The organism is Pontimicrobium sp. MEBiC06410, from assembly GCF_053601615.1.
Genome location: NZ_JBSHNT010000140.1, coordinates 57,672 through 115,342 on the forward strand (window position 1 = coordinate 57,672; position 57,671 = coordinate 115,342).

54 protein-coding genes, 1 tRNA gene and 1 pseudogene (2 of these 56 cut by a window edge) are annotated in these 57,671 nt (G+C 32.4%); 39 read left to right on the forward strand and 17 right to left on the reverse strand.

Translation table 11 applies throughout. The annotated features are described in order from the left end of the window. Positions 1–47 carry the 5' end (the start) of a c-type cytochrome gene (locus ACVC08_RS04005; RefSeq protein WP_452601133.1) on the reverse strand. Its footprint begins 1,270 nt before the window's first position, so the window shows 47 of its 1,317 coding nt (coding positions 1–47); it begins with the start codon at positions 45–47; the stop codon falls past the left edge of the window. A 214-nt stretch (positions 48–261) separates the two neighbouring features. Here ACVC08_RS04005 and ACVC08_RS04010 point away from each other — a divergent pair, with 214 nt between their 5' ends. Next, positions 262–660 carry an SPOR domain-containing protein gene (locus ACVC08_RS04010; RefSeq protein WP_452601082.1) on the forward strand — a complete coding sequence of 133 codons (399 nt, stop codon included), beginning with the start codon at positions 262–264 and terminating at the stop codon, positions 658–660. Between the two features lie 68 nt (positions 661–728). Here ACVC08_RS04010 and infB read toward each other — a convergent pair whose 3' ends face one another. From infB to rimP, 3 genes are read right to left on the reverse strand one after another with little or no spacing between them, the layout of a single operon-like run. Next, positions 729–3,590 carry a translation initiation factor IF-2 gene (infB, locus tag ACVC08_RS04015; RefSeq protein ID WP_452598454.1) on the reverse strand — a complete coding sequence of 954 codons (2,862 nt, stop codon included), beginning with the start codon at positions 3,588–3,590 and terminating at the stop codon, positions 729–731. Between the two features lie 38 nt (positions 3,591–3,628). Beyond that, the gene (gene nusA, locus ACVC08_RS04020) at positions 3,629–4,861 is read right to left on the reverse strand and encodes a transcription termination factor NusA (RefSeq protein WP_452598455.1); all 1,233 of its coding nucleotides are present in this window, start codon (positions 4,859–4,861) and stop codon (positions 3,629–3,631) included. A gap of 12 nt (positions 4,862–4,873) precedes the next feature. Further along, positions 4,874–5,335: a ribosome assembly cofactor RimP gene (gene rimP / locus ACVC08_RS04025; RefSeq protein WP_452598456.1), complete on the reverse strand. Its 462-nt coding sequence runs from the start codon at positions 5,333–5,335 to the stop codon at positions 4,874–4,876. Between the two features lie 253 nt (positions 5,336–5,588). Here rimP and ACVC08_RS04030 point away from each other — a divergent pair, with 253 nt between their 5' ends. Then, positions 5,589–6,413, forward strand: a complete 825-nt coding sequence (locus ACVC08_RS04030) for a universal stress protein (protein ID WP_452598457.1) — start codon at positions 5,589–5,591, stop codon at positions 6,411–6,413. Between the two features lie 52 nt (positions 6,414–6,465). Here the strand turns inward: ACVC08_RS04030 and ACVC08_RS04035 are convergent. Beyond that, a tRNA-Gln gene (locus ACVC08_RS04035) sits at positions 6,466–6,538 on the reverse strand. A 152-nt stretch (positions 6,539–6,690) separates the two neighbouring features. Here ACVC08_RS04035 and ACVC08_RS04040 point away from each other — a divergent pair. After that, entirely contained in the window at positions 6,691–10,176 is a 3,486-nt protein-coding gene (locus ACVC08_RS04040; RefSeq protein ID WP_452601083.1) for a DUF2723 domain-containing protein, read from the forward strand. A gap of 3 nt (positions 10,177–10,179) precedes the next feature. Continuing rightward, positions 10,180–10,836 (forward strand): polysaccharide deacetylase family protein, encoded by a 657-nt coding sequence (locus ACVC08_RS04045; RefSeq protein WP_452601084.1) that lies wholly within the window; start codon positions 10,180–10,182, stop codon positions 10,834–10,836. Here the strand turns inward: ACVC08_RS04045 and ACVC08_RS04050 are convergent. The 6 genes from ACVC08_RS04050 to ACVC08_RS04075 form a co-directional block, all read right to left on the reverse strand. Further along, positions 10,833–11,129, reverse strand: coding sequence for a thioredoxin family protein (locus ACVC08_RS04050; protein ID WP_452598460.1), 297 nt, complete (start codon positions 11,127–11,129; stop codon positions 10,833–10,835). The two genes, ACVC08_RS04045 and ACVC08_RS04050, sit on opposite strands and share 4 nt — an antisense overlap. 77 nt (positions 11,130–11,206) lie before the next feature. Continuing rightward, positions 11,207–12,448, reverse strand: coding sequence for a metallophosphoesterase (locus tag ACVC08_RS04055; protein ID WP_452601085.1), 1,242 nt, complete (start codon positions 12,446–12,448; stop codon positions 11,207–11,209). 27 nt (positions 12,449–12,475) lie between these two features. Beyond that, positions 12,476–15,013, reverse strand: coding sequence for a beta-mannosidase (locus tag ACVC08_RS04060; protein WP_452601086.1), 2,538 nt, complete (start codon positions 15,011–15,013; stop codon positions 12,476–12,478). Then, positions 14,961–16,169, reverse strand: coding sequence for a peptide-N-glycosidase F-related protein (locus ACVC08_RS04065; protein WP_452601087.1), 1,209 nt, complete (start codon positions 16,167–16,169; stop codon positions 14,961–14,963). The genes ACVC08_RS04060 and ACVC08_RS04065 overlap by 53 nt, the downstream gene beginning before the upstream one ends. Continuing rightward, on the reverse strand, positions 16,166–16,891 hold the full coding sequence (locus ACVC08_RS04070) for a copper homeostasis protein CutC (RefSeq protein ID WP_452601088.1): 726 nt from the start codon (positions 16,889–16,891) through the stop codon (positions 16,166–16,168). Before ACVC08_RS04070 ends, ACVC08_RS04065 begins: the two co-directional genes overlap by 4 nt. Positions 16,892–16,896: 5 nt before the next feature. Further along, complete coding sequence (locus ACVC08_RS04075) at positions 16,897–19,104, reverse strand: beta-N-acetylhexosaminidase (RefSeq protein ID WP_452601089.1); 2,208 nt, start codon at positions 19,102–19,104, stop codon at positions 16,897–16,899. Positions 19,105–19,249: 145 nt separating this feature from the next. On the opposite strand from ACVC08_RS04075, the gene ACVC08_RS04080 reads away from it, so the two are divergent. The 9 genes from ACVC08_RS04080 (at position 19,250) to ACVC08_RS04120 (ending at position 31,084) form a co-directional block, all read left to right on the forward strand. Further along, complete coding sequence (locus ACVC08_RS04080) at positions 19,250–22,186, forward strand: GH92 family glycosyl hydrolase (RefSeq protein ID WP_452601090.1); 2,937 nt, start codon at positions 19,250–19,252, stop codon at positions 22,184–22,186. Positions 22,187–22,274: 88 nt separating this feature from the next. Then, positions 22,275–23,594, forward strand: coding sequence for a sugar MFS transporter (locus ACVC08_RS04085; RefSeq protein WP_452599935.1), 1,320 nt, complete (start codon positions 22,275–22,277; stop codon positions 23,592–23,594). 209 nt (positions 23,595–23,803) lie between these two features. Further along, complete coding sequence (locus ACVC08_RS04090) at positions 23,804–24,469, forward strand: hypothetical protein (protein WP_452601091.1); 666 nt, start codon at positions 23,804–23,806, stop codon at positions 24,467–24,469. Continuing rightward, positions 24,450–25,130, forward strand: a complete 681-nt coding sequence (locus ACVC08_RS04095; protein ID WP_452601092.1) for a hypothetical protein — start codon at positions 24,450–24,452, stop codon at positions 25,128–25,130. The genes ACVC08_RS04090 and ACVC08_RS04095 overlap by 20 nt, the downstream gene beginning before the upstream one ends. Continuing rightward, complete coding sequence (locus ACVC08_RS04100) at positions 25,106–25,882, forward strand: sensor histidine kinase (RefSeq protein WP_452601093.1); 777 nt, start codon at positions 25,106–25,108, stop codon at positions 25,880–25,882. The genes ACVC08_RS04095 and ACVC08_RS04100 overlap by 25 nt, the downstream gene beginning before the upstream one ends. Then, on the forward strand, positions 25,883–26,524 hold the full coding sequence (locus ACVC08_RS04105) for a response regulator transcription factor (RefSeq protein ID WP_452599939.1): 642 nt from the start codon (positions 25,883–25,885) through the stop codon (positions 26,522–26,524). Between the two features lie 164 nt (positions 26,525–26,688). After that, positions 26,689–27,708: an isoaspartyl peptidase/L-asparaginase family protein gene (locus ACVC08_RS04110; RefSeq protein WP_452601094.1), complete on the forward strand. Its 1,020-nt coding sequence runs from the start codon at positions 26,689–26,691 to the stop codon at positions 27,706–27,708. 95 nt (positions 27,709–27,803) lie between these two features. Continuing rightward, the gene (polA, locus tag ACVC08_RS04115) at positions 27,804–30,644 is read left to right on the forward strand and encodes a DNA polymerase I (RefSeq protein ID WP_452601095.1); all 2,841 of its coding nucleotides are present in this window, start codon (positions 27,804–27,806) and stop codon (positions 30,642–30,644) included. 20 nt (positions 30,645–30,664) lie between these two features. After that, on the forward strand, positions 30,665–31,084 hold the full coding sequence (locus tag ACVC08_RS04120; RefSeq protein WP_452599942.1) for a hypothetical protein: 420 nt from the start codon (positions 30,665–30,667) through the stop codon (positions 31,082–31,084). Positions 31,085–31,191: 107 nt separating this feature from the next. On the opposite strand, the gene ACVC08_RS04125 is transcribed toward ACVC08_RS04120, so the two are convergent. Next, on the reverse strand, positions 31,192–32,460 hold the full coding sequence (locus tag ACVC08_RS04125) for a phosphatidylserine decarboxylase (protein ID WP_452601096.1): 1,269 nt from the start codon (positions 32,458–32,460) through the stop codon (positions 31,192–31,194). 254 nt (positions 32,461–32,714) lie between these two features. On the opposite strand from ACVC08_RS04125, the gene ACVC08_RS04130 reads away from it, so the two are divergent. From ACVC08_RS04130 to tsf, 18 genes and pseudogenes are all read left to right on the forward strand, one after another. Next, a complete protein-coding gene (locus ACVC08_RS04130) occupies positions 32,715–33,053 on the forward strand; it encodes a cyclic-phosphate processing receiver domain-containing protein (protein WP_452601097.1) in 339 nt (112 codons plus the stop codon). An 18-nt stretch (positions 33,054–33,071) separates the two neighbouring features. Then, on the forward strand, positions 33,072–33,650 hold the full coding sequence (locus ACVC08_RS04135; RefSeq protein ID WP_452601098.1) for an NIF family HAD-type phosphatase: 579 nt from the start codon (positions 33,072–33,074) through the stop codon (positions 33,648–33,650). A 6-nt stretch (positions 33,651–33,656) separates the two neighbouring features. Continuing rightward, positions 33,657–34,199: a DUF1697 domain-containing protein gene (locus ACVC08_RS04140; RefSeq protein WP_452601099.1), complete on the forward strand. Its 543-nt coding sequence runs from the start codon at positions 33,657–33,659 to the stop codon at positions 34,197–34,199. A gap of 6 nt (positions 34,200–34,205) precedes the next feature. After that, entirely contained in the window at positions 34,206–34,580 is a 375-nt protein-coding gene (locus ACVC08_RS04145; protein ID WP_452601100.1) for a hypothetical protein, read from the forward strand. Between the two features lie 22 nt (positions 34,581–34,602). Next, a complete protein-coding gene (locus ACVC08_RS04150; RefSeq protein ID WP_452601101.1) occupies positions 34,603–35,136 on the forward strand; it encodes a contractile injection system tape measure protein in 534 nt (177 codons plus the stop codon). Between the two features lie 22 nt (positions 35,137–35,158). Further along, positions 35,159–35,689 carry a hypothetical protein gene (locus ACVC08_RS04155; RefSeq protein WP_452599948.1) on the forward strand — a complete coding sequence of 177 codons (531 nt, stop codon included), beginning with the start codon at positions 35,159–35,161 and terminating at the stop codon, positions 35,687–35,689. Between the two features lie 3 nt (positions 35,690–35,692). After that, the gene (locus ACVC08_RS04160; RefSeq protein ID WP_452601102.1) at positions 35,693–36,136 is read left to right on the forward strand and encodes a hypothetical protein; all 444 of its coding nucleotides are present in this window, start codon (positions 35,693–35,695) and stop codon (positions 36,134–36,136) included. Beyond that, positions 36,136–36,714, forward strand: coding sequence for a Crp/Fnr family transcriptional regulator (locus tag ACVC08_RS04165; RefSeq protein ID WP_452599950.1), 579 nt, complete (start codon positions 36,136–36,138; stop codon positions 36,712–36,714). The genes ACVC08_RS04160 and ACVC08_RS04165 overlap by 1 nt, the downstream gene beginning before the upstream one ends. Positions 36,715–37,026: 312 nt before the next feature. Further along, positions 37,027–37,704 carry a type 1 glutamine amidotransferase domain-containing protein gene (locus ACVC08_RS04170; RefSeq protein ID WP_452601103.1) on the forward strand — a complete coding sequence of 226 codons (678 nt, stop codon included), beginning with the start codon at positions 37,027–37,029 and terminating at the stop codon, positions 37,702–37,704. Positions 37,705–37,872: 168 nt separating this feature from the next. Continuing rightward, entirely contained in the window at positions 37,873–38,358 is a 486-nt protein-coding gene (locus ACVC08_RS04175) for a hypothetical protein (protein WP_452601104.1), read from the forward strand. Positions 38,359–38,375: 17 nt separating this feature from the next. Continuing rightward, positions 38,376–38,459 (forward strand): annotated as a pseudogene (locus ACVC08_RS04180) (type 1 glutamine amidotransferase domain-containing protein); the annotation flags it as partial. 207 nt (positions 38,460–38,666) lie between these two features. Then, on the forward strand, positions 38,667–40,229 hold the full coding sequence (locus ACVC08_RS04185; protein ID WP_452601105.1) for an alkaline phosphatase family protein: 1,563 nt from the start codon (positions 38,667–38,669) through the stop codon (positions 40,227–40,229). A gap of 14 nt (positions 40,230–40,243) precedes the next feature. Continuing rightward, positions 40,244–40,417 (forward strand): cupin domain-containing protein, encoded by a 174-nt coding sequence (locus ACVC08_RS04190; RefSeq protein ID WP_452601106.1) that lies wholly within the window; start codon positions 40,244–40,246, stop codon positions 40,415–40,417. Positions 40,418–40,454: 37 nt separating this feature from the next. After that, on the forward strand, positions 40,455–40,748 hold the full coding sequence (locus ACVC08_RS04195; RefSeq protein ID WP_452601134.1) for a cupin domain-containing protein: 294 nt from the start codon (positions 40,455–40,457) through the stop codon (positions 40,746–40,748). 222 nt (positions 40,749–40,970) lie between these two features. Next, entirely contained in the window at positions 40,971–41,426 is a 456-nt protein-coding gene (gene rplM / locus ACVC08_RS04200; RefSeq protein ID WP_452599954.1) for a 50S ribosomal protein L13, read from the forward strand. After that, positions 41,426–41,812: a 30S ribosomal protein S9 gene (rpsI, locus tag ACVC08_RS04205; RefSeq protein WP_452599955.1), complete on the forward strand. Its 387-nt coding sequence runs from the start codon at positions 41,426–41,428 to the stop codon at positions 41,810–41,812. Before rplM ends, rpsI begins: the two co-directional genes overlap by 1 nt. Positions 41,813–42,001: 189 nt before the next feature. After that, complete coding sequence (gene rpsB, locus ACVC08_RS04210; protein ID WP_452599956.1) at positions 42,002–42,769, forward strand: 30S ribosomal protein S2; 768 nt, start codon at positions 42,002–42,004, stop codon at positions 42,767–42,769. A gap of 90 nt (positions 42,770–42,859) precedes the next feature. Next, a complete protein-coding gene (gene tsf / locus ACVC08_RS04215; protein ID WP_452599957.1) occupies positions 42,860–43,831 on the forward strand; it encodes a translation elongation factor Ts in 972 nt (323 codons plus the stop codon). An 89-nt stretch (positions 43,832–43,920) separates the two neighbouring features. On the opposite strand, the gene ACVC08_RS04220 is transcribed toward tsf, so the two are convergent. Further along, on the reverse strand, positions 43,921–44,154 hold the full coding sequence (locus ACVC08_RS04220) for a helix-turn-helix domain-containing protein (RefSeq protein ID WP_452601107.1): 234 nt from the start codon (positions 44,152–44,154) through the stop codon (positions 43,921–43,923). Positions 44,155–44,344: 190 nt separating this feature from the next. Here ACVC08_RS04220 and ACVC08_RS04225 point away from each other — a divergent pair, with 190 nt between their 5' ends. Together ACVC08_RS04225 and ACVC08_RS04230 are read left to right on the forward strand one after the other, a co-directional pair. Then, entirely contained in the window at positions 44,345–46,063 is a 1,719-nt protein-coding gene (locus tag ACVC08_RS04225) for a hypothetical protein (protein WP_452601108.1), read from the forward strand. Further along, on the forward strand, positions 46,063–46,434 hold the full coding sequence (locus ACVC08_RS04230) for a hypothetical protein (protein WP_452601109.1): 372 nt from the start codon (positions 46,063–46,065) through the stop codon (positions 46,432–46,434). Before ACVC08_RS04225 ends, ACVC08_RS04230 begins: the two co-directional genes overlap by 1 nt. Positions 46,435–46,821: 387 nt before the next feature. Here ACVC08_RS04230 and ACVC08_RS04235 read toward each other — a convergent pair whose 3' ends face one another. Genes ACVC08_RS04235 through ACVC08_RS04250 form a run of 4 tightly spaced genes read right to left on the reverse strand, consistent with a single transcriptional unit; the run spans position 46,822 to position 50,331 of the window. After that, the gene (locus ACVC08_RS04235) at positions 46,822–49,041 is read right to left on the reverse strand and encodes a nitric-oxide reductase large subunit (RefSeq protein WP_452601110.1); all 2,220 of its coding nucleotides are present in this window, start codon (positions 49,039–49,041) and stop codon (positions 46,822–46,824) included. 28 nt (positions 49,042–49,069) lie between these two features. Next, positions 49,070–49,405, reverse strand: a complete 336-nt coding sequence (locus ACVC08_RS04240) for a cupin domain-containing protein (RefSeq protein ID WP_452601111.1) — start codon at positions 49,403–49,405, stop codon at positions 49,070–49,072. After that, positions 49,402–49,854: a hypothetical protein gene (locus ACVC08_RS04245; RefSeq protein WP_452601112.1), complete on the reverse strand. Its 453-nt coding sequence runs from the start codon at positions 49,852–49,854 to the stop codon at positions 49,402–49,404. Before ACVC08_RS04245 ends, ACVC08_RS04240 begins: the two co-directional genes overlap by 4 nt. Positions 49,855–49,899: 45 nt before the next feature. Then, a complete protein-coding gene (locus ACVC08_RS04250) occupies positions 49,900–50,331 on the reverse strand; it encodes an RrF2 family transcriptional regulator (protein ID WP_452599961.1) in 432 nt (143 codons plus the stop codon). Positions 50,332–50,542: 211 nt separating this feature from the next. Here ACVC08_RS04250 and pyrH point away from each other — a divergent pair, with 211 nt between their 5' ends. The 6 genes from pyrH to asnS all read left to right on the forward strand — a co-directional run. After that, positions 50,543–51,250 carry a UMP kinase gene (gene pyrH / locus ACVC08_RS04255; RefSeq protein WP_452601113.1) on the forward strand — a complete coding sequence of 236 codons (708 nt, stop codon included), beginning with the start codon at positions 50,543–50,545 and terminating at the stop codon, positions 51,248–51,250. Positions 51,251–51,346: 96 nt separating this feature from the next. Beyond that, complete coding sequence (gene frr / locus ACVC08_RS04260; RefSeq protein ID WP_452601114.1) at positions 51,347–51,904, forward strand: ribosome recycling factor; 558 nt, start codon at positions 51,347–51,349, stop codon at positions 51,902–51,904. A gap of 70 nt (positions 51,905–51,974) precedes the next feature. Further along, the gene (locus ACVC08_RS04265) at positions 51,975–52,715 is read left to right on the forward strand and encodes a TlpA family protein disulfide reductase (RefSeq protein WP_452601115.1); all 741 of its coding nucleotides are present in this window, start codon (positions 51,975–51,977) and stop codon (positions 52,713–52,715) included. Positions 52,716–52,720: 5 nt separating this feature from the next. Then, positions 52,721–53,980 (forward strand): DUF5686 family protein, encoded by a 1,260-nt coding sequence (locus ACVC08_RS04270; protein ID WP_452601116.1) that lies wholly within the window; start codon positions 52,721–52,723, stop codon positions 53,978–53,980. Between the two features lie 63 nt (positions 53,981–54,043). After that, positions 54,044–56,455, forward strand: a complete 2,412-nt coding sequence (locus ACVC08_RS04275; RefSeq protein ID WP_452599676.1) for an efflux RND transporter permease subunit — start codon at positions 54,044–54,046, stop codon at positions 56,453–56,455. 44 nt (positions 56,456–56,499) lie between these two features. Further along, positions 56,500–57,671 carry the 5' portion of an asparagine--tRNA ligase gene (asnS, locus tag ACVC08_RS04280; RefSeq protein ID WP_452599677.1) on the forward strand. 259 nt of this gene lie beyond the right edge of the window, so the window shows 1,172 of its 1,431 coding nt (coding positions 1–1,172); it begins with the start codon at positions 56,500–56,502; its stop codon lies off the right edge, out of view.

Genomic DNA, 57,671 nt, shown 5'->3' on the forward strand with positions numbered 1-57,671 from the left:
AAACGAAGAATGTTGTTGCTTAACCTACGGTGAATCACCTGTTTCATATTATTAGTAAAATTAGCTTCTAAAGTTTGGTATGGTTTTTTCATATGCATTTAAGAAAAATATACGCTTATAAAATCTAGGCAAAAGTAATACTTAAAGTCCATTTTATAAATGTTAGAGAAGTCTTAATTTCTAATTTAGAGATATTCTAAATAAGAAATGCGACCAAATTTCGTTATTTACTTTTACATTTGTATTAATAAAAACTTATTTATGACACGATTTTCTTATAAAAACCTTTGTTTACTAGCACTTTGCCTATTTGGCTTCACAGCCTTTAGCAATGCACAACAGGGTAAGGTCACCATTAATCAAGACCCTGCTATTTCTACTTTATTAGATTATAAAACAGAAATTAATGCTAATGACAAAGACACTAGACGCTATAAAATCCAAATTTTTTCGGGAGATCATAGTAAGGCTGAAGAAGTAAAAACTGCCTTTAAGTACTCTTATGATAAATGGTCTACAAAAAAGGTTTATGAAACTCCTAATTATAAAGTATGGGTAGGTAATTTTAGAACTAAGCTAGAAGCCGATCGTGCACTTGTAGAAATTAAAAAGAAATTCCCTTCTGCTTTTCTTTTTAAACCAAAAAAGGAGAAAGATTAAAAAAGGAAAAATCTAGACATAAAAAAAGGCGACCAAATGGTCGCCTTTTTTGTTTAATTGATTTTATATTATTTCAATTTCTTTTTTACTTCTACTTCATGGAATGCTTCTATTGTATCTCCTTCTTTTATGTCATTGAAGTTTTTAACTTGCATACCACAATCGTATCCTTTAGACACTTCTTTAACATCATCTTTAAATCGTTTTAACGATGCTAATTCGCCTGTGTAAGCTACAACGCCATCTCTAATAATACGTATTTGAGAACTTCTGTATATTTTCCCATTCATTACCATACAACCTGCAATTGTACCCACTTTAGAAACTTTAAATAGTTCTCTAATTTCTGCTGTACCTGTAATTTCCTCTTTAAGCTCTGGAGACAACATACCTTCCATAGCATCTTTAAGGTCATTAATTGCATCGTAGATAATTGAGTATGTTCTAATATCTACTTCTTCTCTATCTGCTATTGTTCTTGCATTTCCAACTGGTCTTACATTAAATCCAATAATAATGGCATCTGATGCAGTTGCTAATAACACATCACTTTCTGTTATAGCTCCTACTCCTTTGTGTAAGATATTAACCTGAATTTCTTCTGTAGATAATTTCTGGAACGAATCTGTTAAAGCTTCTACCGATCCATCCACATCACCTTTAAGGATAATATTAAGTTCTTTAAATGTTCCTAAAGCAATACGACGTCCAATTTCTGCTAATGTTAATGTCTTTGTTGTACGCACATCTTGCTCACGTTGTAATTGCATACGTTTTGTTGCAATTTGTTTTGCTTCGCGTTCGTCTGCAAATACATTAAATTTATCTCCAGCTTGTGGCGCTCCGTCTAATCCTAAAATAGATACTGGTGTTGATGGCCCTGCTTGTTTAACGTTATTACCACGTTCATCTTGCATTGCCTTAACTTTACCACTATTTTTACCTGCTAGTACATAGTCTCCAATTCTAAGTGTACCCGCTTGTACTAAAACTGTAGAAACGTACCCTCTACCTTTATCTAAGTAGGCTTCTACTACTGTACCTACTGCTGGTTTATTAGGGTTTGCTTTTAGTTCTAACAACTCGGCTTCTAGTAATACTTTTTCTAGTAAGTCTTTTACACCTGTTCCTACTTTTGCTGATATATCGTGAGATTGTATTTTACCTCCCCAATCTTCAACTAATAGATTCATGTTTGCTAAACCTTCTTTGATTTTATCTGGGTTTGCATCTGGCTTATCTATTTTGTTTATAGCAAATACAATTGGCACTCCTGCTGCTTGAGCGTGAGAGATTGCTTCTTTTGTTTGCGGCATAATATCATCATCTGCTGCTGCAACAATAATTGCTATATCTGTAACTTGGGCTCCACGTGCACGCATGGCAGTAAAGGCCTCGTGTCCTGGTGTATCTAAAAAGGCAATTTTTTGTCCGTTTTCTAGCTCTACACCATAGGCTCCAATATGTTGTGTAATTCCTCCTGATTCTCCTGCTATTACGTTTTCTTTACGAATGTAATCTAGTAAAGATGTTTTACCATGATCTACGTGTCCCATTACTGTAACGATTGGTGCACGTTCTACTAAATCTTCTGGTTTATCTTCTACTTCTACAATAGATTCTTCTATATCTGCTGTTATAAATTCTACTTTATAACCAAATTCTTCTGCAACAATACTTAATGTCTCAGCATCTAAACGCTGATTCATTGTTACCATCATACCTAAAGACATACATGCAGAGATAACTTGTGTTACCTGTACATCCATCATAGTAGCAACTTCACTTGCCGTAACAAACTCTGTTACTTTAAGGATTTTACTTTCTGCTGCTTCTATTTTCTGATCGATTTCAGATTGCTCTCTATGTTGCTCTCTTTTATCTCTTCTGTATTTAGCTCCTTTTCCTTTATTAGATTTACCTTGAAGTTTTTCAAGTGTTTCACGCACTTGCTTTTTAACATCTTCTTCGCTAGGCTCTTCTTTTACAACAGGACGTCTAGACTGACCAGATTTTTTACCTTTAAATCTATCGTTTCTATTGTTGTTTGATCTATTATTAGGGTTATTTCCTCCTGATTTATTATCTCCTGGTTTAGAAATACGACGACGCTTTCTTTTGTTAGTATCGTCTGGCTTTTTCTCCTCCTTCTTTTTCTTAGGCTTATTAAATTGAGATAAATCAATTTTATCACCTGCAATTTTAGGACCTGTAAGTTTTTGGTACTGCGTTTTAACCTTCTCTTCAACAATTTCCTCTCCTTCTGGAGTTACAATTGTTTTAGCATCTGGTTTTTTAGGCGTTTCCTTTTTAGCTTCAACTGGCGCTGGTTTCTCTTCAACTTTTGGCTCTTCCTTTTTTGGAGCTTGAGGTTTAGGAGTCTCTTTTTTAGCAACTTCCTTTTTCTTAGGCTCTAAATCTATCTTACCAATAGTTTTTGGTCCTGCTAAAGTTTTAGCAGCTTTTACAACTTCTTGCTTAGGTGCTTCCTTTGCTTCTTCTTCCTTAGCTTTAGGTGCTTCCTTTACAGGTTCTGGAGTTGTTTCTTCTACGTCTTTCTTCTTCGGGTTTAAATCTATTTTCCCAATAGTTTTTGGTCCTGATAAAGGCTTGGCAGCTTTTACAACTTCTCTCCTTCTTGCCTGCTCTCTAGCTTCAATTTCTTTTTGCTTTGCTTCAAGCTCTTGCTCACGCTTAATACGTAAGTCCTCTTTTTCTTTTTGTTTCGCTTCGCTAACTTCCTGAGAGGCTACTTTTTTACTAGCATCTGTTTGAAACTCATCAGAAAGTATTTTATACGTTTCTTCAGAAATTTTCGTAGTCGGGCGCTTCTCTATCTCGACACCTTTGGAATCTAAAAATTCCACAGCACGATCTAAAGAGATGTTTAGCTCACGTAATACTTTATTTAATCTAATCGTTTCAGCCATAAATTGCCTTTAACCTTTAATTTTACTCCAAATATATGTTAATCTTCGAATTCTTCCTTAAGAATTCTAATAACATCTAGAATTGTTTCCTCTTCTAGGTCTGTTCTTTTTACTAAATCTGCAACGTCTTGTTCTAAGACACTCTTTGCAGTATCCATTCCTGCTTTACTAAATTCTTGAATAACCCAGCCTTCTATTTCGTCTGAGAATTCTGTTAACTCCACATCTTCTTCTGCACCTTCTCTAAACACATCTATCTCGTATCCAGTTAATTGCCCTGCTAAACGAATATTGTGTCCGCCACGTCCAATAGCCTTACTTACTTCTTCTGGCTTTAAAATAGCTTCTGCTCGTTTATTTTCTTCATCTATTTTAATAGAGGTTACTCTTGCTGGGCTTAAGGCTCTAGTAATATACAATTGTAAATTATTTGTGTAATTAATTACATCTATATTTTCGTTTCCTAATTCACGAACAATTCCATGAATTCTAGATCCTTTCATACCTACGCATGCTCCAACTGGATCAATTCTATCATCATAAGAATCTACAGCTACTTTTGCTTTTTCCCCTGGAATTCTTACTACGTTTTTAATGGTAATTAAACCATCAAATACTTCTGGTATTTCCGATTCAAATAATTTTTCTAAGAACTTAGGTGATGTACGAGACATAATAATAGCTGGCTTGTTTCCTTTAAGCTCAACACTGTCAATAATTCCTCTTACATTATCTCCTTTTCTAAAGAAATCTGAAGGTATTTGCTTATCTTTTGGTAAAATAATTTCATTGCCTTCATCATCTAATAAAATTACTGCTCTGTGACGTATGTGGTGCACTTCGGCAGTATAAATATCTCCTTCTAAATCTTTAAATTGCTTAAAGATGTTAGTGTTATCATGTTCGTGTATTTTAGAAATTAAGTTTTGGCGTAATGCTAAGATAGCTCTACGTCCTAAATCTATTAGTTTCACTTCTTCAGACACATCTTCTCCTACTTCAAAATCTGGTTCTATCTTGCGCGCTTCAGATAATGATATTTCTTGATTTGGTTCTTCTACTTCTCCATCTGCTACTACTATTCTATTTCTCCAAATTTCTAAATCCCCTTTATCTGGGTTTATAATTATATCGAAGTTATCGTCATCTCCAAACTTCTTTTTTAAAGCATTTCTAAACACGTCTTCTAGAATTGCCATTAATGTCACACGGTCGATTAATTTATCGTCTTTAAATTCCGAAAACGATTCAATTAATGCAAGATTTTCCATAACTCTATTGAATTAAAATTTTATCATCACTTTTGCTTCTACAATATCGTTGTAAGCAATATTTCTTTTCTTTTGAACGGTCACCTTACCTTTACCTACTGGTTTTGGTTCTCGGGCTTTCCATTCTACATCTATAGCTTCATCTGAAGCATTTGTTAATTCTCCTTCTATTGTTTCTGTCTGCATTTTCACCTCCAATTTGCGTCCAATATTCTTTTTATATTGTCTTGGCAATTTTAAAGGCGATGCAGCACCTGCAGATGCAACTTCCAGAGAAAAGTCTTGTTCTTCTCTATCTAAATTATGCTCTATAGCTCTACTAATAAACATACAATCTTCTACTTTAACACCATTATCTCCATCGATAATAATATTAATCAAGTTTGCACCAGATATAGAGAAGTCTATTAAGAATAAATCTTCTCTTTCTTGTAATGCTTCTTCCAGTAAATCTTTAACAGTCGTTATAAACATTTTTAAGTATAAAAAGAGGGGACTTTACGTCCCCTCACCTTTCTTATTTTCTTTCAACGGTGCAAATATACACATTTTTATTGATTTTCATAACTTAAACTGTTTAGCATTTTAAAATAATGTGAGTTATTATTTAAAATAATCTTTATAAAATCATTTTTTCATTACAAAAAGCAAAACTCTAATGTGTAAGTCTTTACGTAAAATCATTTTTTTTTATTAAATTTATAAAACCACACTAAATCACATATATATGAAAAAATTACTAGTTCCTACAGATTTTTCAAATGAAGCCGAAAACGCCATTAAGGTTGCTGCACAACTTGCTAGAAAGCATAATTGTGAGTTAATCTTACTCCACATGCTAGATCTCCCAATGAATCATATTACAGATGGAGGTGCACCTACAGACTTACCTGAGGCTGTTTATTTTATGAAATTAGCCCATAAACAATTTGAATCTGTAATGAACAAAGACTACCTAAGTGACATTACTGTGCATGAAATGGTAGATTTTCATGATATTTCTACAGGTATTTTAGAGACTTGCAAAGCGCATAATGTAGATTTAATAGTTATGGGGTCTCATGGTTCTAGCGGGCTTAAAGAAATGTTTATAGGCTCTAATGCTGAGAAAATTGTACGTACATCTGAAACGCCTGTTTTAGTTATTAAAAATGAGCATACTGATTTTAATATTAGAGAGTTTGTTTTTGCCTCAGATTTTAAAAATGACAATAAAGAAACCTATAAGCAGGCTATAAAATTAGCTGAAGCTTTTAATGCTAAAATTCACTTACTAATGGTAAATACTGTTGCAAACTTTACCACAACAGCTGATGCCAAAGTAAGAATAAACGAGTTTATTAAGGATAATGATTTTAAAAACTACACGATTAATATTTATAATGATGAGACTGCCGAGAAAGGAATTCTAAACTTCTCTCATATTATTAATGCAGACCTAATTGGTATTAGCACACACGGTAGACAAGGTATTGCTCACTTTTTTAACGGTAGTTTAAGCGAAGACATTGTTAATCATGCCAAACGACCAGTAATTACTTTTAAGATATAACTTAAAAACAATGTAAAATAAAAAAGTCTTCCAAAATTGGAAGACTTTTTTGTTGGCCCACTAGGGCTCGAACCTAGACTCTTCGGTACCAAAAACCGACGTGTTGCCAGTTACACCATAGGCCAGTAACTGTTTGCGGGTGCAAATATAAAACGAATAATAATATCTGCAAACATTTATTTAAAAAAAAATCACAAAAACCTTAACGTTAACTTAAAAATGGCTACCGTTTAATAATTATTACTAAATTCGCCATCATAATAAATAAGACACATCAATGACTTCAATTAACTTTAAAAAATGGAACAACATACTGGGTTGGTTCGCTTTTTTAATTGCATTAATAACTTATAGCTTAACTGTAGAACCTACTGTTAGTTACTGGGATGCAGGAGAATACATATTAACTTCTGCAAAACTACAAGTTGGTCACCCGCCAGGAGCTCCACTATTTCAAATGTTAGGTGCCATGTTCTCGACTTTGGCTTTTAATCCTGAGCAAGTTGGATTAATGCTTAATATGGTTAGTGCTGTATCTAGTGCTTTCACTATTTTATTTATGTTTTGGAGTATTTCTTTGTTGTTACAAAAAGTAATTGGAGAGCATAAATTAACTAATGATAGAATTAAAGCTATTTTAGGTAGTGCTTTAGTTGGTAGTTTAGCATTTACTTTTACTGACTCTTTTTGGTTTAATGCTGTTGAAACAGAAGTGTATGCTATGGCAACACTTATAATGTCTATTTTATTCTATTTAGCTTTACGTTGGGAGCAAGATATGCATACACCTCGCGGTAATCGTTGGCTTATTTTAATTGCTTTTATTATTGGGTTATCCTTTGGAGTTCACTTTATGGGGCTATTAACCATTCCAGCCATTGGTTTAATCTACTTCTTTAAAAACTATAAAAAAGTAACGGTTTTAAACTTTATAGTTGCTAATGTTGTTTCTGTTGCCATCTTATTAATTATATTTAAATTACTCGCACCAAATATTCTAAGGTTTTTTAGTGTTTCAGAGATATTCTTTGTTAACACCATTGGATTACCTTTTAATTCAGGTTCTATAATTGCTGGATTAATTTTAATTGCTGCCATCTATTTTGGCTTAAAATATACTAGAGATAAAGGTTATAAACATGTTAATACAGGAATTCTATGTGTTACATTTATAATTATAGGTTTTTCTTCTTGGTTAATGCTACCTATTCGTGCTAATGCAAATGTTGTTATTAACGAAAATAACCCATCTAGTGCGAGAGAGTTATTAGCATATTATAACTTAGAACAATATCCAGAAACACACTTATTTTATGGTCCTTTATTTACAGATCAATATTCTGGGCTAGATGAAAAGACGCCTTATGTTGATGATAAACCTAAATATGAAAAGGATGAAAAGTCTGGAAAATATATTATAGTCAATGATTGGAAAAAGGCTAAACAGAATTACAATTCTAAACATGCTTCTATTTTACCAAGAATGTGGAGTGGTGAAAATGCTAAAAACTACTTAATGTTTTCGGGCTTTTTAGATTTTAATTTAAAACCAGAGTTTACAATAGATCCTACTACAAAAAGGTTAATAGAACAATTTATTTATAATCTTAATGAAGGCAAATTAAGTGATAGTGAGTATCAACAATTTGTAGCGAAATACGAACAAGAACTAGGAATTTATACTAGTGAAGGGCTAAACAGAATAAAATCTATGGTTTCCCAGTTTAAAAATGAAGTTGCAAAAGGTAGTGTTGATTATGAAGATTATGCAAATTTCTTGAAAGAATATGGGCAAAGTTATCTTGATATTGAAAAACCTTCTCTTGCTAGTAATATAGCTTACTTATTTGAGTACCAATTAGGATACATGTACTGGCGTTACTTTATGTGGAATTTTACTGGTCGTCAAGACGACATACAAGGTAAACTAGACAATCATGGAAACTGGATAAGTGGTATTAAAGCTTTCGATTCTTGGCACCTAGGCATGTCTCAAGATAATTTACCTAGCGATGTAAAAAATAATAAAGCTAGAAACACGTACTTTTTCTTACCTTTTATATTTGGGTTAATTGGTTTATTCTTTTTATTAAATAGAGATAAAAAAACCTTTTGGGTATTGCTAGTCTTTTTCTTATTCACAGGACTAGCTATTCAGGTTTACACTAATGTACGTCCTTTTGAGCCTAGAGAACGTGATTACTCTGTTGTAGGTTCTTTTTATGTGTTTGCAATTTGGATAGGTTTTGGAGTATATGCGCTTTACGATATTTTACAGAATAAGGTTAAAACACCTCTATTAGCACCAGCAGTTACTTTAGTTTGCATTTTATTAGTACCAACTATTCTTGCTGCAAATAACTGGGATGACCATGACAGGTCTGGCAAATATACCGCTAGAGCTATGGCTAAAAAGTATTTAGATTCTTGTGATAAGAACGGAATACTATTTTCTATTGGAGACAACGATACATTCGCACTATGGTACGCACAAGAAATTGAAGGTTATAGAACAGATGTTCGTGTTGTAAACACGAGTTTATTCCAAACCGATTGGTACATAGACCAAATGAAGCGTAAAGCTTACGAAAGCGACCCTATACCGTCTCAATTAACTCACGATCAATATAAGCTTGGTACTAGAGAATATGTTATGAAGCGTTTATATTATACCGATCCAAGATCTGGAAAAGATAAGCGTATTTACAGCAAAGACACTTTATTAATTAAAGATTTTATGAATTTTGTCTCTAGCGATAACCCTAAGACCAAATTTAAGAGTGTCTTAGAATTAGAAGGGGAAGATCCAAATCAATACCCATCTCAATATAGAAATCTTAATTATTTCCCTGTTGAGAACATTAGAATACCGGTTAATAAAGCTAATGTTTTAGAGAACGGAATTGTAAAACAAAAAGACGCTGATAAAATTGTACCTTATATAGATATAAAAATTAAAGAGAGTGCTATTTATAAACAGCGTTTACTTATGCTAGACATTGTTGCTAACAATCACTGGAAACGCCCTATTTACTTTACCGGCGGTGCTTTTGGTTCTGATGATTATATCTGGATGGAAGACTATTTGCAGTTAGATGGTATGGTTTATAAGTTAGTTCCTATTGCAACTCCTGTAGACCGTGCAAATCCATTTGATATGGGACGTGTAGATACAGATTTAATGTATAACAAAGTAAAACATTGGGATTGGGGAAATAGTGGTAGTGATGCTATTTACCATGATCCAGAAACGAGAAGAAATTCTATTACTTATAGAGGTAATTTAGCGCGATTAATAGAGCAGTTAATTAAAGAGGACAAATTAGATAAGGCTGAAGAAATAGCAGATATCGCTATGACTAATATGCCTGTAGATAAATTTGGTTACTACACGCTTTTAGAACCATACATTGGCGCTTATTACGAGGTAGGAGCTAAAGAGAAAGCGAGACAACTATTTAAAAATGTCGCTGTTAAATACCAAGAAAACTTAACGTATTACAGCGAATTAAATAGAGAACAACAACGTTCTAGTATTGTTGATATTTACACAGATATAGAACGTTACCGTGCGCTTATTATACTGCTTGCAGAATACGATGATGAGTTTGGTGAAAAAGAGTTTTTAACGTTCCGTAATTACAAACAGTTATTTAACGATATTATGCCACAGGAAGAACAGCAACCTCTAAAAGAAGACTTAGATTTAGCTATAGATAGTTTAATATCTAGAGATAGTAGTATTATTAATGTAGAAGACTAGCAGTTGATTTTTTTTCCAGTAAAAATACCACAGTTTATAAAACGAATTTTCCCAAACTATGTTTGGGATTTTTCGTCTAAAGACAAAATACTGTATCTTACTTTTGATGATGGCCCTACCCCAGAAATTACAAATTGGACACTTAATACTCTTAAGCAATATAATGCAAAAGCTACCTTTTTTTGTATCGGGAATAATATAGAAAAGCACTCAGATATTTTTAATGCTATAGTTGAACAAGGGCACCATGTAGGCAATCATACCCATAACCACTTAAAAGGCTGGAGAACCTCTAAAAAGAACTACATAAGTAATGTAGAGCAAGCTCAAGAAATTATCAATACCTCTATAATAGACAACAAACGTCTGCCAAAATCTAATCTTTTTCGCCCACCATTTGGGAAGATCAAAAATAGTCAAGCAAAAGCGCTTATAAAAAGAGGTTATAAAATAATAATGTGGAGTATTATTTCTATAGATTGGGATAAAAAACTACCTAAGGAACAGTGTTTAAAAAATGTTATTAAACACACTACTAATGGAAATATCATTGTATTTCATGATAGCATTAAAGCCGCAAAGAACATGACATATGCTTTACCAGAAGTATTAGAGCATTTTAGTAATAAAGGCTATATCTTTAAAGCAATTCCTTACTAAGTATATTGTTGTAAAATACTTATTAATGTATTAGCATCTTGTTCGCCACTATGCCTCCATTGCATTTCGCCATTTTTATATATAATAAGTGTTGGCAATCCTTTTACTCGTAATGCTTCAGACAATTCTCTATTCTTCTCAACATCAATTTTAATCACTTTGGCTTTATCTCCCATTGCAGCAGCAACATCTCGTAGTACTGGATGCATTGCCGTAGATTGCTCATTCCAATCTGTAAAAAAATCTAACAGAACAGGAATATTTACATCTATTAATTCTCCAAATTTTGACATTATTTAAAGTATTAGTTTAAACTTGTTACTTCAAATCTACAATTTTTTAACAACTTATAGTTTTATATTGTTGATTTTTAAGCTGTTTTAGAGCCTTTTTTTAGTTCTATTACAGTTATTTCTGGCCAAATACCTACTCGACCTGGGTAGGCATGAAAACCAAAGCCTCTATTTACATTTATAAATTGGTTTGCTTCTTCGTATAAACCAGCCCATTGTTTATATACATATTGTACTGGACTCCACTTAAAAATCCCAGGGATTTCAATTCCAAATTGTAATCCATGTGTATGCCCGCTTAACGTTAAATGATAATGGTCTTTATGTGTTTTTACTTCATGCTCCCAATGCGAAGGGTCATGACTTAATAGTATTTTAAAGTCATCGCTAGTTATCGCTTGAGAGGCAAGATTTAAATCTCCTGCCTTTTTAAAACTTTTCCCCCAATTTTCTACACCAACTATAGCTAAACGATCTCCATCTTTTTCTATATAGTCGCTCTCATTAAGTAATAATTTAAAATCTATTTTTTTATGAATATCTTTTATAGCTTGAAAGTTAGCATCTTTTGCTTCTTGAGTTGGCCAAGTAACATATTCTCCATAATCATGATTTCCTAGTACAGAATACTTTCCAAATTTTGGTTTTTTAATACGTTTAAATGTATCTATCCACGGATCCATTTCGCTTGCTTTGGTATTTACAATGTCTCCAGTAAACAAAATAATATCGGTGTCTTGTTTATTAATCAAATCTACAGCATACTCAATCTTTTCCTTATCATCAAAACTCCCGGAATGTATATCGCTTATTTGAGTTAATTTAAAGCCATCGAATGCTTCTGGCAAATCGTTAAAATGAATAGTATACCTTAGTACTTTATAATTATATTTTCCTTTGTAAATACCGTATAGTATAGAGGCAAAAGGGATCGCTGCTATACCCAAAGCTAATTTGCTAATAAAAAGTCGTCTGTTAGGCATAAAGTGTTCTGGCTTACTAAACAGGTTACTGTTTGTAAAATAATTGTAGCCTGCTACAAAGAGCCGCATAATATCTTCTCCAAACATTATAAGTAACAACAATAATTTAGGCACAAACATAGGCAAGAAAAAAGCCATAGCTCTAAGAGATTCACTTGTAGGCCCTACACTTCTATCATAATTTAAAAAGACATAAGCAAAATAACCATAGATTAATACAGAGACTAATATATACCCCCATAGCATCCATTGCGTTTTAGATACTGTTTTAAATGCTTGGAAAGCATAAACATCAACGATTATAAAAAAAAGTAATAGTATAAGGTACCTTAACATGAATTGCGTTTTTAATGTTTTGCAAAATTAACGATTAATGGTTGCTCCTAATCTTAGTAAATTGTTAAAGGTTTTTAGCTTTAAGTCTTTTAGTTCTAGAGCTTTGGTTTTAAATTGAATATTTTTAGTTTCATTAGGTAATAAATCGAAAAAATTATCAGAAAAATGTCCTTTTTCATCACTATATAAAAACACGTCTTTTTGAAGGGTTTTACTAGTCAACTCTATAACAAACCCAGTTTCTGTTTTTGTTACAACTTGTTTTATTTCTCCTTTTTGAAGTTCTAAGGCTTTATGTTTTACCAAATAAAACAATGCTGTTTCATTATTAAATGTTGAAACCACCACTACGGCATTCTTGTTTAAATCTAGAGCTGTTAAATTTAATTCGTGTTTAATTTCACTACTATTAGAAGTAACGGTGATAGGTTTAGAAATGTTATGCAAAACCTTTCCATTAAAATCCATTATTTTAATTTTTAACACGCCTTTATATTCTGCAAAATCATCATTAATTACATAAGTACTCAAAGTATCATTTACAACTTTTGAGGATATTAAAACATCTTTAAAAGCTTTTTTAGTTTTATAATGCATGGCTTTCCAATTACCTAAAAAATCTATACTAGACCAAGAAATTACTGGCCAGCAATCATTTAATTGCCAATATAGCGTTCCCATATTATATGGTTTGGCTCTTCGTTGCGCTTCAAACCCTATAACCATTCCATTTGCTTGCATTAACTGACTCATATATACATAGTCTTCGTCATTATCTGGCACGGGGTAATCTCTTTCCATATAATTCTTTATAATAGCATAGCCTCTTGGGTGTTTTTGGTGTGTATTAAATGCTTTTGTAGAGACTGATGTGCTTTCTGTTCCATTTATATACTTAATAACCTCGTAACTTGGAAAGGCTTGAAAACCAAATTCGCTCATAAAACGTGGCACTGCTTCTTGCAAATGTTCAAAGGGATACTCGTCATGCCATATCCACCAGTCGTGAGCGTCTCCTTCTGTTTTATATAAAGGGTTTCCGCGACCATATCTAGGAGAACTCTCCCAATAGTCTATTTCTTTATGGTAGTTCTTTACAACTTGTGGTAAGAGTGTATCGAATAGCTTAAGATAGTTTCCCCATATTTCAGCTTTTTCTTCTTCTCCTCTTCCAGATTGCCACCCCCATCGATGCCAAGCTTCATTATTTTCATTATTGCCACACCATAATGCTATGGAGCTATGGTTTCTTAATCGCTTTACATTATCTATCGCTTCTTGTTTTACGTTTTCTAAAAAGGCTTTATCTCCAGGATACATAGCACATGCAAACATAAAATCTTGCCATACCATAATCCCTTTTTCATCGCACAGTTCGTAAAAAATATTGTCTTCGTATATACCACCTCCCCATACACGAAGCATATTCATATTAGCTTCTACTGCATCATTTAAAAGGTTGTTATAGTCTTCTGTTTTTATTTGATTTTGAAAACTATGTTGTGGAATATAATTTGCGCCTTTGGCATAGACCGGCACGTTGTTTACTTTAAAATAAAACGTTTCTCCAATGCTATCTTTTTCGGTTATTAGCTCTACTGTTCTTAATCCTTTTTTTAGAGTTTGCCTATCTAACACTCTATTCCCATCTTTAACAACGGCTTTTAATGCATAAAGATATGGGTCTCCTATATTATGCGGCCACCATTTTTTTGGGTTTTTAATTTTAAATGGGATTGAGAAACGCTCTTCTACTTTTACAAACTCTTTTTCTACTTTTAAAACATCGTTTACATAAATCTCAACTGTAACTGGGTCTTCAACACTAGATTTTATTTCAAACGTTGCTTCTATTTCTGCTATAGTATCATTTAGTGTTTTTTGATTATAATAAAGGTCTTCTATTTTAAAGCCATCCCACGATTTTAAATAAATTGGTCTAGACACTCCACTAGAGGTTAACACAGGTCCCCAGTCCCACCCATAGTGAAATTGAGGTTTCCTCGTAAAAACACGATTTTCTACAGGTAATTTATAATATAGTTTTTCTTTTTCTTTTGTTTCTGCTTTTGTAGTACTTTCAAAAACAATTCGTAATTCGTTTGTTGTTTTTAATAACGGCTTTACATCTACTATAAATTCTCTAAAGGCATTATTTGTTTTTAAAATTTCTGTAGCATTTAAAAATACGGTAGCGTAAGTATCTAATCCTTTAAAGTCTAATTCTAAGTGTTTTTTTAACAGGGTTTCTTCATCTACTGTAAAACTTGTTTTGTATTCCCAATCTTCGGCAGAGATCCATTGTAAATCCAATTCATTATTTGCTACAAAAGGGTCTGCTATTTTTCCATTTCTAAATAAATCGGAATGTACTTCGCCTGGAACTTGAGCACCTTGCCACATGGTGTCTTTTACATTTTTAAAAACCCAGTTATTACTTAATGTTTTTGTTTTAGGTGAGTCGTCTGTTTTACAACTTACCATTATAAGGACAACAAAAATTAATATCAATCTATTCATTATCGTAAATAATATATGCGGAAACCATCCAGTAATTATGTTCATTTTCTTTTGCTTCTTGGGCTTCTGGTATAGAAAATTTTAATGTATGGGGGTTATTCCCCAAATGCTTTAAAGCTATTACTTCTGGCACAACATCACTTCCAGGACACCAGTTAGATCTAGAAAGATCTGACGAAGCTATATGATCGTTAGAAGTTTCACCTTCCATAAAGTCTTTTGCAACCCATGTTCCTGATGTAGGATTAAAGCGTCTAAAACTAGCGCAATCATCTCGCCAAGGCGTGAACTGTTTTATAACATTATCGTCTAAAGAGATTATATTTTCTTTTTTAACAAACTCATCTCCTTTTGCATGGCCTCCATGTCCTGTTGCTATATAGTATAGCTTTGCATTTTTATAAGCATCATCTGCTGGTATTTTAACTGTAATGCTTTCTTTTGAAAAGCCATCGTAATTTACTTGTCCCCCATTATATTTAACAGTATTCACTATAGGTAGAACTGTTTGTTCTTTTTTAATATGGTTGGGTATATTACTTTCTTTATAATCTATACTTACCGAAATATTATAACCTTGTTTTGTCCATGTGTCTATATATACTCCTATGTATACTTCACCTTCTAAAAATGGTAATAAATGAGTAACATTTTGAGACCAGTTTACTTCATTTTCCCAATGAGGTATATATGGAGGCTTCCTCTTTTTTGCACGTTCATTATTACTAAAGTATCCAACTCCAAAAGGAGTCATAAAACGCAATAACTCTACATTAGGCATATAAGTAGAATCTTTTATTGTTTTAGTTACTACCCCTGGAAAACTATCTTTTAACTGTTCTTTTAAAAACGCTTCATTACTAAAGGATAACATGTTTAAGTCTGCTGTGGATGGTATTACAAATAAAGACCCTGATTTATCCCATGGATCTCCATTAGATGTTAATGTAACATTAACCGTTACATTGGGTTGTAACTGGTAGTTAGGTAATTTTACCTTTTTAAGTAATATACGGCCAGCGTCTAATCTTAAAATACCATTACTATCTGGTTTTAAAGCTTGCTTTTTTAAGTTTATATCAAAATATAAATTAGCATCATTAAAAATGGATTCTGTGATATCACCTATTGATGCTGGTGTTTTGGGCTTAACACAAGCTACTGCAAGAAGCAATATTATACTGTAATATTTTAATCTCATTCGTTACTATTATTTACTAGGGCTTTTATTTTTGATTTGTCTGATACAACATTAATTGTTTCATCAAAAAACTTCGAACTATTCATAGGTATTTTAGGGACTTTATTTATTTGAGATAAAGTCGTTGCTGAGGCGTGTACCTCGGTAAATCCTAGAGCTTTAAAACTTCTAATATTTTCTGAATTTATACCTCCTCCTGGTAAAACAATAATTTTATCATTTGCTAACTGTTTTAGTTTAGTAAGCAACTTTATACCTTGTTCTGCTGTTGTTTCTTGCCCAGAGGTTAGCACTCTTTCTACTCCTAGTTTAATTAATTCTTTAATAGCTTCTGAAGGGTTTGATGTCCAATCGAAGGCACGATGAAATGTAAATGGTAATGGTTTTGATAGTTCTATTAATTCTTTAGTTTGCTCTACATTTATAGTATTGTCTTTATTTAAAACACCTGAAACAATCCCAGAACAGCCTAAATCTTTACAAAGCTGAATATTATGCCTCATTATTTCAAATTCTGAATTTGTATAAGTAAAATTACCGCTTCTAGGTCGTATTAATACATATACGGGAATTGATAACACATCTACTGCTGTTTTTACTAAACCATAGCTTGGTGTTATCCCACCAATGGCAAGTTCGCTACACAATTCTATACGTTGTGCTCCTGCTTCTTGAGCGTTAATTGCTGACTGGTAATTACTAGCACAAATTTCTATAATCATTTATTCTATTTTACAATAATTTCGTCTATAAACGTCCATGCCTTATGTCCTGCTCCTTGCAAGCCATCTGCTATTACTCCATAATTAGGCACCTTTAATTTTATTATACGAATATCTTTTACATTAAAATTGTTTGCTTTAAAATCTACAATTAACCCTTCTTCATCTACATTATAATACTCAAAATCTAAATCATTAAATGCAATCCCCACTTGTTTAGGTGCATATACCCATTGCCCTTTAGCATTATAAAAACGGGTTTCAATAGAATTAATATTAGTTGGTTCTCCCAAATCTATAGTTACCTCAAGGTCGTCTCCCCAAAAGCCTAACCATTCCTTATCTCCAAATCTATTGTTGCTACCATTAATTCCATTAATTAGTCCTTTACTCCCGCTTCCTCTGTATGTTTTATTAGGCTCAACATTTAATGTTATGTTTTTATTAACTGCTTTATGGTAATTTAGTGTTTGCTCGAATATGCTACCTAATTGTTTTTCTGAATTAAATACGGCTGCTTTTAACAACATGTCTCCGTTAACTGCAATAGGCTTTTTGTAAATTGTAGATGTTAATGTAGGATTGCTACCATCTACTGTGTAACGCATTGTTTTCCCCTCGGTTAATGCTTGTAATTTATATTGTAATACGTTATTATCAGTATCTAATTCTCCTTTAATTTCATATAGGTGATTTGCATAATTAACACCTAAAACATCCAATCGTTTATTAAAATTTTCTACTCTAGATACAAAGTTATTATAGTCTTTGCGTTTAGAGTTAGACCATACCACTTCACTCATTGCTAATATACGAGGAAACACCATATATTCTACCTTATCTTCAGTTGGCATATATTCTGTCCAAACATTACCCTGCGCACCTAGTACATATTTATGCTCTTCTTCTGTTAGTTCTTTAGGTATTGGATTAAAATTATACACCTTTTCTAAAGGTAAGAATCCTCCTATTGCAACAGGCTCATCTTCATTTGTAGATTGGTAGTAATCAAAATAACAATGAGAGGTTGGTGTATTTATAACTGTATGTTTGGCTTTGGCAGCTTCTACAGCACCTTTGGTTCCTCTCCATGACATTACAGTTGCATTTGGTGCTAACCCGCCTTCTAAGATTTCATCCCACCCAATGATTTGTCTTCCTTTGCTATTTAAATATCTTTCCATTCTAGATATAAAATAACTTTGAAGCTCATGTTCGTCTTTCAAGCCTTCTTCTTTTATTCTACGTTGGCAATCGTTACAAGATTTCCATCTGGTTTTTGGTGCTTCGTCTCCACCTATATGAATATATTTACTTGGAAACAAAGCCAAAACCTCATCTAAAACATCCTCTAAAAAAGTAAACGTATTTTCTTTTGTACAATAAATATCTTCAAACACACCCCATTTGGTTGCTACGTCCACTTGCTCTCCTGTACATCCCAATTCTGGGTAAGCAGAAACTGCTGCTTGAGAATGCCCAGGCATTTCAATTTCTGGAATTATCGTTATTTTACGATTATTAGCATATTCTACAATATCTTTTATTTGTTCTTGAGTATAATAACCTCCATATTTTTTTCCATCAAATTGATGTGGTTGATCGCTATAATGCCCTATTAAAGTCTCTTTTCTATAAGCAGCAATTTCATTAAGTTTTGGATATTTTTTAATTTCTATACGCCAGCCTTGATCCTCTGTTAAATGCCAATGAAATGTATTCATTTTTAACAATGCTAAGGCATCAATATATTGTTTAATAAAATCTATAGAGTAAAAATGTCTTCCAACATCTAGATGCATACCTCTGTAAACAAATTCTGGTTCGTCTTCTATACTTAAACTCTGTATAGCTACTTGCGCTTCATTATTTTCTTTTTCGAAAGTTACTGGTAATAATTGCCTTAAACTTTGCACCCCATAAAACGCCCCTTTGTCTGTAGCCGCTTTAATAGTAATTGTTTCTGGTAAAACTTGTAAGGTATACCCTTCTTCATTTAATAACGAATCGTCTTTTACAAACACAATGGTAGTCGTTCCAGAGCCTTCTTTTAATTTTATTGCACTAGAATTAGCTATGTATGATTTTAAAAACTGAGCAGAAACCTTAAAAGCCTCATCATATTTAATAGCTGTATTAGAGTTTAAAATAAATTGCCCTTTATAAATTTCTTGTTTTAATGGTACAGGAATTATATTTGGAGCAATTGGCACTAAAGACGAACTATTATTACAACTAAAAAAAAATAAAAGGGATATAGAAGTAAAAAAAAGGGATATAAAAGTTGAACGATTTAATAATCTATTGCTATACATTTTCTTATATTTAGACGACTATAAATGTACTAATCTATTTTTAATGAAGCTTAAATTTACCCTCGTTTTTATTATTATCCTTACAATATCTGCTTGTAAAAAAGCAGTCGATATTAAACCCGCAAAAAAGGACACCTTATTAACCTCCTATGTTAATCCTTTTATAGGTACTGGTGGCCATGGTCACACCTATCCAGGCGCCACATTACCCTACGGCATGATGCAATTAAGTCCAGATACAAGGTTAGATGGATGGGATGGTTGTTCTGGATACCACTATAGTGACAATTATATTTATGGATTTTCGCATACGCATTTAAGCGGAACTGGTGTTAGCGATTACGGGGATATTTTATTAATGCCTACTAATACCGTACAATTTAATAATGGAGCTAATGGAGAAAAAGGTTATAAAGCACATTTCTCTCATGAAAATGAAGTTGCAGAGCCAGGTTACTATAAAGTACATTTAGACACCACTAATATAGATGTAGAATTAACAGTTTCTAAACGAAGTGGTATACATAAATATAAGTTCCCTTCTGCAGATAACCAATATGCTATTTTAGATTTAATTCACCGCGACAAAGTATTGGATGCTAAAATTGAAAAAATTTCTGATACTGAAATTACCGGATATCGTTTTTCTGAAGCATGGGCAAAAGACCAACGTTTATTTTTTACAATAAAAACATCGCATCCATTTAATGATATTTTACAATCACCTCCAAAAGAAGGAATGCCAGGCGCTCAAAAAATAGCTTTAAATTTTATTAATCCTAATAACGATCCTGTTTATATTAAAATAGGAATTTCTGCAGTAGATAAAGCTGGTGCGAAAAAAAATATGGAACAAGAGTTAGGAGGAAAAACTTTTGAACAAATTAAAACAGATGCTCAACAAATTTGGGAGAAACAATTAGAAAAAATTGTTGTAGAAAGTGATAATAAAGACTATAAAACTAATTTTTATACTGCTATGTATCATACAGCAATTGCTCCTAATTTATACCAAGATGTAGATGGTCGTTATCGTGGCATGGATTTAAAAATTCACGAAACTAAAAACTTCGATTACTATACTGTATTTTCACTTTGGGATACTTACCGTGCAGCCCACCCACTCTATACTATTATAGAGCAAGAAAAAACCAATGATTTTATTAATACTTTTTTAGCTAAACACGACGAAGGTGGTATTATGCCTATTTGGGATTTATCAGGAAATTACACTGGTTGCATGATAGGTTACCATGCCGTACCTGTTATTGCAGATGCCTATTTAAAAGGTATAAAAGGTTATGATGCAGAACGTGCTATGAATGCTATGATACATAGCGCTACAAGAGATAAATTAGGCTTAGCATCTTATAAAAACTACGGATTTATTCCTGTTGAGCAAGAAAGCGAATCGGTGTCTAAAACTTTAGAATACGCCTACGATGATTGGACAATTGCGCAAATGGCTAAAGCTATGAATAAGCCAGATGTTTATAAAACTTACACAGAGCGCGCTCAGTATTACAAGAATATTTTCGATCCTGAAACTCAGTTTATGAGAGGACGTTTTAGAAACACTTGGTTTGCTCCTTTCGATCCTTACGAAGTAAACTTTAATTACACAGAAGCTAATTCTTGGCAATACAGTTATTATGTTCCACAAGATATTTCAGGTTTTATAAACTTATTAGGCGGTAAGGATAAACTAGAAGCTAACCTAGATAAGCTATTCATTGCAGAGGATAAAACTTCTGGTCGCCATCAAGTTGATATTACCGGTTTAATAGGACAATATGCTCATGGTAACGAGCCAAGTCATCATATGGCATATCTTTATAATTTTGTAAACAAGCCTTATAAAACTCAAGAGAAAATTCATCAAATTTTAACTGAATTATACACAAATACTCCTGATGGTATTTCTGGAAATGAAGACTGCGGGCAAATGAGTGCTTGGTATATTTTTAGTTCTTTAGGATTTTACCCTGTTACTCCAGCATCTAACCAATACATTATAGGTAATCCTCTATTTAAAAAGGCGACTATTAACTTAGAAAACGGCAAACAATTTACCATTAATGCAACCAATATTAGCAATACTAATAAATATATAGACCATGTGTTATTAAATGGTGAAAAACTTAATCATACATATATTACTCATAATGATATTATTAATGGAGGCATGTTAGAGTTTGTAATGTCTGCAAAACCTTCTCAATGGGGAACTACAGAAGGGCAAGAACCTAAAACAGAAATTACAGAACATTTAATTGTATCTTCCCCTTTTATTGCAAAAGGAAAAACAGCTTTTAAGGCGTCTACTACAATTGAATTGCAAAGCAACACCAAAGCGGCTGTTATTTATTATTCTGAAAATGATTCAGAATATAAAAAATACGATGCTCCTTTTACCATTTCTGAAGCCTTAACCTTAAAAGTTTATGCTGAACTAAATGGGCAGAAAAGTCCAACAATAACAACCAAATTCTTTAAAATTGATCCTAATATTACTTTAAAACTAGACTCAGAATATGCAAACCAATATAATGGTGGTGGAAAAGATGCTTTAATAGATGGTATATTAGGAGCTCAAGATTTTAGAACAGGAACTTGGCAAGGCTATTTTGATGCAGATGTTATAGCTACAGTAGATTTAGGAAGTAAAAAAGAAATAAACACAGTTACAATAGGCTTTTTACAAGACCAACGCTCATGGATTTTCTACCCAACAGCAGTAGAGTGCTTGGTTTCTAACGATGGCAAAAACTTTAAACCTTTAGCAAAAGCCCAACACATTGATGCTACCATTGCTTCAGAACATGTTACTATTAAAAATGTTACTTTTAAGCAAACAGAAGCAAATTATCGCTATGTAAAAGTCATTGCTAAAAAACTAGGAGTATTACCAGAATGGCACTTAGGTTATAAACATGATGGTAGAAGTTGGTTATTTGTAGATGAAATTACTATAAAATAACGATAAAGGAACCTATCTGATGATTTTTAAACCAACTTCTGCACAATATTTAACTATTTTGTGGTCTTAAAATTAAACTAACTAAATAATGACACAACAGAAATCTTACAAAAGTTCATTTATACTATTAACACTACTTTTTTTTCTATGGGGGTTTATAACAGTATTAGTAGACTCTCTAGTTCCAAGGCTTAGAGAATTATTCACGTTAACTTACTTTCAAGCCATATTAGTACAATTTGCATTTTTTGGTGCCTATTTTGTATTATCCATTCCTTCTAGCTATATCATTTCTAAAATTGGTTATAAAAAAGGAATTATTGTTGGATTATTAACCATGGCTTTTGGTTGTTTACTATTTTATCCTGCAGCATCTTATCGCATATTTGGTGTCTTTTTGGTCGCTTATTTTATATTAGCTGGAGGAATTACCTTATTACAAGTTGCAGCAAACCCTTTTGTTGCTGCCTTAGGAAGTGAAGCTGGAGCATCGAGTCGTTTAAATCTCGCTCAAGCATTTAACTCTTTAGGTACAGCTATTGCACCTGCTATTGGTGCTTTGTTTATTTTAAGCGATAAAGTAAAAACAACAGAAGAAATAGAAACATTAACAGAAACCGCAAGAGACACTTATTATACAGCCGAAGCCTCTGCTGTACAAACACCATTTATAGGCCTTGCCATTTTTATAGCACTTATCGCTGGTTTCTTCTTCTTTGCCAAATTACCTAAATTAATTAGCGAAGAGCGTGTTGGCACTTATGGTGAAGCTTTTAAAAACACAAATTTAATGCTAGGCGTAATAGGTATTTTCTTCTATGTAGGTGCAGAAGTTTCCATAGGTAGCTTTTTAATTAACTATTTCCAAGACATGAATATGCCTGCTTTAATTGCAGACAATAATGTTATGATGAGCATAGCAAATACAGTCTCAAAATTATTTAATAAATCTTTAGAAGGTGCAGACCCCAAAGCATTACTTGGAATATTTGTAATATTCTATTGGTCTGGTGCCATGATTGGTCGTTTTGTAGGTTCATATTTAACCCGAATTATAAGCCCAGGAAAAGTTTTAGGTATTTTTGCTTTACTAGCAATCTCACTAATCTTTATTTCTATTAGTACTACAGGGCTAATTTCTATGTGGAGTATTCTTGCAGTTGGTCTGTTCAATTCTATCATGTTCCCTACTATTTTCACATTAGCTTTAGATGGTATTGGTTCGTTAAAACCAAAAGGCTCTGGTTTACTATGTACAGCTATTGTAGGAGGAGCAATAATACCTTTAATATGTGGAGCATTAATAGATGCTTCAGGATTTAAAATAGCCTTTATATTTGTAACCATTTGTTATGGATACATTATGTTCTATGGTATAAGAAATAATAAGAAAACAGTAACACTATAAGTTTATTACGTTCAACTTAAATAAAAAAACCTATAAATTAGTTTTTGTAGGTTTTTTTTATTTGTAGTTTAGAATTTAGGTTAATTAACCCTACAACTTTAGGTTTCACTACTTATAAAAATATAAAAACATAATTGTTACTTTGCTCAACATAAAAATCACAAATAACTTATTACATTTATTACTTAACCCTAACTAAAAATAATATCATGCTATCTACTATTCTATTAATTATTGTTTTAATTTTATTTGCACTCTACATCTATAAATATCCACCTAAATCATCAACTGTGTCTAACACAAAAATATGTATGGACTACTCTAATGTTAACATGAATCAACTAGAAGTCGATTTAGTTCGTAATATGATAAGTGGTTATAAAGATTACCAAAAACGATATATTGACAACGCTAGTAACTTAGACGATGCACATTCTATTTGGTTCGATTTAGAAACCCTTAAGGCATTTATATACCATGTAGAGTACCAAACGAAACAAAACAGTAATGTCGTAGCCAATCCAGATTTAGGGTTACGTATTCATTATTCGCGTTACCCAGAATTTAAAACTTGGAGTAACTACAGTGACTTAAATGATTTAGCTACAGACCCATACGGCAAGCAGTATGGAGAACGCCATACACTTGTTATTATACCAACTATAAAACGTAAAGATGGTAAACATGTAAATTTTAACCCTTTAGATACTAATACTTATACTAACGGTATGCCTTTTGATTATCCTGGTACACCATCTACAACTACAGTTCCTTCTTTTGGAATAACAAAGAAAGGAAACAATTCTGGAGGCTCTACTGGTTCTCAAAATCATGGTAGTTTAATACCTCCTGCTGATGGCTCTGGAGGATTTTAATATGTTTGAATATTATCCTAACATAGATAAAATAAGACTAGGGTTAGAGTTTATTTCTGCCCTAGTTGCTTTATATTATCTACCTAAATTAAAGCAAAATTATTGGAAATGGTTTTCTTTATATCTAATATTAGTATTCTTACAAGAAGTTTTTTGGAAATTTGCTCCTAATGATATATTTAGTTTTAGAAAACAAGATTATTATGCATTCTTCGGAATACCTATCCAATATTTATTCTTCTACTGGTTATACGCCTCAAAGTCTCTTAATAAGAAAAAGCTGTATTACGCTTGTTGTATTGTCTATATATTCACATTTGTTCCCTTAGAACTATATGAGCAAAAAATAAAAACTATATCTACTATAAATTTAACTACTGGAAGTATAATTATAATTTTTCTAGTCGTTTTAGAATTCTTAAAACAAATTAAAAATGAAGATATTTTAGAATTCAAAAAAAACAAAATGTTTTACATTAATTTAGGCATGATTTTATTTTATGTAGGTACATATCCTTTTTTAGCATTTTATGATGAATTATTAAAAGAACCAAACATATCTCTTTGGAATTCTTACTACCTGTATTTTTTAGTTTCTAATTGTATTATGTATTTATTATTTATAGCTTCGTTTATATGGGGGAAACATCAATCACAATAACTATAATATTATTTAATATCATTTTCCTAGCTTTTATAGCAGGAATCATCATTTTTATACGAGAATACCGCATAAAAAAGAAAGCTCATGTTGAAGAAATTAAAACTAAAAACGAAACTCATAAACGCGAACTGTTAGAAACGCAAGTAGAAATCCAAACCCAAACCATGCAATATATTGGGCAAGAAATACACGATAATATTGGACAAAAACTAACCCTAGCTAGTCTCTACACCCAACAATTAGCCTTCGAGAATAAAGCACCTCAGGTTAATGAGAGTATTGAAAATATAAGCACAATTATTAACGAATCGTTAAGTGAGTTAAGGCAGCTCTCTAAGTCTTTAACCGATAATGCTATAGAAACGCATACATTAAACACACTACTAGCTAATGAGTGTAATAAAATTAATGCCTTAAAACGTTGTACCGTTCATTTTACAAATACAGAAAATATTAAAATTGAGTCTTATCAAATTAAAAGTATCTTATTTAGAATTACACAGGAATTTTTACAAAACAGCATTAAACATGCTAATTGCAAGCATATTAATGTCGCTTTAATTAAGCAAAACAACACTGTAACTTTAAAACTTAAAGATGATGGCAAAGGTTTTAACACAAACACCATAAAACCAACAGGTATAGGACTTAAAAACATGAAAAAAAGAACCGCTTTAATAGGTGGAACATTTAAACTAGAAAGTAAAGAAACCCAAGGCACAACACTAACAATAGATATCCCTCTTTAAATGAAACGTACCATTGTAATTATCGACGACCATATATTAATTGCCAATGCTTTAAGCAGTATTATTTCTAATTTTAATCAATTTGAAGTGCTGTATGTTTGCGAAAACGGGTTAGATTTTCAAAAACAACTTAAAAGCAAACCCATACCAGATATTGTTTTATTAGATATTAGCATGCCAGTTATGGATGGTTTTGAAACTGCAAAATGGTTAAAAGAAACCCATCCAAATGTACTTATCATGGCTTTAAGCATGCAAGACGATGAGCAAAGTTTAATTAAAATGATAAAACACAGCGCCAAAGGCTACATGCTAAAAAATGTACACCCAACAGAATTAGAAAAAGGATTAAACACACTTGTGGAAAATGGACATTATTTTCCAGAATGGGCAGCAAGCAAAATATTTACAAGCATTGGCGATGACTCTATTAATGCTTCATCAAAAATTTCATTATCAGACAGAGAAGTAGAGTTTTTAAAATACACCGTAACCGAAATGACCTATAAACAAATAGCCGAAAAAATGTTTTGCAGTCCAAGAACAGTAGAAAATTATAGAGATAGTCTTTTCGAAAAACTAGAACTTAAAACCAGAGTTGGCTTAGCAGTATTTGCACTAAAAAATGGTTATGCAGAATAAGTTTATTCATTTTTATATCCTTAAAATAAAAGTTTAGGGAATTGAGACTTGTTCTTTTTCTAAACTGTTAAACCATTTATCAAATCAATTTTAAGATATATTTAAAGCCCCTTTAAATTGAAAAATCCTATATTGCTAGAATAAATTAAACCTACCCAATTATAATGAAACGCCGACACTTTCTTAAAAATGCCTCACTAACAGGCGTGGGTCTAGCAGTTGGAAGCGCTGTAACAAGTTGCAAAGACAATACCCCCGAAAAAGAAATAGCAGTAACAACCAATAAAACAGATACACAACAAAAATTACCCATTGTTATTGCTACTTGGGATGTACCAAATGCAACAACAAAAGCAGCATCTGTATTACAAGAAAACGGTTCTATTTTAGATGCCTTAGAGCAAGGCTGTATGGTAGAAGAGGCAGATATAAAAAACCAATCTGTTGGTAAAGGCGGTAGACCAGATCGCGATGGCAATGTAACATTAGATGCCTGCATTATGAATAAGGATGGAGATTGTGGGGCTGTAGTTTACATGCAAAATATTACACACGCCATTTCAGTCGCTAGAAAAGTCATGGAAGATACGCCACATGTTATGCTAGCAGGTAAAGGAGCAGAGCAATTTGCTGTTTCTAAAGGTATGAAACGAGAAAACTTATTAACCGAAGCCTCAAAAAAAGGATGGCAAGAATGGTTAAAAGACGCTAAATACAAGCCTATAATAAACATTGAAAACCACGATACAATTGGTATGCTTGCAATGGACAAAAATGGAGATATTTCTGGCGCATGTACAACAAGTGGCCTTGCATATAAAATGGCTGGACGCGTAGGAGACTCACCAATTATAGGGTCTGGTTTATTTGTAGATAACGAAATTGGCGGTTGCGTGGCAACTGGCTTAGGTGAAGAAGTTGTAAAAACTGTAGGAAGCTTTTTAGTTGTAGAACTTATGCGACAAGGCAAATCACCACAAGAAGCATGTAAAGAAGCGATAAAGCGAATAATAGACAAACCTAACAGCAACTACAAAAACTTCCAAGTGGGGTATATTGCTATGAATAAAAAAGGGGAAACAGGCAGTTTCTCTATTCATCAATGGTTTAGCATGACCAAATTTCAAGATGGTAAAAACGAGAATTTACAATCCGAATACATGATTAAGAATAAAAAAGAATAACACATTATTCTCTTAATACTATAAAAAATCAAAGACCACCACTCAATTTAAAGCATAAGTTTTTGTAGTTTTGAGATTCTATCAAAACCTATACAATGTCAGATCAAAAACGATTGTTCTTAATAGATGCTTACGCTTTAATTTTTCGTGGTTACTATGCATTTATAAAAAACCCTAGAATAAATTCTAAAGGCTTAGACACCTCAGCCATTATGGGGTTTATGAATTCTTTATTAGATGTTATAAAACGAGAACGTCCAGATCATTTAGCAGTATGTTTTGATAAAGGCGGAAGTACAGATCGCATAGAAATGTTTCAAGAATACAAAGCCAATAGAGATGAAACACCAGAAGCTATTAAACTTGCTGTACCATTAATTTACGATATTTTACGTGCTATGCACATTCCTATTATGGTAAAAGAAGGCTTCGAAGCCGATGACGTTATAGGTACTTTAGCTAAAAAAGCCGAGAAAGAAGGATATAAAACCTTTATGGTAACACCAGATAAAGATTTTGCACAACTAGTCTCAGAAAATATTTTTATGTATCGCCCAGTTTTTGGTGGAGGGTACGAAACATGGGGAATTCCAGAAGTGCAGAAAAAATTTGAAGTTGAAAACCCATTACAAGTTATAGACTACCTAGGAATGATGGGCGATTCTGCCGACAACATACCGGGCTTACCAGGTGTTGGAGACAAAACAGCCAAAAAGTTTTTAGCAAAATACGGAAGTATGGAAAATCTTTTAGCCAATACCCATGAGCTGAAAGGAAAAATGAAAGAAAAAATTGAAGCCAATGGTGAATTAGGTATGCTTTCTAAAAAGCTAGCTACAATTATGCTAGATGTGCCAGTAGAATTTGATGCTAAAGATTTTGAAATGTCTGAACCAGATATTCCAGCTGTAACAACCATATTCCAAGAGTTAGAGTTTAGACGCTTAATAGACAATTTCACTAAAACATTTACCGCTCCAGTTGAAAATACTTCAAACACAAAAGAAGCAAAAACAACGCCTAAAACAACACCTAAAGAACAAGCCGCAGCAGGAGCTGGACAATTTTCATTATTTGGAGGTCAGCCATCTACAGAAACAGAAACGGTTACAGAAAATAGTAGAAAAACAGCTGTTACAACAGCTCATGTATACCAAAGTGTTTCACCAGGAATGGCGATGAAACTATTTATTAAAAACCTTATGAATCAAACCAGTGTATGCTTCGATACAGAAACAACTGGTTTAAACGCATTAACTGCCGAGCTTGTAGGTATTGCCTTTTCTTGGGAAATAGGTAAAGGGTTTTACATTCCATTTCCTGAAAACAGAAACGAAGCACAAGAACTTATAGAACAATTAAGACCATTTTTTGAAAATGAGACTATTGAGAAAATAGGACAAAACTTAAAATACGACATTAAAGTTCTTAACAAATATAATGTAGAAGTAAAAGGGCCTTTATTTGACACCATGTTAGCGCATTATTTAATTAATGCAGACATGCGTCATAATATGGATGTCTTAGCTGAAACTTATTTAAACTACACACCAATTTCTATTACAGATTTAATTGGAAAAAAAGGGAAAAACCAGCTATCTATGCGCGAAGTACCTTTAGACAAACAAATAGAATACGCTGTTGAAGATGCAGACATTACATTACAACTTAAAGAACATTTCCAGAAGGAATTAGGAGACGCCAGTACACAAAAATTATTCGATGATATTGAAGTGCCTTTACTCCGTGTTTTAGCAGCTATGGAGTTAGAAGGTATTAATCTAGATAAAACCTTTTTAAATTCGCTTTCAGAAGCGTTAAACAACGATATAAAAACATTAGAATCTAAAATATATACCGAAGCTGGTGAAGAGTTTAACATAGCCTCTCCAAAACAATTAGGCGTTATTTTATTCGAAAAACTAAAGTTAGTAGATAAACCTAAAAAAACTAAAACAGGGCAATACTCTACAGCTGAAGATGTTTTATCATACTTAGCAAAAGACCATGAAATTATTCAAAATATCCTAGATTATCGTGGATTAGCTAAATTAAAAAGTACTTATGTAGATGCATTACCAACACAAGTAGAAGAACATACAGGACGCGTACATACCGATTACATGCAAACCGTTGCTGCTACAGGCCGTTTAAGCAGTAACAACCCTAACTTACAAAATATTCCTATCCGTACAGAACGCGGAAGACAAGTAAGAAAAGCATTTGTACCAAGAAATGAAGATTATATATTACTCGCTGCCGATTACTCGCAAATAGAACTGCGTATTATAGCTGCGCTTAGTAAAGAAGAAACCATGATTTCTGCGTTTAAAAACGGTGAAGACATTCACGCCTCTACCGCTGCAAAAGTATTTAATGTTCCTATAGAAGAGGTAACTAGAGCACAACGAAGCAATGCTAAAACTGTTAATTTTGGGATTATCTATGGTGTTTCTGCATTTGGACTAAGTAATCAGACCGATTTAACCAGAAGTGAAGCTAAAGAACTAATAGACACCTACTACGAAACATACCCTAAACTACGTAAATACATAAGCGATCAAGTCGATTTTGCTCGCGATAATGGTTATGTACAAACCGTATTAGGGCGTCGTCGTTATTTAAAAGACATTAACTCTCGTAATGCTGTTGTTAGAGGAGCAGCAGAACGTAATGCTGTTAATGCTCCAATACAAGGTAGCGCTGCCGATATTATTAAAATTGCTATGATTAACATTTATAACAAACTAGAAGCTGGCAACTATAAAACCAAAATGTTATTACAAGTACATGATGAATTGGTGTTCGACGTTTACAAGCCAGAATTAGAGGAGATGAAAACCCTTATTAAAACAGAAATGGAAAATGCATTTAAGCTAGAAGTCCCTTTAGATGTAGAACTAGATACTGGGTTGAATTGGCTGGAAGCACACTAGAAAACATAAAAACAAAAATCATGAAAAAATTAATATTACTATTTATTTCTATTTTATCACTATCATCATTTACAACAAATAAAACAACAATGGATATTGTTGGAAAATGGGTTGGAGAAGAAAAAGGAGACATCGGCTATTTTATTTTCGATAAAGAAGGTTACGCTACTCTAGAAGCCCAAGGACAAGTACTTGGAGGTAAAGAATTTGTAATGAAAGGAAAAAAAGGCTCCATGACGTACCAAGTAAACTATGAGGCAACCCCTGTAGAAATAGACTTAATAGTAACCATGTTGGAAACAAAAGAACAGAAGAAAATGTTATTTATAGCTAAAGCAATAGATGATAATACTATACAATTAGCCTCTTCTTTCAGTACTACAAGACCAACAGAATTTAATGATGTAAACTCGATTATTTTAACAAGAGTAAAAGAGTAACTATATAGTTATATAGTTTATTATAAAAACAAAAACGGCGAATCTAAAAGATTCGCCGTTCTCTCTTGCAAAAGCTATTACTATAGACTTTACAACTAACAATATGTTTATTTATTCCAATACACAGCAGTTTGTCCATACTGGAAATGGATAGGATTGTGTGCGGGATCTTTTTTAAATAAATACAACTCTTTTGGTTCTTTTTCAAACAACATAATAATGTCCGATCCACCAAATTTAAACTTACCAAACTCCTGTCCCTTAACAACTGTTTTGTCTTTAAGTTTATCTATATACATTTCTACACCAGACACCTGAGCCATACCAATAGGTAAAATTGCAACCTTACCAACCGCTTCTCCAGCATCTACAATAACAAGACCTCTTGCTTGGTTAAATTCGTAACCATCACCCGCACCATCTGGTGCATCCCACTGCCCATCGTCTTTAAGCACTACATTTAAATACACTTTTCCTTGTATATCTTTAATTTCTAAGACCTGTCCTCCTACTGGAGTATGAAAACGATGATAATCGAATGGGCTTAAAAAATAATGCACAAAAGTACCACCATAAAAACACTCTGCATATTCACTATTATCTAAAAGATCATTAATATTTCCAATAGCATGTGTTTGTTTAAAAACAACAGATGTTATTTTCCCATCTTTATCTAAAACATTTCCGCTATTGTCTATAGCATAATCTTGTTGAAATGTACAATCGGCAGGCGCCACTATAGTTTCATTATTATCAGGCTCTGCAATAGGGCGTAATGGAGTTATACCTGTATTACTATCTGCACCGTTAAATTCTCTGTAAAAAAAAGTATTAAATGTATTCCATGTAGACTCATTCTCTGCATATAAAGGATAATTATACATTGTATCATACTTAAAAGAATGCAAACTCTCTGTTGTTAGCGAAGGTTCTGTATCTAAAAATTCTCCCCAAGCCTTTGCAAAACTTACTAGCCAAGCTGCAAACTCTTTAAAACTTTGCATAGAAATATTAGTCTCAGGAATTTTCTGATCTACCAACCAGTAAAACTGACATAATAAATCGTATACTTTTTGGTTATAGCCATTAGCTTCTCCATTACTTTTCCATGCATTAGGATAACTCTCATCATTACTCTCATTAGGCACTAAACGTACATACAATTCTAAATAATCGTAATACGCATCAATAGTAGTTGGCCATCCATTACCCTGAAACTCATTATTTATAGCTTTATATAAATTTTCATTTAAACTTTCTTTAGCTCTAACATTCGCAACTTTTAAAGATGCCAATAGCGCTTCTTTCATTTCTAAATTTCTATTAAGCATTATTTTTAATGCCTCAACTACACTACTATGTGTTCTATTTGCCATTGTATTTAATTTTTAAAACCTCCTACTCTATCTAAATTTAGCTTTTCGGATTCCGCTATAAATAATTACATAACAAATGTCCAACAGTACCTCAACATTTACTAGCGTAAAAATACCGATTTAAAAAGCAAGTAGAACTACCTAAGTTTTTTCATCATATTATAGCGAAAGACATATTATTTTGTACTTTTAATCGAAACTAATAAAGAAAAAAAACAATTGTAATATTGCGATTATATTATTTTAAATAATACATGAAAAAACTTTTCTTAGACGACGTAAGGACCATAGATATGATCTATGATAAATCTATGGAATCGGAATTTGACATTGTTAGAACCTACGATGCATTTATAGAGTACATTAAAACCAATGGCTTACCAAATTACATAAGCTTCGATAACGATCTAGGTCTTAAAGAAGATAAAACCACTGTAGCCCCTGATGGGTTAGCAGCTGCAAAATGGCTAGTTTACCAATCTGGATTAGATTTAAAAAACTTAGAATTTAAAGTACATTCTGCAAATCCAGTAGCAGCTGAGCAAATAAGAGGGCTTTTAAATAATTATATTAAGCATTTAAACAACTCTTAATAAACAGAAGTTTTTAAAATGACAAATAAAATACTTCTTGTACTTGATATAGATGAAACATTAATTCATGCAACCCCAAAGTTACTAAATAGAGAAAACGACTTTAAAGTTTTCAATTATTATATTTATTGTCGACCATATTTAAATGATTTTCTTAATACAATTAAAGACGACTTTTTAATTGCTATTTGGTCTTCTGCATCAGACGATTACGTAAAAAAAGTTGTTAAATGTATCTTTCCTAAAGATATAACATTACAATTCGTTTGGGGCAGAAGCCGTTGCACATACAAACGAGATAGAGAATTGCAAATAGACAATTATGGGAATTACGAAAGCCATTTTTTAGATCATTATCATTATACAAAACCATTAAAAAAACTAAAAAGAAAAGGATTTAAACTCAACAAAATATTAATAATAGACGATACGCCTTACAAGTGCAGCAACAACTATGGCAATGCTATTTATCCAAAAGAGTTTTTAGGAGATTCACAAGACAATGAGCTTAAAAAATTAGCACAATATTTAAAGACCTTAAAAGACGCTCCTAATGTACGAACCATTGAAAAAAGAGGTTGGAACACTAAATTTTAAAATATTATGAAAACATATATCGCATTTTTAAGAGGCATTAATGTTGGCGGACACCATAAAGTCCCTATGGCAGATTTAAAAAACGAGTTACAAACACTTGGTTTAAAAAACATAATAACCATTTTAAATTCTGGTAATATTATTTTCGATAGCACAAACAAAGACATAGCAATAATCGAACAAAATATAACGCTACACCTAGAAAAAACATTCGGGTTTCCTATTCCCACAATTGTAAGAACAGCAGAAACAATACAACACATATTAAAAGAAGCCCCTTTTAATAATCTAGAAATAACTAAAGATATCAAACTTTATATTTCATTTTTAAAAACTGCTGTAGAACCAAACTTGCAAATACCTTGGGAGAGCGAAGACCAAGCTTATAAAATATTAGACTATAAAAACAAAAATATTATTAGTGTATTAGATCTTTCAAAATCTAAAACAACGAAAGCAATAACAACTTTAGAGCATAGTTTTGGCAAAAACATTACTACTAGAAACTGGAATACACTACTACGAATAGATAAGAAGTTGAACACATAACGAAACATGTTAAAATACTGGAAACCCTTACCTTTTACAACTAAATTTTCTGCTATAGCTTTTATAGTTACACTAACATTAGGGCTATTAAGCATGGGGATTCTCGGTGCACTATTGTATTACACGGTCTCTTTTCTGTTTAACAATTACCCAACATTAAACGATTGGAGAGGCGATTGGGTTTGGCCAACAACAATAGCTGCTGGCATGGCATGGGCATTTGGGTTTATTCTTGCTGGTATTGCATGGTATTATTTAAGTAAAATAATAAAACAAATAATGCTATTACGCCTCATTTATGTTATAACACTCTGGTTTTGGGCCGCAATAGTGTGGTATTCAATGATTATTAATAACTTAGAACCAATAATACGCTATTAAAAACTAAATAAGACAAATACAAATGAAAGCCACCACTAATAATATATTACATCAAAATATTTCTATACCTAATGCAGGAATCGTAATCTTACAATCTTATATTATGATGTTATTTATAAGGCTAGATCTTATAAAAGAGAGAACATTTATTACACAAGAAGCACAACTAGACGCCGTACACTATTTACAATACTTAGTTACGGGATTAGAACAAACCGAAGTCTCTTTACTCCCATTAAATAAAGTCCTTTGTGGTTTAGCTGTAGATACGCCAATGCAAGACCACATTACTATTTCGGACGATGAGAAAACATTAATGAATAGTTTAATAAAATCTGCTATAGACAATTGGGATGCCATTGGACAAAGTACTGTTAATGGTTTTAGAGGAAACTGGCTAGTAAGAGATGGTCTATTAGTAGAACAGGAAGACCGCTGGGAATTAACCGTAGAAAAAAGAGCTTACGATATTTTATTAATAAAATCTCCATTATCATTTTCAATTATAAAATTGCCGTGGATGACTAAACCCTTACATGTTAATTGGCCATATTAATAACTTCTAAAACTACAAACACATGAAAAAATTAGTACTCACCACCGTATTACTTTGTTTGTTTACAATAGTAACAAAAGCACAAACTACAACCTCTAAATACAACGAAAAAGTAAAAACATTAGACAGTACAATAGAAACCCTATACGCTGTAATTTCTGGAGAAAAAGGAGAAGCAAGAGATTGGGAACTATTTAAATATTTATTCCATCCAGATGCTAAATTAATACCCTCTGGCAAAAGTAAAGAAGGCACATACAAAGCACGTTTTATGACACCAGACGATTATATTAAAACTTCCGGAAAATGGTTAGTAGATAATGGTTTTTTTGAAAAAGAAATACATAGAACAGAAAATACTTTTGGAAATATAACCCAAGTATTTAGTACTTACGAAGCTTTTAATAGCGAAAAGGATACAGTCCCATTTATGAGAGGAATAAATAGTATACAATTATTAAACGATGGTAAAAGATGGTGGATTATTAATATATACTGGACACAAGAATCTAAAGACAACCCTATACCTAGCAACTATTTGCCTAAAAATTAAATTATGATATTAAAAAAAATATTAATATTAGTTACATTATCGCTTTTTACCAATACGATAATAAGTCAAGAATCCGTTGAAATTAAAGACACAGGTTTTGCAGATACTTCTATTAGAATTAAAACTAATGGTTTTGGGGATATTTCAGTGCGTTTTACACAAACTTTTGCAGATATTACCGTTGGGTTTACAGACCGTAAATACAAAGCCGATTTTATTTTAAAGCATTCTGGATTTGCAGATCGTTCAGTTAGAATAAAAAAGAATGGCTTAGCCGATATCACCATAGTACAAAAAGATATAGGACAAGGAGATGTTTCTATTCAAATTAAAGACAATGGTATAGTAGACTACTTAATCTATTCCGATAAAGATACTATTACAAAAGCTGAAATTATCGCAGCACTCATCAACATTATAAAAAAGAAAGCAGATTACGAAGACTAATGGAAAACAGTATTATATCCGAAATCTTTAAAGACACAGCACTCTCTTCAGAAAACAAACACAACATAGCAAACCATTTTGAAACACTAGAGGTAAAAAAAGGAAATACCATTTTAAATGCAAACGATTTGGTAGCTCATCAATATTTTGTTTACAATGGCTGTTTAAGAACCTATTTTATAGATAAATCAGGAAAAGAACACACGCTTCAATTTGCCATTAAAGATTGGTGGATAAGCGATTTTACAGCTTTCTTTTCAGCATCAAAAGCCATCCTAACCATAGAATGCATACAAGATGCCACACTATTTAAAATCTCTAAACAAAGTATGGAAACGCTCTACAAAGACATTCCGCAGCTAGAAACTTTTTTTAGACTAAAAATGGAAAAAGCATTTGCCAGTTTTCAAAAACGCATACTTGCCAATTTAGCCCTACCAGCAAAAGAACGCTATATTGCCTTTATAAACACCTACCCTAATATAGAGAAAAGCGTAAAAAATTACCACATCGCTTCCTACTTAGGTATTGCCACAGAAAGCCTAAGTAGAATTAGAAAAGACATTGCTACAGGCTAGAATAACAACAACCTACAAGTTAAACTGTTAATTGAGTGTAATAGGCAACCTAATTAACGGGATTATATCGAGAATAAGAATGTTATAAAATTAGTTATCGATATAATTTCTCATGCCTCAAAATCACTCGAACTGACGTCAACTTTTATAATAAACTTAATATGCCTTTTCAAATGCTTTAACAAAGGAAAAACACAATAAGCTCATTTCTTAACATACCTCATTTTTTCACTGTAGCTGCTACACTAAATTTGTATAGTATATAATCTACATACAGAATATTATTTACACTATACATAAAAACAGATACCCATGAAAAACGTACTATTTGTATTAACAAGCCACGAAGATTTAGGTAATACAGGACACAAAACAGGATTTTGGATAGAAGAATTTGCAGCACCCTATTATATATTAAAAGACAAAGGCGTAAACATAACCATAGCCTCACCAAAAGGTGGGCAACCACCAATAGACCCAACAAGCGCGACTTCAGATTTTGAAACACCTGCAACCATTCGTTTTAACGATGATAAAGCCACACAAAATGCCTTAGCAACATCTATTACATTAGAAACCGTAAACGAAGCAGATTACGATGCTGTGTTTTACCCTGGCGGCCACGGCCCTTTATGGGATTTAGCAGAAGATAAAAACTCTATTGCATTAATAGAATCGTTTTACACAAACAACAAACCCGTAAGTGCGGTTTGCCATGCCCCAGCAGTATTTAAACATACAAAAAACACAGATGGCTCTCCTTTAGTAAAAGGTAAAAACGTAACCGGTTTTACTAATACCGAAGAAGACGCTGTAGAGTTAACATCTATAGTACCGTTTTTAGTAGAAGATATGCTAAAAGATAATGGCGGCATCTACTCTAGAAAAGACGATTGGCAACCTCACGCAGTAGAAGACGGGTTATTAATTACAGGACAAAATCCTGCGTCTTCCGAATTAGTAGCAGAATTATTGCTAAAACGATTGTAAATTTAATTACGCAAATAATATTGCAAGCGACTTGAAGTTTATTTTCGAGTCGCTTTTCTTTTTTGTGTTTTGAATAGATAGGTTAAAAAATGGTATATTGTTCTATATATGCGTGATGAGTTACGTTTATATAATAGTTGTAAGTAATGCAGGAAAAAGATTTTATATATGGACTATAATTACGATAGAGTAGAAAATTTATTGATTCAGTCTATAAAGAAACATCTTAATTTAGATAAATATAAAGATGGCATCACCGCTATGAAAGCCTTAAATGCATTTTATAATCATTACAATCAAGTTTCATTGAAACAATTATACTCTCCAGAATTGAATGAAGAAATTTATTGCCCAGACGGAAATGTATTTGCTAGTGTAGGCGATATATTTAGTTACCAAGGAAGGACAGAAAACCCTAAGTGTATTAATCGTAGATTAAGGTTTGAACATCATTTTTATGGATATTTTGAATATGAAGTAGTTGAACTTAGACTTTATATGTTTTACAAACCTGAAGACATTACTGAATCTCATAGAGTTTCATCTCATTTTGATGATGAAAAAATTATGGATATTAAAAAGAATGAATGGTTTAAGAAAATTAAAAATGATAAGCCTCTAGATTACAGTATTGATATAAACTTCAATGCATAACAGCAAAGCTTAAAACAGCTGTAGAAGACGGTTTATTAATTACAGGACAAAATCCAGCGTCTTCCAAATTAGTAGCAGAGTTATTGCTAAAACGATTGTAACTTTAATTACACAAATAATATTGCAAGCGACTTGAAAATAAACCTCAAGTCGCTTTTTTTATACTTTATTATAATCATTTTAGAAAAGGTCTCTTTAATAATCAACAAGCTCACTTAACTATACATATAGTATACTGTAACTATTCCAAAAATTTGGAATGCTATGATTTAAACTCTAAATTAGAGTACTCATTAAACCAAAAAGAAATGATACCACCTAAAGAAAAAATCAAACACATAATTGTAGTCATGTTCGAAAATCGCTCATTCGATCATATGCTAGGCTTTTTATACAAAGACAACAAATCGCCACTAGGCCACCCTTTTGAAGGCCTGACAGGACAAGAAACAAATCCCGATGGCAAAGGCGACACAATACAAGTATTCCCTATTAAAAACGACAACCCGTACACTTACTATATGCCTAAAATGGATCCTGGAGAAGGGTTTATGAATACTAACTTTCAGTTATTTGGAAATTTAAACCCACCATATCCATCTGGTATTGCACCAAACCAAGGCTTTGTTAGAGATTTTGAAAACAAAATAGGAAACAAATACTTTGGAGACCCGCCGTTTCATCCTAAAAAACCAACAAATAAAACGAAAACAACACCAGAAGCACCACATAAAGTTTCAGACCACTATAAAGACGAAAACTACCACCATTGGTACAAACATGTTTCGCCACCACAGTCTGGTTTAGAAATAGTAAGCAAATTTCCAAATACAGAACCCAAAGATATTATGGGCATGTATACGCCAGAGACATTGCCGGTACTCTCAAACTTAGCTAAAAGCTACGCTGTTTGCGATCATTATTATTGCTCAGTTCCATCTGAGACTCTTCCGAACAGAGCTTTTATGCACATGGCAACTTCTCAAGGACATTTATACGACGAAACACAATCTTATAGTGCCAGAAGCATCTTTAAACATCTAGAAAGTAATAATCATACTTGGGGAATTTATGGAGATGGCTCTAAATACTCTTATACCTATTCGTTTTGTCAAGACATATACAAAAAAGATGGTAGTGTGCCTAAAGGCTGTGGATATGGGGAGTTTAAAGCGTTTCAAGATGCCTTAGATAATGAGAACCTTCCAGATTATGTTTTTATAGAACCCGAATGGGGAAGCTATGGCAATAGTCAACACCCAAATTACGATGTAGCGGCAGGTGAGGCTTACATGTTAAAAATATACAATGCCCTTAAAAACTCTAAATATTGGGAAGATACCTTATTAATAATAAATTATGATGAGCATGGTGGTTGCTATGATCATGTTACACCACCAACAGGCGCTACGCAACCTAATCCAGAAGCTATAAATAAAGCCACAGGTTTTAAATTTGATCGTTTTGGTGTTAGAGTACCTTGTGTTTTAATATCGCCTTGGATTGAAGCCGGTACTGTATATAGAACTAAAAGCGAAACACCTTTAGACCATACCTCCATACTAAAAACAATAGAAGAACTCTTCAATTTATTACCATTAACCAACCGAGACAAGGCCGCCCCAAGCATTTTAGATGTGCTTTCACTCTCCGAAGTTAGAAAAGACGACCCAATGAAAGGTATTAAAGCTCCAGTAGCAGATGCTTCGGTTAAAATTCCTAATCATGCTTCACAAATTATAAAAGCACATGCTGCTTCACTTACCGAGCATAAAAATAGAGAAACAGGGGAGAATTTTAAAACACCAGATTTTAAAACCGATGAAGAAGCAAAAGACTACATTCGTAAATCGTATGAAGCGTATAACTAGCCCCCTTTTAATAAATGAATAACATAGAGAATATTATAAAATTACTAGATCTAAAACCACATCCCGAAGGTGGTTATTTTAAAGAAACTTATAGAAGTATCGGTAACATTAACACAGATAGCTTAGACCCAACCTATAACGGTGTACGTAGTTATTCTACATGTATCTATTTTTTATTAACTGTCTAATACGTTTTCAGCATTTCACCGTATTAAGCAAGATGAAATTTGGCATTTTTACGATGGTACTACTATTAAACTACATACAATATCTCCAGAGGGCCAACACTCAGAATATAAAATAGGAAGAGATTTTACTGCCGGAGAAGTGCCACAATTAGTAGTTTCTGGAGGCGATTGGTTTGCTGCCGAAGTTTCTGGCAACGATACTTATGCATTAGTGGGATGCACTGTGGCGCCTGGATTCGATTTTAGTGATTTCGAACTTCCAAATAGAACAGAGCTAATTTCTAAATTTCCCCAACATCAAAAAATCATTACCAAACTAACACATAATTAATACTTGTTTTATCTTATCTTAATAAGTACTAATATTGTTACATCTATACAAACTAATAACAACTTAATTATTAAAAGATTAAGCCTTTTAGTATCTATAAATAAATGAACCGATTTTTTGTCTATAAAAAATAGGGCTTCACTATTTGGTAATCAAATATATAATCGTAAATTTGCAAACTCTTTTCGAGAGAGGAATGTTTAATAAATAAAATTAATAATTGTGGACACATTAAGCTACAAAACGATTTCAGCTAACAAGGCAACTGTAGATAAGCAGTGGGTTTTAGTTGATGCTGAAGGTCAAACGTTAGGGCGTATGGCTTCTAAAGTTGCAAAACTTTTAAGAGGAAAACATAAGCCTAGCTTCACACCACACGTTGATTGTGGAGATAACGTAATTGTTATCAACGCAGAAAAAATCAACTTATCGGGAAACAAGTGGAATGACAAAACGTACATTCGCCACACCGGTTACCCAGGTGGTCAAAGAAGTTTAACTGCTACTGAATTGTTTGGAAAAGATCCAGCAAGATTAGTAGAGAAATCTGTAAAAGGAATGTTACCTAAAAATAAATTAGGAGCAGAGCTTTTTAGAAATTTAACTGTTGTAACTGGAACAGAGCACGCTCACGAAGCTCAAAAACCAACTACAATTAACTTAAACGAATTCAAGTAATGGAAGTATTACACAAAATTGGTCGTAGAAAAACGGCTGTTGCTCGTGTTTACCTTTCTGAAGGAAAAGGTGAAATTACAGTAAACAAAAAGACATTAAAAGACTACTTCCCTACAGCTACGTTACAGTACAAAGTAAACCAACCGTTAATGTTAACGGAAAACGAAGGTAACTTTGATGTTAAAGTAAACGTATATGGAGGTGGTATTACAGGACAAGCAGAAGCTATCCGTTTAGCAATTTCTCGTGCAATGTGCGAGTTAAATGACGAAAACAGAGGTATTCTTAAGCCTGAAGGATTATTAACTAGAGACCCTAGAATGGTTGAGCGTAAGAAATTCGGACAGAAGAAAGCGCGTAAGAAATTCCAATTCTCAAAACGTTAAAATTCTCAACTCGATTGGGAATCTGTTCATCAGTTTTTTTCAATCTTGTTAAACACAAAAAAATTAAAACAGTTATTGTTGTCCTAGTCCAAAAGACAGGATTTAGTTTAGCATCTAAATAGTTAAGGCGATTTAAATATAAAGACCACTTAATTATTGCTAATTCAACAGAACGTAAACTATTACAAAATGGCAGTAGAAGTAAAAGAATTACTTGAAGCAGGTGTACACTTCGGTCACCTTACACGTAAGTGGGATCCAAACATGGCCCCTTATGTATATATGGAGCGTAACGGTATCCATATTATAAACCTTTACAAAACAGCAGCTAAGATAGAAGAAGCAGGAGAAGCATTAAGTAAAATTGCAGCCTCTGGACGTAAAATCTTATTTGTTGCTACAAAAAAACAAGCAAAAGACATCGTCGCTGAAAAAGCAGGTAAAATTAACATGCCTTACATCACAGAAAGATGGCCAGGTGGAATGTTAACAAACTTTGTTACTATTAGAAAAGCAATCAAAAAGATGGCTACTATTGATAGAATGAAGAAAGATGGGACATTTTTAACGTTATCTAAAAAAGAGCGTTTACAAGTAGACCGTTTAAGAGCTAAGTTAGAGAAAAACTTAGGATCTATTACCGATATGACACGTCTTCCAGGAGCTTTGTTTGTTGTAGATATTAAACGTGAGCATATCGCGATTAAAGAAGCACAAAAATTAAACATTCCTATTTTTGCAATGGTAGATACTAACTCAGATCCACGTCAAGTAGATTACGTTATACCAGCAAATGACGATGCTTCTAAATCAATCGATAAAATATTAACGCATGTAACAGATGCTGTAACAAGTGGTCTTAATGCGCGTAAAGCTGAAAAAGCTAATAAAGAAGCTGAAAAAGCAGCAACTAAAGCAGCTCCAGCAAAAGCTGAAGCAGTAAAAGAAGAAGAATAAACAATATAATAACATTTACTTTAAGAGTCGTTTAATTCTTTTTCAGATATTGAAAATAAATTAAACGACTTTTTTCAAATTATACTTACTATGAGTACTACAGTAAAAATTACAGCAGCAGAAGTAAACAAATTAAGAAAAGCTACAGGCGCAGGAATGATGGACTGTAAGAAAGCATTAGTAGAAGCAGAAGGAGACTTCGACAAAGCTATTGATGTTTTACGTAAAAAAGGACAAAAAGTAGCTGCAAAAAGAGCCGATCGTGATTCTAGCGAAGGTGCAGCAGTTTCTAAAGTAAACGCAGATAACACTGTTGGTGTTGCTATCGTTTTAGGATGTGAAACTGATTTCGTTGGTAAAAACGAAAGCTTTTTAGCATTAGCTAACCAATTTGCAGATATAGCTATTAACTTCGATAACAAAGAAGATTTCTTAGCAGCAGATTTTGGAGGAATTACTGTAGCAGAAAAATTAGTTGAACAAACTGGTGTTGTTGGTGAAAAATTAGAAATCAACGCTTTTGAAAAATTAGAAGCAGCTTATGTTGGTACTTATGTTCACATTAACAAAATTGCAGCTTTAGTTGGTTTATCTGAAAGTATTGATAATGCAGCCGAAGTTTCTAAAGACGTCGCTATGCAAGTAGCCTCTATGGGTGCAACTACGTTATCTTACAAAGATTTCGATCCTGCATACGTAGCAGCTGAAACTGAAGCTAGAATTGCAGTTATAGAAAAAGATAATATTGAGCTAGGACGTTTAGGTAAAACACTTAAAAACGTACCTCAATACATTTCTATGGCTCAATTAACTCCAGAAGTAATGGCTAAAGCTGAAGAGGATGCTAAAGCAGAATTAAAAGCTCAAGGTAAACCAGAACAAATTTGGGATAAAATTTTACCAGGTAAAATGGAGCGTTTTGTATCAGATAACACAACATTAGACCAAGAACAATGTTTATTAGACCAGAAGTTTATTAAAGACGAAAAGCAAACCGTTGCAGATTACGTTGCTAATAACAAAGTAGCAGTTACAGCTTTTAAACGTGTATCTTTAGGATAGAATTTATAATCATTTCCGTGAAAGCGGAAATCTAAACAATACATTAAAACCACTACTCTATTCTAGAGCTAGTGGTTTTTTAGTTTTAATTAGTCTTCAATTTCAAAATCAAACAACGCTTGTACTGTTACTTGTAAAGCATTAGCAATAACATATAGTGTACCAATAGTAGTTTTTATCTCTCCACGTTCTATCCTCCCTATTTGATTAATAGGAATATCAGCATCGTTCGCTAATTGCTCTTGAGATAATTTTCTAGACGTCCTAAGCTGTCTTAAATGCGTTCCAAAGCGTATTATAAACTGTTCTTCATTTAGTTCCATGTGCTAAAGATGAGAACAGAAAAAGAACATAATAAACACAAATATGTGTTATTGTGATTTTTTTACTATATTGCCGTTAACTAATTAATAGTTATATTTAATTAACAAAACAGTAGTCTTTACTAATTATCGCTTTTAACCACCTAATAATCAATATATTTTTAACTCGTAACAATAGCTTTTAATGCACATGAAAAAAATAACCCTACACATTTTTGTACTCTCGCTAATTCTCGTTTTATTTAATTGCCAAAAGGACGACGATACCATTATCCAAGAAGAACAGCAAAAAAGCTCGAATGTTACATTTACAACCGTACGCTCTAAAACGATAGAAAACAACAAAGCACTTAAAACCATTTTAGAAAAGCAAAAAACAAAACAAATAGAAGCTAAAACAAGTAAAACTATATACAACGAGCAGTACGACTTTACTATTAACACCGATTATGCCAAAGTAATAGAACACAACAGCTTGAAACGGTATACCTTTGGTGTAACAAGAACAGAAGATAACGGTCTTTTAGAAAACCTACTATTAAAAGAACAAACAGACGGAACCTATAAAGTCTATTTAGTACAATACGCTATAACAATAGAAGAACGCAGTACATTAGCAAACCAAGAAATAGTAGACGTAGACAATAAAATTACATATGTACCACTAGAAGACATTTCTAGTTCTATTTTTAATAAAGTAAACTCAGACGCCGAGACCTGTACAGTGTACTCTTACGAATGGCAACAAGCTAGTACTTGTGGCGCAGGAGGAAACCATACGTATCAAGACGGCGGTTATAGTGCCACAAATCCAGGCGGTTGCCATGCATGGGGCAATCCCGATTTAATGGCTACCAGTGGCGGTTATGTTTTAACCTCTAATGAACAAGATTGCGGAAGCGGCTCTACTTCGGGTTATGATCCGTCTAATAACAATACAAATAGTAATACAACAAACAGTAATGGTGGTGGAAATTACACGCCTATACCTGATACAGAAGTAATATTATGTACAGATTGCCCTTTGATTGAGGATGATTGTTCTGCTACAGACGCTTTAAACAACTTAGAGACTACTTTAGGCTTAGATGCTGCTTTAGTAACATGTTTAAGTGATGAAGATAAATGTAAGCAAGTAAGTGATTTAAATGAATTTGTTAATCAAAACTCTGATAACACTGAATTCGCACAAATTGCAGCACAAGCTATATGCGATGGATATAACGTTAACTTTCAAGAGAAAATAATTAATAAACTAACTGGGAAAGCTAAATGTGTTTATGATAAAATTTCTCAACAAAATTCAGTACGGAATATTTTAAATAAATTTCAAAATCAACAATCTCCTGCTAAACTTATACTGAAATTAAATAATACTTTGGGAGCTTTTTATGCAGAAACACATCAACCTAATGAAAATGACTTAATTACTATTAATATTAATAATGAAAATACTGTATATGGTGTAGATTACCAACCTAACGTATTATTAGCTCAAACTATTTTTCATGAAATATTACATGCTGAATTTTTCAGAGAATTAGTAGAAGCTATTGGAGCAGGAAACTATAGTGGAGCTAGTTTAGAAGAAATATATCAAGCTTTAATTGATAATAATCTTTACACAATATATGATCACTTTAGAAACTATGAAGATTGGAGTCATAATTTTATGGCAAATTATTTTATAGATACAATCGCTAGAGCAACTCAAGAATATGCAACAGGAATAGCTGTAGCAGATAATGAACAACCGGACAACCTTTATATGAATTTAGCATGGCGTGGTCTTAGATATGAAAACTATGTTGCAGCTTGGGATATGTTAACGGAGGAGGAAAAAAACTCCATAGATAACACAATAAATAATTATATTGAAGAAAATAACAACCAAATATGTACAGAATAATGAAAAAAACTCTTATCTATTCATTAATAATGGTTTTTCTTTTTTTATTGCAAGATTGTAAAAGTGAAGAACCTAGAACTAATATAAATATATCTAAAATAATTAAAGCAGATTCAACTAAATTTGTCAACGACCTTTATAATAGGTATAGTATCAATGCTAGTAAATCATATTACCTCTCTAAAGAACAATATAACGCAATAAATAATGATGACGAATTAAAGAAACATGTAATTAAAGCAATTACGGATTCTATTCCTACATCATCTATTATCATGTCTTTAAAAACATATTTTAAAGATAATAATAAGGAGAAATTGTTTAATAGTTTTATAACTTTTAAAGAAAAATATGGTAGAAAAGAACATTAAATGGATGTGCATTTATTATATGAACCAAACGTTAAAAAAAATGTCGTGATACTAAAATAGTAAATAATAACAATATAACTTTTAGAATGTGCGATGTCATTTTAAACACTAATAGCTTCAAAAAAAATCATAATCATGAATTATTCCCTTTCCTTTTTGTTCTAGAAAAAACTCAAGACTCTATCTACAATAGATATAAAGTTACATGGTCAAATTAATAGAGTAATAAATTAGTATTAATTTATCTGTAAGTAACACCTATATTTAAGCAACAAAAAGCTAAAATTTTTATAAATTAAAATCTACATATTATAAAATGCTGAAAAACCACCACTCTATTTTTAGAATAGTGGTTTTTTATTTACCTAATATATTTAAATTTAGTCTTTAGTTTTTCTTTTTAATACAATACACTGTTTCCTGTATAGTAAACCAACAGAAGTAAAATATACCTACAGAGAATATAATATCTCCAATCATTCTTAACCATTTTAAGGTTTGTACTGTTGGAGAGTATAACAACTCAGCATCTCTAGCATAAGAGTATCCTTTGGTAATAGAAGTGTATGCTTGTATAATACCAACTGGTAATAAACTTAAAACTACCATAGCTACCAGACCTATATTTAATAACCAAAATGCACGCTTTAGCTTTTTAGAATGCCATACTCTGTCCGAATAAAAACGCAGGCATATAATAATGAATCCCATACCTAACATTCCATAGACACCAAATAAAGCGGTATGCGCATGCACAGCTGTAGTATTTAAACCTTGTATATAGTACAATGCAATTGGCGGATTAATTAAGAAACCAAATACACCAGCTCCTACCATATTCCAAAAGGCTACTGCTATAAAGAAAAAGATGGGCCATTTGTACTTTTGCATCCATTCATTAGACTTTAACAAGTTCCAGTTTTCTCTAATTTCAAATCCCATTAAAGTTAATGGCACAACCTCTAAAGCACTAAATGTAGCACCAAGCGCAATAGCTTGTACGGGTGTACCAGAATAATATAAATGGTGAAGTGTTCCAATAATTCCACCCGCCAAAAATATAGTGGCAGATGCTATAGAAGCTTTCCCTGCTGTTTTAGCAGATATTATTTTCATTCTTAAAAATATAAATGCAATAATTACAGTGGCAAACACTTCAAAAAAGCCTTCAACCCAAAGGTGTACTAACCACCATCTCCAATAATTAATAACTGGTAAACTACTATTTTCGCCATACATTAATCCAGAGAAAAAGAACATTCCAATAGCAATAACAGAAATTAAAAGAATGATTAATAGATGCTTAGAATCATCCTTTTTTCTAATCCCATGAAGAATGTGTCTACCAACCATAACAACCCATAAAACTAACCCTATACCAAGGAATATTTGCCAGAATCGTCCAAGATCCATGTACTCATAACCTTGGTGCCCAAAAAAGAAGTTAGTTGTTAAATCTAAAAACTGGTGTACGCCTAACCACTCCCCTAACAAAGAGCCTAATACTATAATAAGTAAGGCTATAAATAGAAAATTAATTCCAAAAACCTGAAATTTCATTTCTTTTCCACTAATCATAGGTGCTAAAAATAAACCTGTTGCTAACCAAGTTGCAGCAATCCAAAATACAGCTAATTGTGTATGCCAAGTTCGTGTAATAGAATAAGGCAATATATTAGCTAGGTCGAACCCAAAAAAGGCTTGCCCTTCAACTGTATAATGCACAGTTAAAATACCGAGTATAATTTGCAAACCTATTAATAGTGAAATAACTACAAAATATTTTAGTACCGCTTTTTGAGATTGTGTCAGTGTAAGATTACTTATAGGGTCCTTTTCTGGGTGTACAACAGCCTCACCTTTTTCATGGTTTCTTATATAATAATAGGCTAATATCCCAATAAATAGTAATAACAGTATAATAGAAAATCCAGACCAAATTTGAGAATCTGGAGTAATGGTATTGTCTATTAAGGGTTCATGTGGCCAGTTTGAAGTATAAGTATACTCTTGGTTTGGTCTATTTGTACTAGCAGCCCAAGATGTCCAAAACAAGAATGCGTTTAACTGTTCTAGTTTTTCTTTATTTACTAAAGTTCCTTTTTGAATGGCATATTGTTCATGCCCTTCAGAAAAAATTTTTGCATAATATTTAGAGTTATTTTTTATAGCGTTATATCTCGCTAAAGATATTGTTATAACCCTATTCTCTTCATTAAATGTATTTACTTTTACATGGTTAATTAATCTTGCTTTTAAAGCAGCTTGTTGTTCTGTATTTAAAGCGTTGTATGCTACATTAAAATCTTGCTTTGCCCAGCTATCTAGCATAAAAATGGCTTCTTTATGGATCCAATCGGCTGTCCAATCTGGTGCAACATAACTTCCATGTCCCCATATAGACCCAACTTCCATACCTCCAATAGACTCCCAAACATTTTGCCCAACTTGTATGTCTTCTTTAGTAAAAATAACCTCTTGCGTTTCCTTTACAACAACTTTATCTGGTATAGGTGGTTGTGTTTGGTAAATTTCTGTACCTACCCATATTAATGCAATAAAAGATAGTATAACTACGCTTGAAAATCCAATCCAAATTTTCTTCATTTTTTTATGTCTTAATTATTTTATTTGTTTAAGCTATGTTTTCTACACGTTCTACCGTATCCATTTGTGAGAGTGATAAACGAACAATACTATCTTGAACCCCAATTAAATCATGCGGAACATTTTCATCTAGTGCTATTAAATCTCCTTTTACTAGTTTGTAACGCTCTCCATTTACACCGAAATCTATGGCGCCTTCAAAAACTTCAATAACTATTGGGAACGGTGCTTTGTGCTCTTTCATAAGCTGCCCTTTTTTCATTGTTATTCTTATTTCTTTGGATTGTTTTGTTTTTAATAAAACTGTTATATTTGGTTTATTGTCGTTATAAACCAAATCTTTGGTAATTGATGCTGTTTTCATTTATTTAATTGCATTCGTTTTAAAAGTTTCATCCCATACATTACTAAGCAGACTGTTTTTATAATTTCGAATAAAACATAGTATAGATGTAACATACTTTCTGTAAGTATTTCGCCCTTTATTATTAATGTTGCTCTAGCATCTAAGGCTGGCAATAACCATACACTCTCAACTATTAAGAGAGCTAATCCTATAAAAAGGTAATAGGATTCTTTTAGTAATTTTTTAGGTTTATAAAGGATGAGCGATAATACTATTAATGCGGCACTAGTTAGTTCTACTTTATTTAGCATTCCAAAAACTAACTGCCCAATGCCTAATCCTAATTTTGTTGTAATTCCCGGTGCTTGAAACTTTAACCATGCCTCCATAAAACTTATGGCACATACAAATCCTACCCATACAAATACTATTGCAATTCGATAATTATATATTCTTGCTGTTTTCATAAAAGATTAAAAGACCTTTTTATCTTTTTTAATTATAAATTTTTTTTATGGTTTTAATATAGTTGACTCTAAATCCAATTCGTCTGTTATAGATACTAATGTTGTACTTTCCAACATAACTTTTAAGCGCTCTCTTATATCGGCAAATTTAAAATGTAATGGACATGGTGCTTTAGCATCACACTCTTTAAGCCCTAACCCACAACCAGTATATATAGAGTCTCCGTCTAAAACACTAACAACTTCACTTAATTTTGTTGTCATTTTATCTTTCTCTACAATAAAACCACCATAGGGTCCTTTTATAGACTTAATAATATTATTTCTAGTAAGTTGCTGTAAAATCTTAGCAGTAAAAGCTTGTGGCGAATTGATTTCTTCAGATATCTTGTTTAAACTTACTTTGTTATTAAGTTTAGATTGCTGTGCTATATATATAGCTGCTCTGAGACCGTATTCGCAAGATTTAGAAAACATATATTATAATATTAATAATGCAAAGTTATAGATAATTTTAATAAAGGACAATTTTATCCTTTATAATTTTACAACCATTATTATTTATCTAATTTCTATATATAAACTAAGTCTTATATGTTTCAATTCTTTTTTTAACAATCGGCTATATTGATTATATTTGCCAAACTCTTATTTTCGCCAAAACGAAAATTACATCAAACATTAGACTGTGCAATACAAAAGAATACTATTAAAATTATCTGGCGAGGCCTTAATGGGAAATCGTCAATACGGTATAGACCCACAACGTTTAGCCGAATATGCAGAAGATATAAAAGCAGTAACCGATAAAGGAATAGAAGTTGCTATAGTTATAGGGGGCGGTAACATTTTTAGAGGAGTTGCTGGAGCCAGTAATGGCATGGATCGTGTACAGGGAGACCACATGGGAATGTTGGCTACAGTTATTAATGGCTTAGCCTTACAAAGTGCTTTAGAAGATGCAGGAGTTAAAACACGCTTACAAACTGCTATAAAAATTAACGAAGTAGCAGAACCATTTATACGCAGAAAAGCAATGAGCCACTTGAGAAAAGGGCGTGTTGTTATTTTTGGAGGAGGAACTGGTAATCCTTATTTTACTACAGATTCTGCTGCTGTACTTAGAGCTATTGAAATTGAAGCCGATGTTATTTTAAAAGGAACACGTGTAGATGGCATTTATAATGCAGACCCAGAGAAAGATAGTAAAGCTATTAAATTTGACCATATTACTTTTGATGATGTATTGCGTCAAGGTTTAAAAGTAATGGACACAACTGCATTTACTTTAAGTCAAGAAAACGAATTACCAATAATTGTATTCGACATGAACACAAGAGGCAATTTAATGAAGGTTGTTTTAGGTGAAAATATTGGAACTCAAGTTAGTTTATAATAAATTGTATTTTTATACATACAATTAAAAATAAAACAACGTATAAATTTTGGCTCAGTTTTTGGATTGAGCACTAAATAAATAAAATACTTAGTAATGAACGAAAATATAACATTTATAATAGACTCTGCGAAAGAAGCAATGGATAATGCTATAAAGCATTTAGAAAAGCAATTTTTAAACATCCGTGCAGGTAAAGCAACACCGGCCATGTTAGGTAGTGTTATGGTAGATTATTATGGTTCGCAAACACCTTTAAGTCAAGTAGCAAATGTTAATACTCCAGATGGTAGAACGATTACGGTACAACCTTGGGAAAAAAATATGCTACAGGAAATAGAGCGTGGTATTGCTTATGCTAATCTAGGTTTTAACCCTATGAATAATGGAGAAACCATAATTATAAATGTCCCAGCTTTAACAGAAGAACGTAGACGCGAATTAGCAAAACAAGCAAAAGCAGAAGCCGAACACGCAAAAGTTGGTATAAGAAATGCGCGTAAAGAAGCAAACAACGATATTAAAAAAACCGAAGATGCCTCTGAAGATGTACAAAAAAGTGCAGAACAAGATATCCAGAATCTCACCGACACTTTTGTAAAGAAAATTGATGAGATATTCTCTACTAAAGAAAATGAGATAATGAAAGTATAAAAGTTAAAAGCGACATAATAGTCGCTTTTTTTAGCGCCTATTTTAATACTTTTGGTGAAGATATAATACTATGCAGTTTCTAAAACCTTTTATTTTTCTTCTAATAACCTTACAAATAACGTTTTGTAAGGCTCAAGATTATAAGTTTATCCCCAGTGATCAACACTTATTATCTAACGATGAAATAAAAACAATGCAAATAAAAGTTACACCAGATGTATTGTTGTTTTCCGAGCGTGGAGAAATTCTACCAAAAGCACAAATGGAGCTTATGGCCAACCCCAATTATACGCCTCTATTTTATGCTAATACGCAAGGACAACTAAAATCGATTATTTTTAAACAAACTAATAGCACTTCTACACGAATAGAAAAAAGCCCAGAAGCTTATTTTGAAACAGGAGAAAAAGCATTAGACTTTATTGTAAGCGATATAGAGGGTAATACGACTAAATTATCAAACCTTAAAGGAAAAGTAGTTGTCTTAAATTTTTGGTTCACTAAGTGTGGCCCATGTGTTATGGAAATACCAAGTTTAAATAATGTTGTTGATACATTTAAAAGTGAAGCTGTAGTGTTTATTGCCATAACTTTTAATAAAAAAGACCCCGTTAAACAGTTTTTAAAAGAACATAAATTTGATTATAAAATAGCCCCTAACGCAAATGATATCATTACAATGTATGGCGTACAAAGCTACCCAACAAACATTGTAATTAACCAAAAAGGAGAGATTGTACTTAAAGAATTAGGTTACAGAACAAATATTGAATCTGTATTAACGCAATCTATTAAATCGCTATTAGACTAATTTATATGATAAAACGTGGACTTCTTGTCTTCTTACTACTTATTGTACTTGCTGCTCAAGCACAAGTTCAAAACGACAGTATTGCTACTCAAGATTCAATTAAAAAAAACACCTTTATAAAACAACTGGGCAATGGCTATTTTCCAACAAAAGTCTTAAACTTCGATTTAAGATATTTGGTGAAATTTAATCAGTACGAGGGTTTTAGAACTGGATTAGGTGGTGTAACTAACGATGGTTTTTCAGAAAAATATAGAATAAACAGCTATGTCGTTTATGGCTTTGTAGATAAAAAAATAAAATATAGTATTGGTGGTGGGTTTAGAATTGCTCCTGAGACTAAAACATGGATAAACGTAGCATATACAGATGATTTGCAAGAAACAGGAAGCTCAAAATTTTTAACAGATAAGCGTTTCTTTTCTTTTTTTGAACCACGATTATTAAACATCGATCTTTTTCATAAACATATTACTACAAAGGTAGCTTTGGAACACGAAATTAATCCTAAGTTACTATCTGAGGTAGAATTTGCAACAAGTAATATTCGTCCAACATACGATTACAATTATTTATTAAATGGAGAATCATTTGGGTCTTACGAAACCACTACAGCTAAAATAGCTTTACAATGGAATCCTCGTGATGAATACGATACTGAAAGTAAAAAAATAATAAAGGAAGGCTATCCTAAATTCACATTACAGTATACCAAAAGTTTTAAAGATATTCTTAATGCCGACTTTAATTTTTCAAAACTCGATTTTAGGACTATTCATAAGGTAAACCACAATAAAGAATCGTTTTCAATAACCACTTTTTCTGCAGGTTTAGCACAAGGAGATGCGCCCCTAACACATTTATATCATGCCTACCCAAACAATATTACTAAAGAAACTATTTTGCAACGGTTTTCTGTTGCTGGAATAAACAGTTTTGAAACCATGTATTTTAATGAATTCTTTTCTGATAGGTTTGCAACTTTAATTTTTAAACATTACTTAAAGCCTTTTCATATTTCAAAGAATTTTAATCCTCAATTAGTGCTTATTTCAAGGTTTGCATTTGGTGACATGACTAACAAGAACAGACACCAAAATATAACATTTAACACCCTTAATAAAGGGTATACAGAATCTGGCTTTGAAATAAACAAATTGCTCTTCGGTTTTGGTTTAAGTTTCTCTTATAGATACGGGGCTTATCATTTGCCAAGAACGGATGATAACATTGCTTTTAAGTTCACTTTTAATATTACATTATAATTTCATTTTTATACAGTAAATCTATCTGTTTTCCATACCTTTGCGCCTTGTTTGTAAGGTTCTATGTCAAAAATTAAAAAATCACAATTTTGGGACATTGTAGCAAGAATTATCTTGCGTAATAAAATTCTTATTTTATTAGGTGTCATTATTGCAACTGTTCTGTTAAGTACGCAATGGAAGTACATGCGTTTTACGTATACAGAAGCTAATTTATTACCAGACGACCACGAAGTAAATCAAGAGTACAATAAATTTCTAGACATTTTTGGAGAAGAAGGTAACCTAATTGTATTAGGAGTTAAAGATTCTACTTTATTTACAGTTGAAAAATTAAACGCATGGAACGCATTATCTGATACGTTTAGAAATGAAACAGAAGTAGAAACAGTAGTTTCTATAAAAGACTTACAAAAACTAGTTAAGAACACTAAAGACGAAAAATTTGAATTAGAGCCCTTTATAAAAGATTCAATTACTTCTTTAGCTCAAATAGATACACTACAGGAAGAGTTATTTAAAAAATACCCTTTCTATGACAATTTTTTATTTAATACAAAAACAAAAACCATTCGTACAGCTATATATCTAAAAAAAGATATCATTAATAAGCCTGAGCGTAAGGATTTTGTAATGAATACACTTATAAAGCATATAGATGCCTTTGAAGCTAAGTACGATTTAGATGTCCGGGTCTCTGGGATGCCTTACATAAGAACACTTAACTCGCAGAACATAGTAGACGAAATAAACATATTTGTTATTGCAGCGTTATTGGTTACTTCATTAATTTTCTTTTTATTTTTTAGATCCTTCCGCGCTACATTTATTTCGCTTATTGTTGTATGTATTGGGGTAATGTGGACGCTTGGTATATTAGGGCTTCTTAAATACGAAATTACTGTACTAACCGCACTAATACCACCATTAATTATTGTTATAGGTATACCAAACTGTATTTTCTTAATTAACAAATACCAACACGAAGTAAAATTGCATGGTAACAAGGTTAAATCATTACAACGTGTAATTACTAAGGTTGGTAATGCCACGTTAATGACTAATGTTACTACTGCCTCTGGTTTCGCAACTTTTATAATAACAGAAAGTAAATTATTAAAAGAATTTGGGGTAGTTGCGTCTTTAAGTATACTTGCCATATTTATACTTTGTATTCTAATTATTCCAATAATTTATACGTTTTTACCGTACCCAAAAGACCGCCATTTAGAACATTTAAACAAACGATGGATTGGAGGTTTCGTAAATTGGATGGAGCGTATGGTAAAAGAAAAAAGGATAGCAATTTACCTAACATCCTTAATACTTTTAGTTGTTTGTATTATTGGTATTTATAAAATAAAAATCTCTGGAAGCCTTATAGAAGATATGCCTAAAAAGGCCGAGTTTTTTCAGGACATTAGATTCTTTGAAGATGAGTTTAATGGCATTATGCCATTAGAAATTATGGTAGACACAAAGCGTAAAAAAGGAGTCATGAAATTGGCAACTCTTAAACGCATGAATGAGTTAGAAGATTTAATTACAGAAACTCCAGAATTATCTAAACCAATTTCTGTAGTAAGCTTAGTTAAATACTCTAAACAAGCTTACTCAAATGGTAATCCTAAATATTATCAGTTACCAACCTCTCAAGAGAATCTATTTCTTTCTGTTTATATTAAAAACTCAGCTTCAGGAGACATTAATATGCTTAATAATTTTGTAGATAGTACTGGCCAATATGCCCGTATTACAACGTTTATGAAGGATATTGGTACAGATAAAATGAAACGCATTCAAGAAGATCTTCTTAATAAAATTGATAAAGTATTTCCTAAAGAACGTTACAACGTAACCATGACGGGGAAAGCTCTAGTATTTCAAAAAGGGACCACTTACTTAGTTAAAAACTTAGCCATCTCTTTATCATTAGCCATTTTATTAATTTCATTATTTATGGCTTACATGTTCCGTTCGTTTAGGATGATTATAGTGTCTTTAATCCCTAATTTATTACCACTAGTTGTAACGGCAGGGTTAATGGGCTATTTGGGCGTTCCTATAAAACCTTCCACTATATTGGTATTTAGTATTGCTTTTGGTATTTCGGTAGATGACACCATACACTTTTTAGCAAAATACAGACAAGAGTTACAAGCTAATAATTGGAGAATTAAAAAATCTGTATACGCAGCACTAAGAGAAACAGGAGTAAGTATGTTTTATACTTCTATTGTATTATTCTTTGGGTTTTCGGTATTTACCATTTCTAGTTTTGGTGGAACAGTTGCCTTGGGAGCCTTAGTCTCTGCTACACTATTATTTGCAATGTTATCTAATTTATTACTGTTACCATCTCTTTTATTGTCTTTAGAAAAGAGTATTGCAAATAAAGAAACATTAAAAAAACCAACAATAAATATTATTCCAGAAGAGAGCGACGAGGAAAGCAAGCCAGAAAACATGGAATAATTACAATAAAAAATTACATTTGTATTTAAAATAATTTTATAAAAATGACACCGAGCACAGTTGCACAATTATTAAAACAGACGACGCTACAGGAAGTAGAAGTTAAAGGATGGGTAAGAACGTTTAGAGCAAATCGTTTTATTGCTTTAAATGATGGGTCTACTATTAATAATATACAGTGTGTTGTTGATTTTGAAAACACAGACGAGGCCTTATTAAAACGCATCACAACAGGAGCTGCCGTTCATATAAAAGGAGATTTAATTGAAAGTCAAGGAAAAGGGCAAAACGTTGAAATAGCAGTTACTTCTATTGAAATTTTAGGAGATTCAGATCCTGACAGCTACCCTATTCAACCTAAAAAACACTCTTTTGAATTTTTAAGAGAGAATGCGCATTTAAGAACTAGAACCAATACTTTTAGTGCAGTAATGCGTTTACGTTCTGCATTATCATTTGCAGTACATAAGTATTTTAATGAAAATGGCTTTTATTACATGCATACCCCAATCATTACTGGAAGTGATGCTGAAGGTGCAGGAGAAATGTTTCGTGTAAGCACATTAGATCAAAAAAATCCGCCATTAACAGAAACTGGAGAAGTAGATCATTCTCAAAACTTTTTTGGAAAAGACACTAACTTAACTGTTTCTGGACAATTGGAAGCAGAAACATATGCAATGTCTTTAGGTAAAGTTTATACTTTTGGACCAACGTTTAGAGCAGAAAACTCGAATACGTCACGTCACTTATCTGAATTTTGGATGATTGAACCCGAAGTTGCCTTTATGGACTTAGCTGGAAATATGGATTTAGCCGAAGATTTTATGAAATCTGTTATTTCTTATGTTCTAGAACATAACATGGACGATTTACAGTTTCTAGATAAACGATTAGCCGATGAAGAGAAAACAAAACCACAAGCGCAACGTAGTGAATTAAGTTTAATTGAAAAATTAAAATTTGTTACCGACAATAACTTTAAGCGTGTTAGTTATACTGAAGCTATAGATATTTTAAGAAACAGTAAGCCAAACAAAAAGAAGAAGTTTAATTACTTAATTAACGAATGGGGTGCAGATTTACAATCTGAACATGAGCGTTTTTTAGTTGAGAAGCATTTTAAATGCCCTGTAATTTTATTTGATTACCCTGCAAATATTAAGGCCTTCTATATGCGCTTAAATGAAGATGGTAAAACCGTTCGTGCAATGGA

What these genes read in the sequence shown, in the direction of transcription:
- ACVC08_RS04240 (WP_452601111.1), bottom strand. Translation starts at nt 49,405, where the DNA reads ATGAAAACAGCATCAATTACCAAAGATTTGGTTTATAACGACAATAAA.
- ACVC08_RS04140 (WP_452601099.1), top strand. Translation starts at nt 33,657, where the DNA reads ATGAAAACATATATCGCATTTTTAAGAGGCATTAATGTTGGCGGACAC.
- ACVC08_RS04065 (WP_452601087.1), bottom strand. Translation starts at nt 16,169, where the DNA reads ATGAGATTAAAATATTACAGTATAATATTGCTTCTTGCAGTAGCTTGT.
- ACVC08_RS04080 (WP_452601090.1), top strand. Translation starts at nt 19,250, where the DNA reads ATGAAGCTTAAATTTACCCTCGTTTTTATTATTATCCTTACAATATCT.
- ACVC08_RS04185 (WP_452601105.1), top strand. Translation starts at nt 38,667, where the DNA reads ATGATACCACCTAAAGAAAAAATCAAACACATAATTGTAGTCATGTTC.
- ACVC08_RS04110 (WP_452601094.1), top strand. Translation starts at nt 26,689, where the DNA reads ATGAAACGCCGACACTTTCTTAAAAATGCCTCACTAACAGGCGTGGGT.
- ACVC08_RS04230 (WP_452601109.1), top strand. Translation starts at nt 46,063, where the DNA reads ATGAAAAAAACTCTTATCTATTCATTAATAATGGTTTTTCTTTTTTTA.
- ACVC08_RS04155 (WP_452599948.1), top strand. Translation starts at nt 35,159, where the DNA reads ATGAAAAAATTAGTACTCACCACCGTATTACTTTGTTTGTTTACAATA.
- ACVC08_RS04175 (WP_452601104.1), top strand. Translation starts at nt 37,873, where the DNA reads ATGGACTATAATTACGATAGAGTAGAAAATTTATTGATTCAGTCTATA.
- infB (WP_452598454.1), bottom strand. Translation starts at nt 3,590, where the DNA reads ATGGCTGAAACGATTAGATTAAATAAAGTATTACGTGAGCTAAACATC.
- ACVC08_RS04165 (WP_452599950.1), top strand. Translation starts at nt 36,136, where the DNA reads ATGGAAAACAGTATTATATCCGAAATCTTTAAAGACACAGCACTCTCT.
- ACVC08_RS04220 (WP_452601107.1), bottom strand. Translation starts at nt 44,154, where the DNA reads ATGGAACTAAATGAAGAACAGTTTATAATACGCTTTGGAACGCATTTA.
- polA (WP_452601095.1), top strand. Translation starts at nt 27,804, where the DNA reads ATGTCAGATCAAAAACGATTGTTCTTAATAGATGCTTACGCTTTAATT.
- ACVC08_RS04105 (WP_452599939.1), top strand. Translation starts at nt 25,883, where the DNA reads ATGAAACGTACCATTGTAATTATCGACGACCATATATTAATTGCCAAT.
- ACVC08_RS04040 (WP_452601083.1), top strand. Translation starts at nt 6,691, where the DNA reads ATGACTTCAATTAACTTTAAAAAATGGAACAACATACTGGGTTGGTTC.
- ACVC08_RS04225 (WP_452601108.1), top strand. Translation starts at nt 44,345, where the DNA reads ATGAAAAAAATAACCCTACACATTTTTGTACTCTCGCTAATTCTCGTT.
- ACVC08_RS04150 (WP_452601101.1), top strand. Translation starts at nt 34,603, where the DNA reads ATGAAAGCCACCACTAATAATATATTACATCAAAATATTTCTATACCT.
- rimP (WP_452598456.1), bottom strand. Translation starts at nt 5,335, where the DNA reads ATGTTTATAACGACTGTTAAAGATTTACTGGAAGAAGCATTACAAGAA.
- ACVC08_RS04085 (WP_452599935.1), top strand. Translation starts at nt 22,275, where the DNA reads ATGACACAACAGAAATCTTACAAAAGTTCATTTATACTATTAACACTA.
- ACVC08_RS04130 (WP_452601097.1), top strand. Translation starts at nt 32,715, where the DNA reads ATGAAAAAACTTTTCTTAGACGACGTAAGGACCATAGATATGATCTAT.
- nusA (WP_452598455.1), bottom strand. Translation starts at nt 4,861, where the DNA reads ATGGAAAATCTTGCATTAATTGAATCGTTTTCGGAATTTAAAGACGAT.
- ACVC08_RS04270 (WP_452601116.1), top strand. Translation starts at nt 52,721, where the DNA reads ATGATAAAACGTGGACTTCTTGTCTTCTTACTACTTATTGTACTTGCT.
- ACVC08_RS04145 (WP_452601100.1), top strand. Translation starts at nt 34,206, where the DNA reads ATGTTAAAATACTGGAAACCCTTACCTTTTACAACTAAATTTTCTGCT.
- ACVC08_RS04050 (WP_452598460.1), bottom strand. Translation starts at nt 11,129, where the DNA reads ATGTCAAAATTTGGAGAATTAATAGATGTAAATATTCCTGTTCTGTTA.
- ACVC08_RS04250 (WP_452599961.1), bottom strand. Translation starts at nt 50,331, where the DNA reads ATGTTTTCTAAATCTTGCGAATACGGTCTCAGAGCAGCTATATATATA.
- ACVC08_RS04055 (WP_452601085.1), bottom strand. Translation starts at nt 12,448, where the DNA reads ATGTTAAGGTACCTTATACTATTACTTTTTTTTATAATCGTTGATGTT.
- ACVC08_RS04170 (WP_452601103.1), top strand. Translation starts at nt 37,027, where the DNA reads ATGAAAAACGTACTATTTGTATTAACAAGCCACGAAGATTTAGGTAAT.
- ACVC08_RS04070 (WP_452601088.1), bottom strand. Translation starts at nt 16,891, where the DNA reads ATGATTATAGAAATTTGTGCTAGTAATTACCAGTCAGCAATTAACGCT.
- ACVC08_RS04010 (WP_452601082.1), top strand. Translation starts at nt 262, where the DNA reads ATGACACGATTTTCTTATAAAAACCTTTGTTTACTAGCACTTTGCCTA.
- ACVC08_RS04135 (WP_452601098.1), top strand. Translation starts at nt 33,072, where the DNA reads ATGACAAATAAAATACTTCTTGTACTTGATATAGATGAAACATTAATT.
- ACVC08_RS04090 (WP_452601091.1), top strand. Translation starts at nt 23,804, where the DNA reads ATGCTATCTACTATTCTATTAATTATTGTTTTAATTTTATTTGCACTC.
- ACVC08_RS04245 (WP_452601112.1), bottom strand. Translation starts at nt 49,854, where the DNA reads ATGAAAACAGCAAGAATATATAATTATCGAATTGCAATAGTATTTGTA.
- tsf (WP_452599957.1), top strand. Translation starts at nt 42,860, where the DNA reads ATGAGTACTACAGTAAAAATTACAGCAGCAGAAGTAAACAAATTAAGA.
- ACVC08_RS04125 (WP_452601096.1), bottom strand. Translation starts at nt 32,460, where the DNA reads ATGGCAAATAGAACACATAGTAGTGTAGTTGAGGCATTAAAAATAATG.
- ACVC08_RS04160 (WP_452601102.1), top strand. Translation starts at nt 35,693, where the DNA reads ATGATATTAAAAAAAATATTAATATTAGTTACATTATCGCTTTTTACC.
- ACVC08_RS04265 (WP_452601115.1), top strand. Translation starts at nt 51,975, where the DNA reads ATGCAGTTTCTAAAACCTTTTATTTTTCTTCTAATAACCTTACAAATA.
- rpsI (WP_452599955.1), top strand. Translation starts at nt 41,426, where the DNA reads ATGGAAGTATTACACAAAATTGGTCGTAGAAAAACGGCTGTTGCTCGT.
- frr (WP_452601114.1), top strand. Translation starts at nt 51,347, where the DNA reads ATGAACGAAAATATAACATTTATAATAGACTCTGCGAAAGAAGCAATG.
- ACVC08_RS04235 (WP_452601110.1), bottom strand. Translation starts at nt 49,041, where the DNA reads ATGAAGAAAATTTGGATTGGATTTTCAAGCGTAGTTATACTATCTTTT.
- rpsB (WP_452599956.1), top strand. Translation starts at nt 42,002, where the DNA reads ATGGCAGTAGAAGTAAAAGAATTACTTGAAGCAGGTGTACACTTCGGT.
- ACVC08_RS04190 (WP_452601106.1), top strand. Translation starts at nt 40,244, where the DNA reads ATGAATAACATAGAGAATATTATAAAATTACTAGATCTAAAACCACAT.
- ACVC08_RS04120 (WP_452599942.1), top strand. Translation starts at nt 30,665, where the DNA reads ATGAAAAAATTAATATTACTATTTATTTCTATTTTATCACTATCATCA.
- ACVC08_RS04030 (WP_452598457.1), top strand. Translation starts at nt 5,589, where the DNA reads ATGAAAAAATTACTAGTTCCTACAGATTTTTCAAATGAAGCCGAAAAC.
- ACVC08_RS04060 (WP_452601086.1), bottom strand. Translation starts at nt 15,013, where the DNA reads ATGAACATAATTACTGGATGGTTTCCGCATATATTATTTACGATAATG.
- ACVC08_RS04095 (WP_452601092.1), top strand. Translation starts at nt 24,450, where the DNA reads ATGGCTCTGGAGGATTTTAATATGTTTGAATATTATCCTAACATAGAT.
- ACVC08_RS04100 (WP_452601093.1), top strand. Translation starts at nt 25,106, where the DNA reads ATGGGGGAAACATCAATCACAATAACTATAATATTATTTAATATCATT.
- ACVC08_RS04275 (WP_452599676.1), top strand. Translation starts at nt 54,044, where the DNA reads ATGTCAAAAATTAAAAAATCACAATTTTGGGACATTGTAGCAAGAATT.